The sequence below is a fragment of the Streptomyces bathyalis genome, assembly GCF_015910445.1.
Taxonomy (GTDB): domain Bacteria; phylum Actinomycetota; class Actinomycetes; order Streptomycetales; family Streptomycetaceae; genus Streptomyces; species Streptomyces bathyalis.
In genome coordinates this window covers 4406302-4462139 of record NZ_CP048882.1, presented here as the reverse complement: position 1 = coordinate 4462139, position 55838 = coordinate 4406302, and the positions used below count along the sequence as shown (strand labels likewise).

The 55838-nt window shown below is 72.5% G+C and carries 54 protein-coding genes (2 of these 54 only partly in view); 33 read left to right on the top strand and 21 right to left on the bottom strand.

All coding sequences use genetic code 11. The features are described 5' to 3' along the window. Positions 1 to 1380 carry the 3' portion of an HAD-IC family P-type ATPase gene (locus G4Z16_RS19460; protein ID WP_197352005.1) on the top strand. The gene continues 1167 nt to the left of window position 1, outside the view, so 1380 of the gene's 2547 nt are visible here — the last part of the coding sequence; its start codon lies off the left edge, out of view; its stop codon occupies positions 1378 to 1380. Positions 1381 to 1446: 66 nt separating this feature from the next. Here G4Z16_RS19460 and G4Z16_RS19455 read toward each other — a convergent pair whose 3' ends face one another. From G4Z16_RS19455 to G4Z16_RS19440, 4 genes are all read right to left on the bottom strand, one after another. Continuing rightward, positions 1447 to 2352 carry a phosphotransferase gene (locus G4Z16_RS19455; protein ID WP_197352004.1) on the bottom strand — a complete coding sequence of 302 codons (906 nt, stop codon included), beginning with the start codon at positions 2350 to 2352 and terminating at the stop codon, positions 1447 to 1449. Positions 2353 to 2402: 50 nt separating this feature from the next. After that, entirely contained in the window at positions 2403 to 3047 is a 645-nt protein-coding gene (locus tag G4Z16_RS19450) for a dihydrofolate reductase family protein (protein ID WP_197352003.1), read from the bottom strand. 108 nt (positions 3048 to 3155) lie between these two features. Continuing rightward, entirely contained in the window at positions 3156 to 6305 is a 3150-nt protein-coding gene (locus tag G4Z16_RS19445; protein ID WP_197352002.1) for a sacsin N-terminal ATP-binding-like domain-containing protein, read from the bottom strand. Positions 6306 to 6620: 315 nt separating this feature from the next. After that, positions 6621 to 7673 carry a DUF3027 domain-containing protein gene (locus G4Z16_RS19440; RefSeq protein WP_197352001.1) on the bottom strand — a complete coding sequence of 351 codons (1053 nt, stop codon included), beginning with the start codon at positions 7671 to 7673 and terminating at the stop codon, positions 6621 to 6623. Positions 7674 to 7975: 302 nt separating this feature from the next. Between G4Z16_RS19440 and G4Z16_RS19435 the strand changes: the two genes are divergently transcribed. From G4Z16_RS19435 to G4Z16_RS19425, 3 genes are read left to right on the top strand one after another with little or no spacing between them, the layout of a single operon-like run. Next, complete coding sequence (locus tag G4Z16_RS19435; RefSeq protein WP_197354760.1) at positions 7976 to 9385, top strand: MFS transporter; 1410 nt, start codon at positions 7976 to 7978, stop codon at positions 9383 to 9385. A 29-nt stretch (positions 9386 to 9414) separates the two neighbouring features. Continuing rightward, positions 9415 to 10080, top strand: a complete 666-nt coding sequence (locus G4Z16_RS19430) for a futalosine hydrolase (RefSeq protein ID WP_197352000.1) — start codon at positions 9415 to 9417, stop codon at positions 10078 to 10080. Next, on the top strand, positions 10077 to 10964 hold the full coding sequence (locus G4Z16_RS19425; protein WP_197351999.1) for a 1,4-dihydroxy-6-naphtoate synthase: 888 nt from the start codon (positions 10077 to 10079) through the stop codon (positions 10962 to 10964). Before G4Z16_RS19430 ends, G4Z16_RS19425 begins: the two co-directional genes overlap by 4 nt. Before the next feature lie 122 nt (positions 10965 to 11086). Here the strand turns inward: G4Z16_RS19425 and G4Z16_RS32965 are convergent, their stop codons facing one another. Further along, the gene (locus G4Z16_RS32965) at positions 11087 to 11470 is read right to left on the bottom strand and encodes a cold-shock protein (RefSeq protein WP_028436716.1); all 384 of its coding nucleotides are present in this window, start codon (positions 11468 to 11470) and stop codon (positions 11087 to 11089) included. A gap of 228 nt (positions 11471 to 11698) precedes the next feature. On the opposite strand from G4Z16_RS32965, the gene G4Z16_RS19415 reads away from it, so the two are divergent. Then, entirely contained in the window at positions 11699 to 11923 is a 225-nt protein-coding gene (locus tag G4Z16_RS19415; protein WP_197351998.1) for a hypothetical protein, read from the top strand. Here G4Z16_RS19415 and G4Z16_RS19410 read toward each other — a convergent pair. The 3 genes from G4Z16_RS19410 to G4Z16_RS19400 all read right to left on the bottom strand — a co-directional run bounded on the left by G4Z16_RS19410 (position 11905) and on the right by G4Z16_RS19400 (position 14647). Continuing rightward, positions 11905 to 12564 carry an HAD family hydrolase gene (locus G4Z16_RS19410; RefSeq protein ID WP_197351997.1) on the bottom strand — a complete coding sequence of 220 codons (660 nt, stop codon included), beginning with the start codon at positions 12562 to 12564 and terminating at the stop codon, positions 11905 to 11907. The genes G4Z16_RS19415 and G4Z16_RS19410 overlap by 19 nt on opposite strands. Before the next feature lie 76 nt (positions 12565 to 12640). Beyond that, positions 12641 to 13561 (bottom strand): carbon-nitrogen hydrolase family protein, encoded by a 921-nt coding sequence (locus tag G4Z16_RS19405; RefSeq protein ID WP_197351996.1) that lies wholly within the window; start codon positions 13559 to 13561, stop codon positions 12641 to 12643. Between the two features lie 33 nt (positions 13562 to 13594). Beyond that, on the bottom strand, positions 13595 to 14647 hold the full coding sequence (locus tag G4Z16_RS19400) for a hypothetical protein (RefSeq protein WP_197351995.1): 1053 nt from the start codon (positions 14645 to 14647) through the stop codon (positions 13595 to 13597). A gap of 120 nt (positions 14648 to 14767) precedes the next feature. Between G4Z16_RS19400 and G4Z16_RS19395 the strand changes: the two genes are divergently transcribed. Beyond that, entirely contained in the window at positions 14768 to 17320 is a 2553-nt protein-coding gene (locus G4Z16_RS19395; protein ID WP_197351994.1) for a helicase-associated domain-containing protein, read from the top strand. A 15-nt stretch (positions 17321 to 17335) separates the two neighbouring features. On the opposite strand, the gene G4Z16_RS19390 is transcribed toward G4Z16_RS19395, so the two are convergent. Next, entirely contained in the window at positions 17336 to 18301 is a 966-nt protein-coding gene (locus G4Z16_RS19390; RefSeq protein ID WP_197351993.1) for a GlxA family transcriptional regulator, read from the bottom strand. A gap of 104 nt (positions 18302 to 18405) precedes the next feature. On the opposite strand from G4Z16_RS19390, the gene G4Z16_RS19385 reads away from it, so the two are divergent. The 3 genes from G4Z16_RS19385 (at position 18406) to G4Z16_RS19375 (ending at position 19787) form a co-directional block, all read left to right on the top strand. Then, a complete protein-coding gene (locus tag G4Z16_RS19385; protein WP_197351992.1) occupies positions 18406 to 18705 on the top strand; it encodes a putative quinol monooxygenase in 300 nt (99 codons plus the stop codon). A gap of 192 nt (positions 18706 to 18897) precedes the next feature. Further along, complete coding sequence (locus G4Z16_RS19380) at positions 18898 to 19443, top strand: PaaI family thioesterase (protein ID WP_197351991.1); 546 nt, start codon at positions 18898 to 18900, stop codon at positions 19441 to 19443. Positions 19444 to 19469: 26 nt separating this feature from the next. Continuing rightward, entirely contained in the window at positions 19470 to 19787 is a 318-nt protein-coding gene (locus G4Z16_RS19375) for a DUF4326 domain-containing protein (protein WP_197351990.1), read from the top strand. Positions 19788 to 19824: 37 nt separating this feature from the next. Here G4Z16_RS19375 and G4Z16_RS19370 read toward each other — a convergent pair whose 3' ends face one another. Next, positions 19825 to 20316: a hypothetical protein gene (locus G4Z16_RS19370; protein ID WP_197351989.1), complete on the bottom strand. Its 492-nt coding sequence runs from the start codon at positions 20314 to 20316 to the stop codon at positions 19825 to 19827. Positions 20317 to 20969: 653 nt separating this feature from the next. On the opposite strand from G4Z16_RS19370, the gene G4Z16_RS19365 reads away from it, so the two are divergent. After that, positions 20970 to 22646, top strand: a complete 1677-nt coding sequence (locus tag G4Z16_RS19365) for a DNA repair helicase XPB (protein WP_197351988.1) — start codon at positions 20970 to 20972, stop codon at positions 22644 to 22646. Here G4Z16_RS19365 and G4Z16_RS19360 read toward each other — a convergent pair. Continuing rightward, complete coding sequence (locus G4Z16_RS19360; protein WP_246531324.1) at positions 22574 to 23770, bottom strand: glycosyltransferase 87 family protein; 1197 nt, start codon at positions 23768 to 23770, stop codon at positions 22574 to 22576. The two genes, G4Z16_RS19365 and G4Z16_RS19360, sit on opposite strands and share 73 nt — an antisense overlap. A gap of 259 nt (positions 23771 to 24029) precedes the next feature. On the opposite strand from G4Z16_RS19360, the gene G4Z16_RS19355 reads away from it, so the two are divergent. The 4 genes from G4Z16_RS19355 to G4Z16_RS19340 all read left to right on the top strand — a co-directional run bounded on the left by G4Z16_RS19355 (position 24030) and on the right by G4Z16_RS19340 (position 28013). Continuing rightward, a complete protein-coding gene (locus tag G4Z16_RS19355; protein ID WP_246530949.1) occupies positions 24030 to 26069 on the top strand; it encodes a HelD family protein in 2040 nt (679 codons plus the stop codon). Between the two features lie 22 nt (positions 26070 to 26091). Beyond that, positions 26092 to 26586, top strand: a complete 495-nt coding sequence (locus G4Z16_RS19350; protein WP_197351987.1) for an anthrone oxygenase family protein — start codon at positions 26092 to 26094, stop codon at positions 26584 to 26586. Between the two features lie 153 nt (positions 26587 to 26739). Next, the gene (locus G4Z16_RS19345; protein WP_197351986.1) at positions 26740 to 27057 is read left to right on the top strand and encodes a DUF6226 family protein; all 318 of its coding nucleotides are present in this window, start codon (positions 26740 to 26742) and stop codon (positions 27055 to 27057) included. Next, positions 27054 to 28013, top strand: coding sequence for an NAD-dependent epimerase/dehydratase family protein (locus G4Z16_RS19340; RefSeq protein ID WP_197351985.1), 960 nt, complete (start codon positions 27054 to 27056; stop codon positions 28011 to 28013). Before G4Z16_RS19345 ends, G4Z16_RS19340 begins: the two co-directional genes overlap by 4 nt. 14 nt (positions 28014 to 28027) lie before the next feature. Here the strand turns inward: G4Z16_RS19340 and G4Z16_RS19335 are convergent, their stop codons facing one another. Both G4Z16_RS19335 and G4Z16_RS19330 read right to left on the bottom strand, forming a co-directional pair. Beyond that, a complete protein-coding gene (locus G4Z16_RS19335) occupies positions 28028 to 28552 on the bottom strand; it encodes an AAA family ATPase (RefSeq protein ID WP_197351984.1) in 525 nt (174 codons plus the stop codon). A gap of 104 nt (positions 28553 to 28656) precedes the next feature. Further along, positions 28657 to 30147 carry an FGGY-family carbohydrate kinase gene (locus G4Z16_RS19330; RefSeq protein WP_197351983.1) on the bottom strand — a complete coding sequence of 497 codons (1491 nt, stop codon included), beginning with the start codon at positions 30145 to 30147 and terminating at the stop codon, positions 28657 to 28659. Positions 30148 to 30532: 385 nt separating this feature from the next. Here G4Z16_RS19330 and G4Z16_RS19325 point away from each other — a divergent pair, with 385 nt between their 5' ends. The 3 genes from G4Z16_RS19325 (at position 30533) to G4Z16_RS19315 (ending at position 33333) form a co-directional block, all read left to right on the top strand. Further along, positions 30533 to 31543 carry a LacI family DNA-binding transcriptional regulator gene (locus G4Z16_RS19325; protein ID WP_197351982.1) on the top strand — a complete coding sequence of 337 codons (1011 nt, stop codon included), beginning with the start codon at positions 30533 to 30535 and terminating at the stop codon, positions 31541 to 31543. Between the two features lie 218 nt (positions 31544 to 31761). After that, a complete protein-coding gene (locus G4Z16_RS19320) occupies positions 31762 to 32553 on the top strand; it encodes a VOC family protein (RefSeq protein ID WP_197351981.1) in 792 nt (263 codons plus the stop codon). 231 nt (positions 32554 to 32784) lie between these two features. After that, positions 32785 to 33333 carry a GNAT family N-acetyltransferase gene (locus tag G4Z16_RS19315; protein ID WP_425508093.1) on the top strand — a complete coding sequence of 183 codons (549 nt, stop codon included), beginning with the start codon at positions 32785 to 32787 and terminating at the stop codon, positions 33331 to 33333. 77 nt (positions 33334 to 33410) lie between these two features. On the opposite strand, the gene G4Z16_RS19310 is transcribed toward G4Z16_RS19315, so the two are convergent. After that, complete coding sequence (locus G4Z16_RS19310; RefSeq protein WP_197351979.1) at positions 33411 to 34199, bottom strand: copper homeostasis protein CutC; 789 nt, start codon at positions 34197 to 34199, stop codon at positions 33411 to 33413. A gap of 69 nt (positions 34200 to 34268) precedes the next feature. On the opposite strand from G4Z16_RS19310, the gene G4Z16_RS19305 reads away from it, so the two are divergent. From G4Z16_RS19305 to G4Z16_RS19285, 5 genes are all read left to right on the top strand, one after another. Then, positions 34269 to 35021 (top strand): HD domain-containing protein, encoded by a 753-nt coding sequence (locus G4Z16_RS19305; protein WP_246530948.1) that lies wholly within the window; start codon positions 34269 to 34271, stop codon positions 35019 to 35021. A 247-nt stretch (positions 35022 to 35268) separates the two neighbouring features. Beyond that, positions 35269 to 35922: an RNA polymerase sigma factor gene (locus G4Z16_RS19300; RefSeq protein ID WP_246530947.1), complete on the top strand. Its 654-nt coding sequence runs from the start codon at positions 35269 to 35271 to the stop codon at positions 35920 to 35922. Next, entirely contained in the window at positions 35912 to 36580 is a 669-nt protein-coding gene (locus G4Z16_RS19295) for a hypothetical protein (protein ID WP_197351977.1), read from the top strand. Before G4Z16_RS19300 ends, G4Z16_RS19295 begins: the two co-directional genes overlap by 11 nt. A gap of 409 nt (positions 36581 to 36989) precedes the next feature. Next, entirely contained in the window at positions 36990 to 37553 is a 564-nt protein-coding gene (locus G4Z16_RS19290; protein ID WP_197351976.1) for a TIGR03086 family metal-binding protein, read from the top strand. A gap of 302 nt (positions 37554 to 37855) precedes the next feature. Beyond that, complete coding sequence (locus G4Z16_RS19285) at positions 37856 to 39067, top strand: Cmx/CmrA family chloramphenicol efflux MFS transporter (RefSeq protein ID WP_197354756.1); 1212 nt, start codon at positions 37856 to 37858, stop codon at positions 39065 to 39067. Here G4Z16_RS19285 and G4Z16_RS19280 read toward each other — a convergent pair. Continuing rightward, positions 39027 to 39305 (bottom strand): DUF4031 domain-containing protein, encoded by a 279-nt coding sequence (locus tag G4Z16_RS19280; RefSeq protein WP_197354755.1) that lies wholly within the window; start codon positions 39303 to 39305, stop codon positions 39027 to 39029. The genes G4Z16_RS19285 and G4Z16_RS19280 overlap by 41 nt on opposite strands. A gap of 108 nt (positions 39306 to 39413) precedes the next feature. After that, entirely contained in the window at positions 39414 to 39770 is a 357-nt protein-coding gene (locus G4Z16_RS19275; RefSeq protein WP_197351975.1) for a hypothetical protein, read from the bottom strand. A gap of 208 nt (positions 39771 to 39978) precedes the next feature. On the opposite strand from G4Z16_RS19275, the gene G4Z16_RS19270 reads away from it, so the two are divergent. The 4 genes from G4Z16_RS19270 to G4Z16_RS19255 all read left to right on the top strand — a co-directional run bounded on the left by G4Z16_RS19270 (position 39979) and on the right by G4Z16_RS19255 (position 45768). Continuing rightward, the gene (locus tag G4Z16_RS19270; RefSeq protein ID WP_197351974.1) at positions 39979 to 41025 is read left to right on the top strand and encodes a MurR/RpiR family transcriptional regulator; all 1047 of its coding nucleotides are present in this window, start codon (positions 39979 to 39981) and stop codon (positions 41023 to 41025) included. 330 nt (positions 41026 to 41355) lie between these two features. Beyond that, complete coding sequence (gene murQ / locus G4Z16_RS19265) at positions 41356 to 42312, top strand: N-acetylmuramic acid 6-phosphate etherase (protein WP_197351973.1); 957 nt, start codon at positions 41356 to 41358, stop codon at positions 42310 to 42312. 96 nt (positions 42313 to 42408) lie between these two features. Further along, a complete protein-coding gene (locus tag G4Z16_RS19260) occupies positions 42409 to 44076 on the top strand; it encodes a PTS transporter subunit EIIC (protein ID WP_197351972.1) in 1668 nt (555 codons plus the stop codon). A 165-nt stretch (positions 44077 to 44241) separates the two neighbouring features. Beyond that, on the top strand, positions 44242 to 45768 hold the full coding sequence (locus G4Z16_RS19255) for a hypothetical protein (protein WP_197351971.1): 1527 nt from the start codon (positions 44242 to 44244) through the stop codon (positions 45766 to 45768). 31 nt (positions 45769 to 45799) lie between these two features. Here G4Z16_RS19255 and G4Z16_RS19250 read toward each other — a convergent pair whose 3' ends face one another. Beyond that, positions 45800 to 46465, bottom strand: coding sequence for a TetR/AcrR family transcriptional regulator (locus G4Z16_RS19250; protein WP_197351970.1), 666 nt, complete (start codon positions 46463 to 46465; stop codon positions 45800 to 45802). Between the two features lie 247 nt (positions 46466 to 46712). Here G4Z16_RS19250 and G4Z16_RS19245 point away from each other — a divergent pair, with 247 nt between their 5' ends. The 3 genes from G4Z16_RS19245 (at position 46713) to G4Z16_RS19235 (ending at position 48590) form a co-directional block, all read left to right on the top strand. Continuing rightward, positions 46713 to 47006 carry an ATP-binding cassette domain-containing protein gene (locus G4Z16_RS19245; RefSeq protein WP_246530946.1) on the top strand — a complete coding sequence of 98 codons (294 nt, stop codon included), beginning with the start codon at positions 46713 to 46715 and terminating at the stop codon, positions 47004 to 47006. Next, positions 47003 to 47923 carry a Vgb family protein gene (locus G4Z16_RS19240; RefSeq protein ID WP_197351968.1) on the top strand — a complete coding sequence of 307 codons (921 nt, stop codon included), beginning with the start codon at positions 47003 to 47005 and terminating at the stop codon, positions 47921 to 47923. Before G4Z16_RS19245 ends, G4Z16_RS19240 begins: the two co-directional genes overlap by 4 nt. 70 nt (positions 47924 to 47993) lie before the next feature. Beyond that, positions 47994 to 48590: a Uma2 family endonuclease gene (locus tag G4Z16_RS19235; protein WP_197351967.1), complete on the top strand. Its 597-nt coding sequence runs from the start codon at positions 47994 to 47996 to the stop codon at positions 48588 to 48590. Positions 48591 to 48799: 209 nt separating this feature from the next. Here the strand turns inward: G4Z16_RS19235 and G4Z16_RS32605 are convergent, their stop codons facing one another. Together G4Z16_RS32605 and G4Z16_RS19225 are read right to left on the bottom strand one after the other, a co-directional pair. After that, positions 48800 to 49345 (bottom strand): hypothetical protein, encoded by a 546-nt coding sequence (locus G4Z16_RS32605; RefSeq protein ID WP_246530945.1) that lies wholly within the window; start codon positions 49343 to 49345, stop codon positions 48800 to 48802. After that, complete coding sequence (locus G4Z16_RS19225) at positions 49342 to 50058, bottom strand: hypothetical protein (protein ID WP_197351966.1); 717 nt, start codon at positions 50056 to 50058, stop codon at positions 49342 to 49344. The genes G4Z16_RS32605 and G4Z16_RS19225 overlap by 4 nt, the downstream gene beginning before the upstream one ends. Positions 50059 to 50187: 129 nt before the next feature. On the opposite strand from G4Z16_RS19225, the gene G4Z16_RS19220 reads away from it, so the two are divergent. Further along, positions 50188 to 51423: an MFS transporter gene (locus tag G4Z16_RS19220; protein WP_246530944.1), complete on the top strand. Its 1236-nt coding sequence runs from the start codon at positions 50188 to 50190 to the stop codon at positions 51421 to 51423. A 37-nt stretch (positions 51424 to 51460) separates the two neighbouring features. Here G4Z16_RS19220 and G4Z16_RS19215 read toward each other — a convergent pair whose 3' ends face one another. Beyond that, positions 51461 to 52888, bottom strand: a complete 1428-nt coding sequence (locus G4Z16_RS19215; protein WP_197351965.1) for an MFS transporter — start codon at positions 52886 to 52888, stop codon at positions 51461 to 51463. A gap of 222 nt (positions 52889 to 53110) precedes the next feature. On the opposite strand from G4Z16_RS19215, the gene G4Z16_RS19210 reads away from it, so the two are divergent. Together G4Z16_RS19210 and G4Z16_RS19205 are read left to right on the top strand one after the other, a co-directional pair. Continuing rightward, complete coding sequence (locus G4Z16_RS19210; protein WP_197351964.1) at positions 53111 to 53896, top strand: IclR family transcriptional regulator; 786 nt, start codon at positions 53111 to 53113, stop codon at positions 53894 to 53896. Between the two features lie 82 nt (positions 53897 to 53978). Next, positions 53979 to 54821, top strand: a complete 843-nt coding sequence (locus G4Z16_RS19205; protein WP_197354752.1) for a class I SAM-dependent methyltransferase — start codon at positions 53979 to 53981, stop codon at positions 54819 to 54821. Positions 54822 to 55027: 206 nt separating this feature from the next. Here G4Z16_RS19205 and G4Z16_RS19200 read toward each other — a convergent pair whose 3' ends face one another. Next, positions 55028 to 55378, bottom strand: coding sequence for a hypothetical protein (locus G4Z16_RS19200; protein ID WP_197351963.1), 351 nt, complete (start codon positions 55376 to 55378; stop codon positions 55028 to 55030). Positions 55379 to 55511: 133 nt separating this feature from the next. On the opposite strand from G4Z16_RS19200, the gene secD reads away from it, so the two are divergent. Further along, positions 55512 to 55838: the beginning of a protein translocase subunit SecD gene (gene secD, locus G4Z16_RS19195; protein ID WP_197351962.1), read on the top strand. It continues 2046 nt past the right edge of the window; the window shows 327 of its 2373 coding nt (coding positions 1-327); its start codon is at positions 55512 to 55514; its stop codon lies off the right edge, out of view.

Here is a 55838-nt window from a genome sequence, read left to right as displayed (position 1 = left end):
GCGAGCATGCGGGCCATCGTCGACGCTTATCCCCTCGACGGACGGGACAGCGGCACGGCCTGGCGGACCACGGAGTCGCTGCCCTTCTCCTCGGCCCGCAAGTACAGCGGAGCCACCTTCGTCGAGCAGGACGGCACCCGGCGCACCTGGCTGCTGGGCGCTCCCGACGTCCTTCTGCCCGGCGGCCACCCGGCCCTCACGGACGTCGACGAACTCAGCCGCGAAGGGCTGCGCGTGCTGCTCCTGGCCGGCACCGATCACGTGGCGGACTCCCCGGAAGCCGTCGACGGGGCCGTCCCCGCCGCCCTCGTCGTATTGGAGCAGCGGCTGCGGCCCGACGCCGGTGACACCCTCCACTACTTCGCGGACCAGGACGTCGCCGCGAAGGTCCTCTCCGGCGACAACGCGGTCTCCGTGGGCGCGGTGGCAGGCAAGCTGCGGCTGCGGGGCGCGCAGAATCCCGTCGACGCGGCCCGGCTGCCCCGCGACGCGGCGGGGATCGTGCGCGCCCTGGAGAGCGGCACGGTCTTCGGCAGGGTCTCGCCCCGGCAGAAGCAGACGATGGTCGACGCCCTCCAGGAGCACGGGCACCACGTCGCGATGACGGGCGACGGGGTCAACGACGTGCTGGCGCTCAAGAACGCAGACATCGGCGTCGCCATGGGCACCGGCTCGGAGGCGACGCGTGCCGTCGCCCAGATCGTGCTCCTCGACAACAGCTTCGCCACCCTCCCGTCCGTCGTGGCAGAGGGCCGCCGGGTCATCGGCAACATCGAACGCGTCGCCAACCTCTTCCTCACCAAGACCGTCTACTCGGTGCTGCTGGCGCTGCTGGTGATCCTGTGGCAGGTGCCCTACCCGTTCCTCCCGCGCCATCTGACGCTGCTGTCGTCCCTCACCATCGGCATCCCCGCCTTCTTCCTCGCCCTCGCACCGAACCGGGAGCGTGCGCGGCCCCACTTCGTGCGGAGGGTCATGCGGTACTCCGTACCGGCCGGACTCATCGCGGGGGTGTCGACGTTCGTGACGTATCTGCTGGCCCGTGACCACTATTCGGGACCCGGTTCGCTGGCGGCCGAGACGAGCGTGGCGACGCTGACGCTCTTCCTGATCACGATGTGGGTGCTCGCGATCGTCGCGCGGCCCTACAGCTGGTGGCGTGTCGGGCTCGTGGCCACGATGGGACTGGCCTTCGTGGTCGTGCTGGTGACGCCCACCCTGCAGGACTTCTTCGCGCTGAAGCTGAAGGGCACGGAGATGCCCCTGGCCTCCGTGGCCGTCGCGGTGGCTGCCGGGGTGGCACTGGAGACCGCGTGGCGCCTGCTGAGCCGGCGGCGGGAGGCGTCCGGCGAGGGACGCCTCCCGCTCCACCGCCGCTGACGAACCCGCTGACGAAGGGGTCTGCGTGGACCGGCTGCGCGGGCGGTTCCCCGGAGACCCGCCGCCCTAGAACGCGTACCAGCGCACCGCCGCGTCGCGCTGCCGCAGCGAGTCGACACGTCGAGCGAACTCCCGGACCGCCGCCGGGTTCCCGGGCGCGTGCTGCGCCACCCACGCACAGGCCGCCGCCTCCCGTGCGCCGCGCAGCACCGCGCATCCGGGCCACTCCCGCACGTCCCAGCCGTAGACGCGTACGAAGCCGGAGTAGGAGGCCTCGTCCAGCCCGTAGCGGTCGAGGCTCAGGGCCAGTACCACCAGGTCGTGCTCGCGCAGATCGTCGGAGAAGGTCTCCAGGTCGAGCAGCAGCGGGCCGTCAGGACCGACGTGGACGTTGCGCGGCAGGGCGTCGCCGTGCAGGGGGCCCGGCGGCAGCACGGGGGTCAACTCGGCGACGGCGGACTCGAACTCGTCGCGCCGGGCACGCAGATACGCCGCGTCCGCCGCCGGCACCGCGTCCCCGGCCAGCCGCAGCCAGCGCTCCACGCCGGAGAGCAGATCCCGGCGCGGCAGCGCGAACGGCGGGGCGGGCAGGGCGTGTACGAGCCTGAGCAGTCCGGCGAGGTCCACGGGCACGGCCTCGCGTGCGGGCTCGTCCAGGCGCCGCCAGAAGGTGAGCGGATGGCCGCCGACGACGGTGACGCCGGGCCGGGCGGCACGCACGGCGGGCACCTGATGCTCCTGCAGCCAGTCCGCGACGCGCAGTTCACGCTCGGCGCGCTCCCGGAGCGAGGGGTCTCGGCCGACCCGTACGACGAGGGGTTCGGGGGCGTCCAGTGCGAAGACCGCGTTCTCGCCGAGCGCCAGGAGCCGCGCGTCCTCGGCCCGCTCACCGGCGGACGCGAGCACGGCCCGCGCCCGCGCCTCGGTGAACGGCCTTGCCGCCGGGGCTTCCTTCTCCGTGCCGTCACCCATCGGGGCAGCGTATGCGGTGCCGGCAGGCTCCCACTCGGCGCCCTGGCCTGCTACTTGTCCTGGAAGGGGTCGTCGTCCAGCAGCTCTACAGAGCCGTACTCCGGACGTCCGGCCCGCTCGTAGGTGTGGATGGCGATTCCGGTGGCGGTGGTCGTGGAGTCGGTCAGCTTCATCGCCGTCGGCATCGCCCCCTCCGCGAACAGCCGTCTTCCGTTGCCGAGGACCACGGGGTAGGTCAGCAGCCGGAAGACGTCGATGAGGTCGTGCGCCATCAGGGACTGAGCGAGTGCGCCACTCCCGTGGATCTGGAGCTCGCCGTCCCCCTCCTGCTTCTTCAGCGCCGCGACCTGCTCGGGGACGTTCTCGCCGAGCAGCGTGGTGTTGTGCCAGTCCGCGGACTTCAGCGTCGTGGAAGCCACGTACTTCGGGAGGCTGTTGAGCTTGGTGGCCACCGGGTCGTCGGGGTCGGTGACGCTCGGCCAGTACGAGGCGAAGATCTCGTACGTGCGGCGCCCGAGCACGAAGCCGCCCGCCTCGGCGAAGGTCTTCTCGATGAAGGCCCCCATGCCGGAGTCGAAGTAGGGGACGACCCAGCCACCCTGCTCGAAGCCGCCGCTGGTGTCCTCGCCGGGGCCGCCGGGCGCCTGCATGACGCCGTCGAGGGATACGAACGTGGTGAGCGTGAGAGGAGTCATGCCCTTAGGACCGGCCCGCGGTGCGGAACTCATCGGCTCCGCACCGCGCCCCCCCCGGTGTGGGTCCTGCCACGCGGCGCACGTCACTCGCCTCGCGCCGCACGCCCCTCAGTCGAACCAGCGTGCCCTCTCCAGTTCGGCCACCCGCTGCGGGTCCTCCAGCAGCGCGGCCACCTCGAAACGGCGCGCCCAGCGCCCCGCCGCCCAGGCCAGCCCCGCCGCCACGCCCTCCAGCGTGGCCGCGTGCAGCACACCGTCGGGGGTACGGCGCCATTCCACGTCGGTGCCGTCGACGATCAGCTCGTCGTGCTCGCGGTACGTGAGGGGCGCCCCGGGGAGCAGCACACGCACCGCCTGCGGTACCTCGCGCTCCGTACCCTCTCCGGAGGCGGCCGTGTCGATCCGGCCCTGCACCCGCTCGCTCAGCCGCGGTACCTCCAGGACGGCCGCCAGACCCGCGGCGTTCCGGGGGTCCACCGGCAGCAGTGCCCGGCCGTCCGCCAGCGGCACGAGATCGGGCGCGTCCGCGATCAGCGCCTCGCTTCTCGGGGTGATCCCCACGCCACCCTGCCCGCCGCGCACGGTGCACAACTCCTCGGGCAGCGTGACCTCTTCGGGGTCCATCTCGGCCAGCAGCCCGTACAGTCCGTGCAGTTGGGCGGGGCCGACCTCGGAGTCCGGGTCCGCGAGCCTCTGCAGCAGCTCGGCGGCGCCTCCGGGTTCCTCCAGCAGCGCCGCCGCGGACGTACGGATGCCGAGCGCCCGCAGCACCTGGGCGTCGGCGAAGCCGGAGGCGTCGGCCTCCTCGTAGAGCCCGTCCAGCAGCGGATCCCCGCCTGCCGCGCGCAGCCCCGCGGGGCGCCGCCCGTCCAGCACGGGGTGGCCGCGCAGCCACCAGGCGGTGTACGGGCGGACCGTCTCCGTGACGCCACCGGGGAGCAGCACGCGCACCGGCGCGGTCAGGGCGTCACGCAGCGGCGGCCGGGCCAGCATCGCCAGGGCCTCGGGCCAGCTGTCGTCGTCGACCAGGTCCAGATCGCGCACCGCCACCAGCTCGGAGGCGACCGGCGGCACAGCCACCGTCGACTCGGGAAGCTGGTCCAGCACGTCCTCGCACCAGACGTCGACCGCGTCCAGCAGGCCCACGTCGTCGGGTTCCGCGAAGTCGCCCTCGCGGGGCTCCAGTTCGTCCGGGTCGAGGACGACGTCCGTGGCCCGAACGAGCGCGAAGTCCGCCTGCACACCGACCGCGGTGAGCGGCTGCTCGCCCCATCGCTCCGCCAGCTCACCGTCGCAGGCGGCGAGTTCGCCCTCGCGGATCACGCGCTCGAAGGCGCTGCCGGGGAAGACGAGCTCGCCGGCCGGTGCGATCTCGCCGTCCTCGTCGGGCAGCGCCAGCGCGCCGAGCCACGGCTCGTCGCCGGGCCCGAGCTGCGCGTCGCGTACGAGGCCCAGCACGAGCTCCGCCAACTCCTCGGCGTCCAGGGGCCCTTCACCCTCCTCGCCCAGGCCCGCGTCCCACGCGTCGCCCTCGTCCAGCGACGCGGCGACGGCCGCCCGCACCTGCGGGGTGGTCAGCACGGCGCGCGGTGTCGCACTCGTCGCACCGAGCTTCTCCAGCAGAGGATGCACCGCGTCCTCGTGCGCGACCTTCAGGCCGAGCCGCGCCAGCTGCCCTGCCCTGTCGGCCTCCTCAGGCGCACCGGGCAGCGGCAGCAGCACCTGCCGGGGACCGATCGTCGTCCGCGGCGTCCCTCCTGCCAGCGGCACGGGAAGCCCCGTCAGCCGGTCCGGGTCCACACCGGCCAGCGAGTCGTACAGCCGGCGCCACCACTCGGGGGGCCGCACCACGCCCGCGAGCCGGTCGATCACCTCGCCGAGCGGCACCCGCGCGACGTCCAGCGCGCGCAGCTCCACCCGCCGCTCCATCCCGGCGGGCAGCAGGCTGGGGAACAGCTCCGCCAGCACGCCGACGGTGGCGGCGCCCGCGCCCTCCGCGATCTCCGCCTCGCGCGGCCGCAGCACGACCGCCTCGCCTTCCTCGTCCTTCCCGGCGCCCGCGAGGAACGGCACTCCCGGCAGCTTCGACAGCAGCAACTGCCGCAGCTCACCGTCGAGTTCACCCTTGCCCAGCGGTCCCGGCACCAGGTTCACCACGTCAGCCGTCACGGGTCGCCACTCGCGGAGCAGCTGTACGTAGACGTCGGCGGCACGCTCCAGCAGGAACTCCGTGAGCGGGCCGGGGGCGACGTGGCGGCGGGTCGGTTCCAGCGGGAAGCTCGCGACCAACAGCGCGGGCAGGCCCAGCGGTTCGTCCGTCGGCGTCGGAGCGTGCACGCAGGGTGCCGTGGGAGGCCGTGCGGGACTGCCGTCCTCCACCGGCACCGCCCACGTCACCGACCAAGCGGGACGCATCCGTTCCTCGACGGGACGGTCCTCCAGCAGGGCGTCCCGCGCGATGCCGCTCTCGTGCGCCACGCGCCAGCGCCGCGCCCCGCCGTCGTCGCGGCGCACCTCGACGAACGGCCCGTCCACGTGCCGCGTCAGCGTGCGCACTCCCTCGCCGGTCTCGACGACGACCTCGTCCAGGCCGGGCAGTGTCAGCAGCAGCGCGTCGTCGATCTCCGCGAGCAGCCGCTCCGTCAACTCCCGTGCGCCCGCGTCCCGCAGGGGCAGCACCACTGCGGTGTCGTAGCCCTCCGGTGCGGTGCCCTCGGCGGGCAACGGCAGCCGCAGCAGCGGCACGTGGCCCTCCCGGCGGCGCAACTCCTTCCCGAGCGCGGGCTTTTCGTGTGCCGCCTCGCGCACCATCTCCCGCGCCTCTTCCAGCGACCACCGCACGCCGCCCGTGGCGCCGACGACGGCGGGTTCGTCGCTGACCGCGAGCACCGCGGAGAAGCCGACGCCGAACCGGCCGACTGCCGCCGCGTCTTCGTCGTCGCGCTTCGCCGAGGCGCGCAGCGTCGAGAGCGACTCGACGCCTTCGGCGTCCAGCGGTGCACCACTGTTGGCGACGACGAGCACGTCGTCGCGGAGGGTGAGCCTGAGCCGTCCCTGTGCGTGCGCGCGGGCGGCGGCGTCTGAGGCGTTCTGAGCCAACTCGATGACGAGGCGGTCCCGGTAGCCGCCGAGCGCCAGTTGCTGCTCGGCGTTGGCGTCCTCACGGAAGCGCGCGGGAGAGGCCGTCCAGGCGTCCAGCACACCGCGGCGCAGCCGCGCCGTTCCGAACGTGTCCGCCTGCGGTTCTTGCTGCCCCATCGCCGTCTCCTTCGTCGCGCAACCGGCACCCTCGCCCCGCCGGTGACGGTACGGCATCCCGCAGGCGGCTCATCCTCCGCCGGTTCTCGTCCACCGGGATGCCGTGCGCGGGTGCGCGGTACGGAAGGGGTGCCCTCAGCGAACGCGTCCAGGCACCGGAGCGTGAATCGGACTGCCGGGAGATGCCTCGGCCGCCCTCCGCCGAGAGCACATCGCGGCGCTCGGCGGGGCGGCCGCCGGTGCCTTCAGCGGCTAGAGGCGGGGCCGGCCCCGCCTCCGGTACGCGCCGCGCACCGGAGGCGACTCCCGCGCCGTTCAGGAGAGTTCGTCCGCCTGCGTCTCGTCGATCACCGGTAGCGGCGGCTGGGCAGCCCTCGGCATGAGGGCCGCCTCCGAGTGGCCGCCGCATCCGTACGCCAGGGAGACCACATGGCCGTCCGCCGGGCTGTACTCGTTCGCGCAGACCCCGAACGCCTGGCGCAGCGAGCCCGCGAGCGGCATGAGGAAGCCGCACGTCACGCAGCTCGCCGGCGCGGACTGTGCCATGGCGGTGTCCGGGCCGTACTCGTCCTCCCAGCGGTCGGACGCCGTCTCCAGCCCGTAGCGGGACAGGACGCGGGGGCGGCCCATGCCCAGCTCCTCGGCGACCGCCGCGATCCTGGCGCGCTCGGGTGGCGGGACGATCTCGGGCCGCGGCGCCGCCTCTTCGCCCTCGGGGCCCGCCTCTTCGCCCTCGGGGCCCGCCTCTTCGGCAGGTGCCTCAACGGCGGCTGTCTCGCCGGCAGGAGCTTCTTCGGCGGGCGCTTCCTCCGTTCCCGCCGCGACGTCCGTGGCAGCCGCGACGTCCGTGGCAGCGGCGGAGACGGCGTCGGCCTCGGCGGTACGGGCGTCCGCACCTTCGGCACCCGCGCCCTCGTCCGCGGCGCCCGTCACATCACCGGTGGCCGCCGCGTCACTCGTGCCCGCCGCGTGGCCCGGCACCAGGCGCAGGTCGTCCGCCTCCGTGGGCAGCAGGTCGCCCGGCCCGAGGTCCCCGGGCCGCAGCCGCTCGCTCCACGGGACCCACTCGGGGGCCAGCAGCGCGTCCGGACCGGGAAGGAGAACGGTTTCGTCCAGTGTGACCGCCTTCGCCCGGGATGCCCGGGTCAGCGTCACCGCCCAGCGCCAGCCGCGGTACGCCCACTCCCGGCACTCGAAGAAGTGGGTGACGACGCGGTCCCCGTCGGACACGACCTCGATGTGATCGCCGACCTGCTCGGGCCCCGCGGCGGCCTCCGCCGCCTCGCGCGCGAGCGCGACGGCTTCGGCGCAGAGCCGGTCGGGGACCGGGGCGCGACGGGTACGGCCGCTTCGCGTGGCGGCGGTCATGCAGCACTCACAAGAATCGTCTCTCCTACGCCATAGCGCCGGTATCGGCGTGCACTCCCGTACGGCGGCCGCGACCGACGGTTTCCCCTCCCCGCGGCGGGGAGGCCCCTTGGTTTGCGGACGGAGCGGAACCGGGGAGCCGCTGCGAACGTCCGCGCCCCTCTCGGAGCCGTGCGGAGCGCACCGCCGACCACGCTACCCCACGGAATCGGTGAGCCGTTCCGGAGGGATTCGGTTGCCCGGGGCGCACGAATGTCCGTCCGGCGTGGAGTGTCCGCATCCGTCACCGCCGGTGGGGCAGACTGAAGCTCGTGGCTGCCGAGCCTGGGCGCGGACGTCGTCTGCTTCGTGGGGCCGCGCGTGCCGTGCGACGGCCACCCGCGGCGGTGGCCCGTCGCCTCCGCCGTTTCACTCACGGGGGCGGCGCGGGCGAGTCCGGACTCGGCAAACTCATCGAACTCCACGCGGTCAACTCCGCGGGCGACATGCTGATCACGGTCGCCCTCGCCTCCACGATCTTCTTCTCCGTCCCCACCGGGGAGGCGCGTGGCCGCGTCGCGCTCTATCTCCTCGTCACCATGGCTCCGTTCGCGCTTCTCGCTCCGGTGATCGGGCCGCTCCTGGACAAGGTGCCGCACGGGCGGCGGGCCGCGATGGCCGCGTCGATGCTGGTACGTGCGCTGCTCGCGCTGGCGATGTCGGGTGCGGTGGAGACGGGGCGTCTGGATCTGTATCCGGCGGCGCTGGCCGTGCTCGTCTCGTCCAAGGCGTACGGAGTCGTGCGCTCGGCGGTGGTGCCGAGGCTGCTGCCGCAGACGTTCTCGCTGGTGAAGGCGAATTCGCGGGTCACACTCGCCGGGCTCGTGGCGACGGGTGCGGCGGCCCCGCTCGGGGTGGGGCTGCACCAGTTCGGTTCGGCGCTGCCGCTCTACGGGGCGTTCGCCGTCTTCGTACTGGGCACCGTCCTGTCCTTCTCCCTGCCCGGGAAGGTCGACTCGGCGAAGGGCGAGCGGAAGGCGCGGCTCGCCCCCGCACGGCTCGCGACCGCACGGATCCTGGACGGCCGGACGGACAGGGACGGCCGGGACGAGCGCAACGGCCGGGGCGAGAGACGCCCGGGACTGCGGACGGTGGGTGCCTCCGTCCGCAGTGCGCTGGTGGCCAACTCCTCGCTGCGCGGCCTGTCCGGCTTCCTCACCTTCTTCCTCGCATTCCTCCTGCGCGACCAGCCGCTGACCGGTCTCTCCGGCGCCTTCTCGCTGGGTCTCGTTGCCGTCGCCGCGGGCGGGGGCAACGCGCTGGGCACGGCCATCGGCGCGTGGCTCAAGGCCAGGGCCCCCGAGGTGATCATCGCTGGGGTTCTGGCCTGCGCGCTGGCCGCCGTCGTCACGGCAGCGGCGGTCTACGGGACGGTCACGGTCGCCGCGGTCGCGATGACCGCCGGGATCTCCCAGGCCCTCGGCAAGCTGTCGCTGGACGCGCTGATCCAGCGGGACATGCCCGAGGAGGTCCGCACGTCCGCGTTCGCGCGCTCCGAGACCCTGATGCAGATGTCGTGGGTCGTGGGCGGCGGGCTCGGCATCTCGCTGCCGCTGATCGGACCGCTGGGGATGGGCGTCGGGGCCGTCGTGATCGCCGCGGGCGCCGTGTTCTCCGTACGGAGTCTGCTGCGCGCCGCCAGACACGGCACCCCGCACCCGCGGGTGGCCTGACGGCAGGCACGCACCGCTAGCCTGCGGCCATGCCACCACCGCGGATTCTGATCGTCACAGCCGTCACAGCTGAGCGGGACGCGGTGCTCGCGGGTCTGGAGCGGGGCGACGGGGCGGACGGGGTCGAGGTGCTCGCCGCCGGCGTCGGTCCCGCCGCGGCGGCTGCCGCGACCGCCACCGCGCTCACCTCCGCCGCCTCCCGCGAAGTGCCGTTCTGCCTGGTCGTCTCCGCGGGCATCGCCGGCGGCTTCGGGCAGCCGCTCGGCGGCGCGGTCGTCGCGACGTCGATCGTCGCCGCCGACCTGGGTGCCGACACCCCGGACGGCTTCGCCTCCGTCGCCGACCTGGGCTTCGGCAACGCCGAGCACCGCCCGCCCCCCGCTCTCGTACGGGCCGTGGCACAGGCCGCGGACGCGGCACAGGGACCGGTGCTCACGGTCTCGACGGTGACCGGAACGGACGCCCGCGCCCGGGAGTTGGCCACCCGGCACCCCGGAGCGGTGGCCGAGGCGATGGAGGGATTCGGCGTCGCCGAGGCGGCTGCCGCACACGGCGTACCGGCGCTGGAGCTGCGCACCGTCTCCAACGCCGTCGGCCCCCGCGACCGCGCGGCGTGGCGGATCCCCGAGGCTCTGGCCGCCCTCGGGACCGGATGCGCGGCGATGCTTCCGGTGCTGCGAGCATGGGAGCCATGAGCACCGACGGCAACGGCGGCACCGGCGGCGCGGCCTCCGCGCTGAGCATCGCCTTCTCACCGTGTCCGAACGACACCTTCGTCTTCGACGCCTGGGCGCACGGCCGCGTGCCGGATGCGCCCCCGCTCGACGTCACGTTCGCGGACATCGACATCACCAACGGCATGGCGGAGCGCGGCGAGGGCGATCTGCTGAAGGTCTCGTACGCGATGCTGCCGTGGGTGCTGGACGAGTACGCGCTGCTGCCCTGCGGAGGTGCGCTCGGCCGCGGCTGCGGACCGCTGGTCCTCACCCGTGAGCCGGTGGACCCGGGCTCGCTGAAGGGCAGGACCGTGGCCGTGCCGAGCGAGCGGTCGACGGCGTATCTGCTCTTCCGTCTCTGGGCGGCGGAGGAAGTGCCGGGCGGAGTCGGCGAGGTGGTCGTGCTGCCGTTCCACGAGATCATGCCGGCCGTGCGGGACGGCGCCGTCGACGCCGGCCTGGTGATCCACGAGGCGCGCTTCACGTACCAGGAGTACGGGCTGCACAAGCTCGCCGACATGGGCGAGCACTGGGAGCACACGACGGGTCTGCCCATCCCGCTCGGCGCCATCATCGCCCGCCGCTCGCTGGGCACGCAGACACTGGTGCGGCTCGCGGAGTCGGCACGCCGGTCCGTGCGGATGGCGTGGGAGGACCCGGAGGCGTCACGCCCGTATGTGCTGGAGCACGCGCAGGAGATGGACCCGGCCGTGGTGGACCAGCACATCGGGCTCTACGTCAATGAGTTCACCGCGGACCTCGGTGAGGACGGCATCGCGGCGGTACGCGGGCTGCTGACCCGCGCCGCCGCGGAGGGCCTTGTGCCGCCCATCCGCGACGAGGCTCTCTCCCCCTGGGCCTGACGGCCCGGGTGGGGCCCCTGGGGGCACCTCCCAGGCCGGAGGCTCTGGGGGAGCAGCGTGGGGGAGTGCCCCCACCCGCCGCCGCCCGCGCGTATCGCCTGGACGTCAAGCCGGCCGTACGTCTAGACGTCGAGCTGGTCGGCTACGGCACGGAGCATGCCGGCGATCTTGTGGCCGTGCTGCCTGTCCGGGTACCGGCCGCGCTCGAGTCCCTGCGCCACGCCGTCGAGGAGCGTGGTGAGGTCCTGGACGATGGAGGCCAGTTCGTCGGGCTTGCGCCGCTGCGCCGCGGCGACCGACGGGGCCGGGTCCAGCACGCTCACCGAGAGGGCCTGGTCGCCGCGTTGCCCGGCGACGACGCCGAACTCGACCTTCTGGCCCGGCTTCAGGGCGTCCACTCCGCTGGGCAGCACGGAGGAATGCACGAAGACATCGCCGCCGTCGTCGCGGGAGAGGAAGCCGAAGCCCTTCTCGCTGTTGAACCACTTGACCTTGCCGGTAGGCACGTCTGTCCTCGTCCTCGTACTGCCGGGCAGCCTCGGCTGCGTCCTGAAAGCTGTGATCTCGTGCTGAACCTTGCTCCGGAGAGCAAGTTGAGCGGGCCGAATGACCCGCTCATCACCAAGGCTAACCCCCGGTGCCCGGTGGCTGGAGGTCCTCCCGGACCCCTCAGGGGCCAGGGAGAGCCACCGAGCGGTTCTCCGTACAGTTGCCAACCGATCTACCCTGGCCGCGTGAACACTGAAACGTCCCAGCCCGGGGATCTTCTCGTACGATCCGGCGGCGTCGTCTTCCTCATCGGCGCCCTGGCCACACTGGTCACTGTGGCCCCGCTCTTCCTCGGCACCGAGCCCTTCCCGGCGCCCGCCTACTTCGTCTGCATGCTCATGGGTGTGGGCTTCGCGATGGCCGCCGCGGGCCTGGTGAGGTCGGCCCTGGGTCAGCGCCGCGAGCAGTAGTCGGCGAACCAGCCCGGGAACTCGCCCAGTCCTCCGGTCAGTACGACATCCGCACCGGCTCCCCGCAGTTCCTCCGCATCACAGGGACCGGTCGGCACGGCCACGGAGAGAGCGCCGGCCGTCGCCGCTCCGCGTACGTCCCCGACGTGATCGCCCACGTACACGCTCGCCCCGAACTCGCGCAGCGCCTCGGCCTTCGCCTCCGCCCACAGCCATCCGGCCACCGCGTCCGGTTCGATGCCGAGGTGTTCCAGGTGCAGCTTGGCGTTGGGCTCGTGCTTGGCGGTGACGACGACGGCGCTGCCGCCCGCCGCCCGTACGGCCGCGACCGCCTCGCGTGCGCCCGGCATCGCGGACGACGACGCGATCGCGTACCGCGGATACAGCTCGCGGTAGCGCTCGGCGGCCCCGGGGATCCGCTCGTCGGGGAACCAGTGGGCCAACTCCTGCTCCAGCGGCGGCCCGAGGCGCGTCACGGTCAGCTGCGCGTCGATGTGGACGCCCGTCTCCTCGGACAGGGCCACGTAGGTCGCCAGGATGCCGGGGCGGGAGTCGATGAGCGTCATGTCGAGGTCGAACCCGACGGTGGGGCCCGGTCCGGCCGCGGGGGTGTCCTGGTCGTGCGTTGCCATGCCGGTCATCCTGCCCTGCGGCGGTCCGCTCACCCCAGGTGGGACGGCCGCGGTGCGGGCCGCCGGATCGAGAAGGCCCGGACGGTCACAGTGACGTGCGGTCGGCCGAGCGTGGATCCGGCACGGGAGTACCGGAGTTGAGGACTCCGTCCATCGCCCTGGCGCGCCAGTGCGCGGTGGAGTCGTACAGCGGCTGTTCCGTGTCGACGGTCGAGATGAGCACCGCCGCACGGTTGCGGGGCAGCCGACCGGTGGTGATGCCGTCCGCACGGACGAAGAAGGCGCCCCAAAGGCTTTCCCTGGCCGAGGAGTTGGGGCAGCTGATCCAGACATGGTTGGCCCCGGCCTGGGCCGTCATCGTCGCCGGCATGAGGATGCCGGGGTAGGTGTCGGCCGTGTTGAGGTGCAGCACGTCCTCGCCGATGGCCTCCCGGATGGCGGCGATCTTGGCCGGCGGAGCGTGCCCCGCGTGGAAGGAGTGCAGCACCAACTGCACGCCCAGCCGCTTGTATTCGCGGTACAGCTCGGGGAAGCGGAAGTCGTAGCAGATCAGCGTGCCGCACCGGACGCCGCCCACGGTGAAGACGACGGGGTGGTCGCCCGGTGTGTAGTGGGCGAGGTCGCCGGTGCGCCCGCCGGGGTCGCCGGAGCAGAAGCGCTTGTCGTAGCGGTCAACGAGGGTGCCGGTGTCGTCGATGACGTACAGGCTGTTGTGCGGCTTGTGTTGGCCGGTGAGGCGGTGCGCCGAACCGAGCACCACCCACAGCCGCAGTTCGGCGGCGAGCCCCATCACGCGAAGCATCGCGGATTCGAGCAACTCCCAGTCGAATTCGCTGTGGTCCTCGAAGTCGGCGCCCGCGTAACCCGACAGGCACGCCTCGGGGAAGTGCGCGATGTCCGCGCCCCGGTCCTTCGCGGACCTCATCTGGCGCATGACGTAACGGCAGTTGCGCTCGATGCCGGCGTCAACGGGGAACTGGCAGGTCGCCACGGTCAGCCTGGCCATGGGCCGTCCTCCCCCGCTCTCGCGTCCCCGTGCTCACACCCGGGGCCGCCGGGCACGCCAGACGAGGAACAGCGCGCTGGCGACCGCAGCGGCTCGCAGCACCACCGGGCCCGAGTCCATGATGGCCTGACCGAGCTCCTTGCCGCCTTCCTTTATCGGCTCGCCCCACCGTCCGTCGACGCGTCCCCACAGCCACACCAGCATGCCGCCCGCGACCAGCCCGGGCATGCCGCCCGCGGCCCACTTGGCCTCCGTGCGGCTCAGGCGCGGCGACCACCAGGCGGCCAGCCAGCCCACGCCGAGCGTGATCAGCGAGCCGACGAGCGCCCCCGCCACCAGCAGCGCGGCCGCCGCCCACTCCACGATGCCGCCCGCGCGGGGCCCGGCCGCCGCGAGGCGCGAACGCCGCGGCCACAGCCGGCGGCCGGCACCCCCCAGGGCCACGTCGGCCTCGGGGTCGGCGACGTCCGTCACCTCGTCGTCGGGGGCCTTGCGGGCGGCCGGTACGGGGATCTTCGGGCGGGCGCTCCCCGGACGGGCATCGCCCTCCTCGCCGCCGCCGGGCGGCGGGTTGAGCAGCTCGGGCAGCTCGATACCGCCGATGAAGCCGGGCACGGGCTCGCCGAACGTGCGGCTGCCGCCGCCGTCGCCGTAGGGACTCGGGTCGACCCGCCACCAGTCCGGGTCGGACTCCTCCGGCCCCAGCTCGTCCATGCCGGCCAGGTGGGGCGCGGAGGCTCCTTGCGAGGCAGTGGGAGCCGCCGGCCCCGAGGTACCCGAAGTCCCCTTGCCGAGCGACACCTTCGGGCCCTCGTCGTCGCCGCCCCAGGTGGAAGAGCCCGCCGAGCCGTCCGCCGCCGAGCCGCGCGCCGCGACGACCTCCTCCGGCCGCCCGAGCCGCGCGAGGATCTTCTTCACGGCTGCCTTGCTCTCGGCGCCGCCCTCCTCGGCCCGCAGACGGTCGATCTGGCCACGCAGGCCGCTGACGAGGCGCGCCCGTTCGGCGGCCGTCATCGACGTGCTGTGCGCGAGGTCGCCGATCCGGCTCAGATAGTCGAATACGAGCTTGTCGCTCTCGATCCCCACCAATTCCCCAACGACTGCTTGCCCTTGGCGCCTGCCCTGCCATTTGCCAGGCTTGCCCACGACGGTACCCTGCGCCGCCCGCGCTAACGTGGTTTGGATGAGCACCGAAACGTGGTCCGGATGAGCACCGAGCACAGCGGCAGCAGCAGCGCCGCACCCCGCACGCTCGCCGACGATCTGCGAGGCCGCGACGACGCGGCCCTCGCCGGGCTGCTCCGCACCCGCCCGGATCTGCTCTCCCCCGTCCCCAACGACCTCACCCAGCTCGCGACCCGTGCGGGCACCCGGGCGTCCGTCGTGCGGGCGGTGGAGCGGCTGGACCGCTTCGCCCTGCAGACCGCCGAGGCCATCGCCGTCGCCCCCGACCCCTGCTCGTACGCCACTCTCGAAGCCCTCCTCACGGGAGACCCCGAGGCGTCGGACGAGGCGGCCGCCATGTCGGACGACGTCGCAGCCGAGCTGCCCCGCGCCCTGCGCTCACTGCGCGAGCAGGCCCTGCTGTGGGGCGGCGACGACCGGCTCCATCTCGTGCGCACCGTATGGGAGTTGCTCAGCCCCTCCCCGTCGGCTCCGTCGCCGACCGGCCTCGGCCCGACGCTCGCGGAGGCGACGGCCGGGATGTCGCCGGGGCGCCTTCAGGACATCCTCGCCACGGCCGGGCTCCCCGCGACGCACGATCCGGTGAGCGCGCTCGCCGAGCTCACCTCGCTCTTCGCGGACCGCGAGCGCACCGACGCGCTCCTGGGCGGCGCACCGCCCGAGTCGCTGGCGATGCTCGACAAGCTGCGATGGGGCCCGCCGTACGGCTCCGTGCACACCGACTCGCTCTCGTCGCCCGTGACTTGGCTGCTGGACCGGGCCCTGCTGGTGAGGACCGCACCCCGCACGGTCGTCCTCCCCCGCGAGGTGGCGCTGCATCTTCGGGCGGGCCGCGCGCACCAGGACGTCGAGCCGCTGGCGCCCCGGCTGGAGGTCCGGCGCGAGTATCCGGAGCAGGCCACCGACGAGGCGGCGGCGGGCCAGGCCCTCGCCGCGCTGGGCACCCTGGAGGAGCTCCTCTCCGACTGGGAGACCGACCCGCCGTCCGTACTGCGCGCCGGCGGCCTCGGCGTGCGCGACCTCAAGCGCACCGCCACCCTCCTCGACGTGCCCGAGCCGACGGCCGCGTTCTGGATCGAACTCGCCTACGCGGCAGGCCTGCTGGCCTCCGACAACGAACCCGACGAGGCCTACGCACCCACGCCCGCGTACGACGAGTGGCTGCGCCGCCCCACGCACGAGCGCTGGTCCCACGTCGTGCTGCGCTGGCTCACCGGCACCCGCGTACCGGGCCTTGTCGGCACCCGCGACGCCAAGGGACGCGTCCTCGCCGCGCTGGGCCAGGGCCTGGACCGCGGCCTGTCGGCCGAGGTGCGCCGCCGGACCCTCGAACTGCTCTCCGCCCTCGAACCGGGTTCGGCGCCCACGCAACACTCCGTCCTGGCACGGCTGCGCTGGGAGCGCCCGCTGCGCGGCGCCGGGCGCGCCGTCGGCGACAGCCCGGGCGACCTGCGGACGCAGCTGGCCGAATGGGCCCTGCACGAAGCCGAGTTGCTCGGTCTCACGGGGCGCGGCGCCCTCGCCTCGTACGCGCGTGGGCTGGTCCTGCCCGACCTGGGGGCACCCCCAGCGGTAGCTGGGGCAAGCACCCGCACCGCGAGCGAACTGGAGAGCGCGGCTGCGCAGGCCGCGGGACGGCTGGCCCCGCTCCTGCCCGAGCCGGTGGACCACATCCTGCTCCAGGCCGACCTCACGGCGGTGGCACCCGGCCCGCTTCAGCGGCCGCTCGCCGCCATGCTCGGCGTCCTCGCCGACGTCGAGTCCAAGGGCGGGGCCACCGTCTACCGCTTCACCCCGACGTCCGTCCGGCGGGCCCTGGACGCCGGGCGCACGGCGAGCGACATCCACGCCTTCCTGGCGTCCCACTCCCGGACCCCCGTCCCGCAGCCGCTGAGCTACCTCGTCGACGACGTGGCCCGCAAGCACGGCAGGCTTCGCGTGGGTGCCGCGTCCTCGTACGTACGCTGCGACGACGACGCGCTCCTGACCGAGATCACCGCGGACAGGCGTTCCGCGACGCTCCAACTGCGGCTGCTCGCACCGACGGTGCTCGCCTCTCCCCTGCCGCCGGACCAACTGCTCGCGAAACTGCGGGAGATGGGTTACGCGCCGGCCGCGGAGGGAGCCGAGGGCGATGTGCTGATCGCCCGCGCCGACGCCCACCGCACACCGCCGCGCACCGCGCCCGAGCCGGTGCCCGACGGCCCGCCAGTGCCGGACGGGGCGCTGCTCACCGCCGCCGTGCGCGCGATCCGGGCGGGCGACCACGCGGCGACGTCGAAGCACAAGACGCCCAAGCCGTCCGGACGCGTGCCGAAGCCCCCGGCCTCCGGGGCCGCTGCCCTGCCGCGTACGACGTCCGCGGACACCATCGCCATGATGCGGTCGGCCGCGCAGTCGGGGGACGCGGTCTGGATCGGCTACGTCAACGCCGACGGGGCCGCCAGCCAGCGGGTCATCGCGCCGGTGCGCGTGGAGGGCGGATTCGTGACCGCCTACGACCACACCGCGGACGAGGTCCGCACCTATCCGCTGCACCGCATCACGGGCGCGGCCGAACTCGCCGGGCCCTGACCCGGCACGGCGCACTCACGTCCGCTGCCGCCGCAGCGCCCCCGCGGTCACACCGGTGCGCTCGCGCAGCAGTATCCGCAGGGTGTTGGGGTGTTCGTAGCCCACCCTCCTGGCGATGGTCTCCAGCGAGAGGCCGGTCGTACGCAGCAGGTGGGACGCCTGCTCGACGCGCAGATCCTGGACGAAGCGGACGGGAGAGGTCCCCAGCGTGCGGTGGACGGCACGCTGAAGGGTGCGTTCGCTGACGCCCACCGCCTGCGCCCCCTCCTTGATGCTGACCGGTTCGCCCAGGTGCAGCCGCGCCCAGCGCTCGAAGGCCGCAACCGTCGGGTCGTTCTTCGCCAGGGCGCTGGGGATCGTGTACGCGGACTGCGAGGGGCGCTCGTCGACGACGAGGCAGCGGGCGACGAGGTCGGCGAGCGCGGGGCTGGCCATGCGGACGACGGCCAGCGCGAGGTCGACATGTCCGAAGGCCGCGCCCGCCGTCGTCACCCCGCGGGAGGTCGTCACCATCCGCGTCTCCTCCAGGCCGACGTCCGGGTAGCGCTTGCGGAAGACGGGCGCCAGCCACCAACTCGTCGTCGCACGGCGGCCGTCGAGCACACCCGACTCGGCCAGCAGGAAGGTGCCGGTGCACGCCGAGGCGACCGGCACATCCCTGCTGCGCGTCTCCCGGACCAGCCGGCGTGCGGCGGCCGACGCCGGGCCCGAGACGTGGTCGATCAGCTTCTCCGGCCGCCGCTCGGCAAGCGCCGGCACGAGCAGCAGTCCGGCGTCCGCGGCCTCGGCGACGGGACGGGTCGTCACCAGGTGCCCGGCGCCGGTGCGGATCCTGCGGCGGAAGCCGACCGTCGCGACCTCCCGCGCGGGCGGGGGGTGCGGCAGGTCGTCCCGCATGGCGTCGGCGGTGCTCAGCACGTCGAGGATCGCGGCCAGCCCGGAGTCGAAGACCCCGTCGTATGCGAGTACGGCGATGTCCATGGCGGAAACGGTATCGGAAGTGTCGTTCACGACACTGGGGAACGGTCGTTCGGCTCCATAGATTCACAGGTGTTCGTCATCGGCACGACACCGGGAGGGATCACATGACGAAGCTCGGACTACTGGCCCGCATCGAGGCGAAGCCTGAGCACGCGGAGAAGGTCGGGGAGCTGCTGCGCGAGGCACGGCAGCTCGCCGAGCAGGAGGGCACCACGGTCACCTGGTTCGCGTTCCGCCAGGACACGACCACCTTCGGCGTCTTCGACACGTTCGAGAACGAGGAAGGGCGCACCGCTCACCTCGAGGGCAGAATCGCGGCGGCGCTGGCGGAGGCCGCCCCGGCCATGCTCGCCTCGGCACCGGACATCCGGCCCGTCGACGTGCTGGCGGTCAAGCTTCCCTGACCGTCCGCCGGCCGCGGGAGTCCCGGGCGCGATCCACGCCGCCCGGGGCTCCCGCCTCGTAGGAGGCCACTGCTCGCGGCACCCGAGCGGCGTCGGAAACCATATGGAACGCGTCGGAAGCGACACTGCCGAAGATCGCCGGCAGCTCGTAGGTTCGCTGCGTACGACAGCCCGACAGCGAGGAACCACACAATGTCCCAGTCGACGTCCCAGTCCACCGCCCGGCCCGCCGGAAGCGACACCACGCGCTCGCGCACCCACACCTGGGCGGCCCCGACGACATACCTGGACGCGGGCGGACGCCCCGGTCTCGAACTGGTCCGGCTGGGTCTCGAAGGGCACCTGCCCCAGGCCCCGATCTGCGGCACCCTCGGCTTCAGGCTCGTCGAAGCCGAGGAGGGCAGGGCCGTCTTCGAAGGCGAGCCCGGTGAGCACCTGTTCAACCCGATGGGGACGGTGCACGGCGGTTTCCTGGCCACGCTCCTGGACTCCGCACTGGGCACCGCGGTGATGACCACCCTGCCCGCGGGCCGCGCCTACACGACCGTCCAGCTCGGCGTGAATCTGGTGCGCCCCGTCTTCGGTGACACCCCGACGCTGCGGTGCGAGGGCACCACCCTCCACGTGGGCCGCACGACCGCGACGGCCGAGGCACGCGTGACGGGCGCCGCCGACGGCAGGCTGTACGCACACGGCACGACCACCTGTGCCGTCTTCGCCCTGCCCCAGTCGGGCTGAGCCCGACCAGGAAGCGGAGGAAGCTCATGAGCGGTACGGCAGCGACGACGGTCGTCAATCTGAAGGGCCACCGCGACGACCCCGACTACGCCGACGTGGTCTACGTCGGGCGCCCGATGCACCGGGGCGGATGGCATCTGGAGGGGTCCCCGCTGGCGAGTCCGTTCCGCCCCGGCCGCGACGGCACCCGGGAGGAGGTCCTCCGGCAGTACCGCGAACACCTGCTGGGCCGCCCCGACCTTCTCGCCATGCTGCCCGACCTGCGCGGCCGCAGGCTCGGGTGCTGGTGCGTTCCGGAACCCTGCCACGCGCAGGTGATCGCGGAACTCGCGGACGCGGGCTGAACCCGGCGGGAGCGCCGCCGGGTTCGGCCTCACCTCGTCAGCCGCGGGAAGCGCCCGCCGGCCACACCACGTCGACCGCGAGACCGGCGCTGCGCGCGTCCGCGACGATGTCCGCGGTCGTCCCGCCCTTCTCCGCCGATCCCGGCTGACCGTCCCAGATGGCGACCAGCCGGTCGGCGCGCTCCAGCAGCACCGCGTTGGCCGCCTCGTACGCCTTGCGGTCCGCGTTCGCGTACGGCAGCACCAGCACCTCGTCGGCGGCGGCGGTGAGCCGGTCGTAGGTCTCGGCGTGCTCCGGTTTCACGGTGGCCTGCCGGTAGTCGCGGCTGGGGAGGACAGCCACCAGCCGTCCGCCCGCCGCGAGCACCGACTCCGCGAAGAGTGAGTCGGCGCCCGCCGCCACGCACGACAGACCCACGAGCCCGGAGGGCTCGAACATGCGCAGCAGCCGCTCCAGTTCCGCCCGTACGAGCGGCACCGTGTCCTCGGACAGCTCCATGTGCCCGGTTACCGCAACTTTCGTCGCCATCCCGGTCGCTCTCCTTCGTCAGTTCCGTTCAACGCGCCCTCGGATACGGTCACGCATCTCATACGGACCACTACACCTTGTGTCCGGACGTATTACCGTATAGGCGCTTGGCCCTGATTCGTGGCCACACGCACGGCAGGCGCCCGTGTGGCCCCTCACTCCGTGTGGACCTGATCTCCGGAGCGGCTGCCGCGGTCCGTCGTTCGCAGACCAACGGTCGCGTCCCTGGCCCATCCGTTCCGGGAACAGGACCGCGGCGAAGAGGACCGCGGTCCGAAAGCCGCGGTCGACGTCGCGGATCGTCCGGTCGAGGTCTTCCTCCGCAGGTCGATGGGGCGCTCCAGGTCTCAAAAGGCGCGGTGATCGTACGAGGCGCCGGGCTTCGGAAGGACACGGCCCGTGCCCGTGCAGCTGCCGGGCCAGAGCTGTGCACCTGCCGTGCCCGACCCCATGGACGAAGTGAGGTGGAGCGGTCTTCGGACGGGGCCCCGCGGTCCGCCGCCGGGCGCGGGCATCCGTGATGCGCACCCCCTCCACAACCGCTCCACAGCTCGCGAAGCGAGCCATGCGGCACACTGGAGTTTTGACCGGAGGCGTCCGAAGCGCGCAACCGGAGAACAGCCGGACCGCACCGCGAGACGGAGGAAGCACGCGTGAACGGTGGCCCCCTGATCGTCCAGAGCGACAAGACGCTGTTGCTGGAGGTCGACCACGAACAGGCGGACGAGTGCCGCCGTGCCATCGCTCCCTTCGCCGAGCTGGAGCGGGCGCCGGAGCACATCCACACCTACCGCCTCACGCCGCTCGGCCTGTGGAACGCCCGTGCCGCCGGGCACGACGCCGAGCAGGTCGTCGACGCGCTCGTCGAGCACGCCCGCTACCCCGTGCCGCACGCCCTCCTCGTCGACGTGGCCGAGACGATGGCCCGCTACGGCCGGCTCCGGCTGCTCAAGCACCCCACGCACGGTCTGGTCCTGGAGACCACCGACCGGCCCGTGCTGGAGGAGATCCTGAGGTCGAAGAAGATCCAGCCGCTCACCGGTGAGCGCATCGACGCGGACACCGTCGTCGTGCACCCCTCCGAGCGCGGCCAGATCAAGCAGGTGCTGCTGAAGCTGGGGTGGCCCGCTGAGGACCTGGCGGGTTACGTGGACGGCGAGGCGCACCCCATCGATCTGGTGGAGGACGAGTGGTCGATGCGCCCGTACCAGCAGCACGCCGTCGAGGGCTTCTGGCACGGGGGCTCCGGCGTCGTCGTGCTGCCCTGCGGCGCGGGGAAGACGCTCGTGGGTGCAGGTGCGATGGCACAGGCGCGGGCGACGACGCTGATCCTCGTCACCAACACCGTTGCCGCCCGTCAGTGGAAGCACGAGCTGGTGCGCCGTACGTCGCTCACGGAGGACGAGATCGGCGAGTACAGCGGGACGCGGAAGGAGATCCGGCCGGTCACGATCGCCACGTACCAGGTGGTGACGGTGAAGCGGAAGGGCATCTATCCGCACCTGGAGCTCTTCGACTCCCGCGACTGGGGCCTGATCATCTACGACGAGGTGCATCTTCTGCCCGCGCCCGTCTTCAAGTTCACCGCGGACCTCCAGGCCCGCCGCCGCCTCGGCCTGACCGCGACGCTGGTGCGGGAGGACGGCCGCGAGTCGGATGTCTTCTCCCTCATCGGGCCCAAGCGGTTCGACGCGCCGTGGAAGGAGATCGAGGCGCAGGGCTACATCGCGCCCGCCGACTGCGTCGAGGTGCGTGTGAGCCTCACCGACTCCGAACGCCTCGCGTACGCGACCGCCGAGACGGAGGAGAAGTACCGCTTCTGCGCGACCACCGACAGCAAGCGCCGCGTGACGGAGGCACTGGTGAAGCGGCACGAGGGTGACCAGACGCTCGTGATCGGCCAGTACATCGACCAGCTCGACGAACTCGGCGAACACATCGGCGCGCCCGTCATCAAGGGCGACACCACCAACAAGCAGCGGGAGAAGCTCTTCAACGCCTTCCGCGAGGGCGAGTTGAGCACGCTGGTCGTCTCCAAGGTCGCCAACTTCTCCGTCGACCTGCCGGAGGCGACCGTCGCCATCCAGGTCTCCGGCACCTTCGGCTCACGTCAGGAGGAGGCACAGCGGCTGGGACGGATCCTGCGCCCGAAGGCCGACGGCCACGAGGCGCGCTTCTACTCGGTGGTCGCGCGCGACACCATCGACCAGGACTTCGCCGCACACCGCCAGCGCTTCCTGGCGGAGCAGGGCTACGCCTACCGCATCGTCGACTCCCAGGACCTCCTGACGGCCCAGCCGGAGGCCGCACCCGAGAGCGAGAGCGAATAGCAGCGCACGGCGACCGCCGAGAGCAGTGCCAGCGCCAGCAGCGCGTACGGCGAGGCGAGCGGCTGCAGCCACCACTCCAACCTCAAGTCCTCGGCGCCGTGCTTCGGCACGAGCCACAGCGTGCGCACCGCGAAGACCGCGGCGACCGCTGCCACCACGCCGTGCCCCGCGCCGGTCCGCGCCCGCTCCGCGGCGAGGAGGACGAGCAGCGGCACGCACCACACCCAGTGGTGCGACCAGCTGATCGGCGACACCAGCAGCGCGGTGAACGCGGCTGCCATGACGCCCCACGCGGACTGCCCTCGCCGCACATGCAGATGGCGGGCCAGCGTCAGCCCGGCCACCGCGATCACGGCCGCGGGCAGCAGCCACAGCAGGCCCGGCTCCACCGTGTGCGCGATGCGGGCGACAAGCCCCTGCAGTGACTGGTTGTCGACGATCCACACCTTGCCGACCCGGGCGGTCTCGAAGACCCGGCGCGTGAAGAACTCCCAGCTGGCGGAGGGCAGTACAAGGGCACCGGCCACGACCGTGGCGGCGAAGCCCGCCAGAGCCGTGAGCCCCGCACGTACGCGCCCCGTCAGCAGCAGATGGACGACGAAGACCGCCGGCGTGAGCTTGATGCCCGTGGCGATGCCGATAGCCAGGCCCTTGCCGCGCGCGCCGTCGGGACGCCCCAGATCCCACAGGACGAGGCAGACGAGCAGCAGATTGATCTGGCCGAAGACGAGCGTCTGGAAGACGGGCTCCAGCCACAGCGCGGCGCCCGTCGCCGCGAGCACCACGGCCCGACGGCTCCACCGCCCCCTACGGACCCCGCTTCCGCCGGGAAGTGAGTCCGCCAGCCGCAGGGAGAGGTGGAGGAGGAGCGCGACGAGGGCGGCGTTGCCCGCCACGAAGGCGACCTTCGTGACGGCCGGTGAGAGCCACACGGTGGGCACGAACAGCAGGGCCGCGAACGGCGGGTAGGTCGCGGGCAGGTCCCACCCGGTGACCGTGAAGCCGTACAGGTCCCCGCCGTTCACGACGGCGGCACCTTCAGCGCGGTAGACCAGCAGGTCCGCCATGGGGAAGCGCTGCACCACGCACAGCACAGCTAGCGCGCCCAGCGACAGCACGAGCAGCACGGCGGCCGCGATCAGCGCCGCGCTGCCGTCCTCGGTGGTGCTACCGCCGTATGTGTCCGGCCGCCGTGTCACGTGCGCCGCCTCTCCTTCCGTCGGTGGCCGGCCCGTACGGGGAAAACCGTTGGCCCGGCCCACCGCGGCGGGGCTAGGCTTCCGCGTCTGCCGCCTCCCGGTCCGGGGAGGACCCCCGACCGCTCGGAAACCGGTCGGCCTTCCGTTCCGTACGCACACCGCGCATTCGCCCGGAGGCAAACCCGTGTCCGCCCCTGCCCATTCCGTCCCCGGTCACGCCCGCAACCCCCTCGACGACGAACGGGCCCATCTGGCGGCCTCCCGCGCCGCGCTGCGCGCCATGCGCGAGGACGCGGAATCGCTGGACATCACCGACGTCACGGCGAACTGGGTCAACGCCGAGGTGCTGCGTGCCGGTCTCGACGCGCGCATCAGATCGCTCGCCGACCTCGCCCACACACCGCTGTTCTTCGGCCGCCTCGACTACGTGCCCGCCCGGACCTTCTACATCGGCCGCCGCCACGTCCACGACGCCGAGGGCGATCCGATGGTGATCGACTGGCGTGCGCCCGTGTCGCAGCCCTTCTACCGGGCGTCGAAGAAGGACCCCCAGGACATCGCGCTGCGCCGCAGGTTCGGCTACGCGGCCGGTGAGCTCACCGCGTACGAGGACGAGCACCTGACCGATCCGAGCGACGCGGAGACCGGCTCACGGCTGCTCCAGGCGGAGATCGAGCGTCCGCGCGTCGGCCCGATGCGGGACATCGTCGCGACGATCCAGCCCGAGCAGGACGAGATCGTGCGGGCCGGGATCGAGGGCTCCCTGTGCGTGCAGGGCGCCCCCGGCACCGGAAAGACGGCGGTGGGCCTGCACCGCGTCGCGTATCTGCTCTACACGCACCGCGAACGGCTCTCCCGCGCCGGCACGCTCGTCGTCGGTCCCAACTCCTCCTTCCTGCACTACATCGAGCAGGTGCTCCCGGCGCTCGGCGAGATGTCGGTGCGGCAGGCGACGGTCACGGACCTGGTCGCCCACGTCCCGGTGCGCGGCGAGGACGGGGCCGAGGCAGCGGGCATCAAGGGCGACGCACGCATGGCACAGGTGCTGCGCCGGGCGGTGCGCTCCGGGGTGAGCATGCCGCAGGAGCCGTGCGTGGTGGTGCGGGGGTCGCGGCGCTGGCGGGTCCCCGCGGACGAACTGGCTTCCCTGGTCGAGGAGTTGCTGAGCCGCGACATGCGGTACGGGGCGGCACGGGAGGCCCTGCCGCAGCGCATCGCCCACGCGGTGCTGGTGCGCATGGAGCAGGCCGGCGAGGCTCCGGACGACCGCGTGCAGGACGCGGTGGCGCGGAACGCGGCCGTCAAGGCCGTCGTGAAGACGTGCTGGCCCGCCGTTGACCCGGCGAAGCTGGTGCTCCGCCTGCTGTCGGACCCGGAGTTCCTCGCCGAGCAGGCCGAGGGCATCCTCACGGAGGCAGAGCAGCAGGCGATCCTGTGGGCGAAGCCGGCCCGCGGGGTCAAGTCGGCACCCTGGTCGGCGGCGGACGCCGTACTCGTCGACGAGGTCGACGACCTGGTGCGGCGCACCCCTTCACTGGGGCATGTCGTCCTCGACGAGGCGCAGGACCTGTCCCCCATGCAGTACAGGGCCGTCGGCCGCCGCTGCTCCACGGGCTCCATGACCGTGCTCGGCGACATCGCACAGGGCACGACCCCGTGGGCGACGGCGAGTTGGGAGGAGGCGCTGCGTCATCTGGGCAAACCGGCCGCCGCCGTCGAGGAGTTGACGCTCGGCTTCCGTGTGCCGCGCCAGGTCATCGCGTACGCGTCCAGGCTGCTGCCGGAGATCGCGCCGGAGCTGCGCGAGGCGACCTCGGTCCGGGAGTCGCCGGGGGACTTCTCCGTACGGGCCTGTCCCGCACCGGAGTTGGACGCGGCGGTCGTCGAGGCGTGCCGCGAGGCGCTGCTGCACGAGGGCTCGGTGGGCCTGATCGCCGCGGACGCGCGGGTGCCCGCGCTGGCGGTCGCCCTGGATGCCGCGGGGCTGCCGCATCTCGCTCCGGGCACGGAGACCGGGGAGGGCTCCCGGCTGACGCTGGTCCCGGCGACGCTGGCCAAGGGCCTGGAGTACGACTACGTCGTCCTGGACGAGCCCGCCGCGATCATCGACGCCGAACCGGACATCCGCACGGGGCTGCGCCGCCTCTATGTCTCCCTCACCCGCGCGGTATCGGGACTCGCGGTTCTGCACGCGGCACCGCTGCCGCCCGCGCTGGCATCCTGAGATCCCGACCTCGGAGGTCCTGATGCTGTGGTGCCTGCAGACAGCGAGCCTCATCGCCGCGACCCTCACCACCGGCCTCAGCGCGGGGCTCTATTACGGCTTCGCCTGCGCGGTCATGCCGGGCCTGGCCCGTGCGGAGGACCGGACCTTCGTCGAGACGATGCAGCGCATCAACACGGCCATCATCAACGGCTGGTTCATGCTCCTCTTCCTCGGATCGCTGGTGCTGTGCGTCGCCGCCGCGGCGCTCCAGGTGCCGCGCGGGGGCTGGGCGACGCCGCTGCCCTGGACGGTCGCGGCGCTCGTCCTGTACGTGGCCGTGCTGGTCATCACGGCACGCGTCAACATCCCGCTCAACAACGCGCTCGACGCGGGCGATCTGCCGGGCGCCCTTGGCGAACTCGCCGCCGTGCGCACCGCCTTCGAGCCGGCCTGGGTCCGCTGGAACCTGGCCCGTGCGGTCGTGAACACGGCGGCCTTCGCCTGCCTGGCGTGGGCCCTGGTGCGGCAGGGCTGAGACTGCGAAAGCCCCATGCCGCCCCGGCCCCTTCGCGCGGCGAAACCGGGTGATCGGACCGCGGCGGCCGTCGTGGCTTCGGTGGATGGATGCGACGACGCTTCGTGACGCCGTGGACAAGGCGTTCGCAACGACAGGCGCGGCGACGCACCCGTGGCCGGACCCGCACCCGTGGGGTGCGACGCGTGCGACAGCGGCTCGGAGCTGCTGCTGGAAGACTTCGACTCGTACGTACTGGCCGTCGTCGGCGGCGAGTTCGTCCACATCGGCAGGGGCGAGGACACGATCGTCTCGCAGGGGTCCGGCTGGTCGGCGAGCGGCAGGTTCGCCGCGTCGCGCCGCGACCCGGAGCGCCTGCTGAGAGATGCCCGCTCCGGGCGGTCGAGGCATCCGTTGGTACGCGGCGAGCCGTGGTGGTGCCCTCACACATCTGGGACGGGGCGCGGCCTGGCCCTACGATCGGGCGCATGAAGATCGCGGTGCTCGGTGGCAGCGGACATGTCGGCTCCTTCCTCGTCCCACGCCTGGTCGAGGAGGGCCACGACGTCGTCGTGGTGAGCCGCGGGCGGCGCAAGCCGTACCGTCCGCACGGTGCCTGGCGGCGCGTGACGACGGTGGTGATCGACCGCGAGGAGTCGGAGGCCGACGGCTCGTTCGGGCCCGCGATCGCCGACCTCGGCGCGGACGTCGTCATCGACATGATCTGCTTCCGCGAGGAAAGCGCACGTCAGCTGGTCGAGGCGCTCGCCGGCCGCGTACAGCACTTCCTGCACTGCGGGACGATCTGGGTGTACGGGCCGAGCGGGCAGGTCCCCGCCGTCGAGTCCGAGCCGAGGCGCCCGCTGGAGGAGTACGGCCGGGGCAAGGCGGAGATCGAGGCGTATCTGCTGGACCAGGCACGCCGGAACGGCTTCCCCGCCACCGTGATTCACCCCGGTCACATCACCGGGCCGGGATGGGTGCCGATCAACCCGGCCGGCCACCTCAACCTGAGCGTGTTCCAGGCCCTCGCCGACGGGGCGGAGGTCACGCTCCCCAACTTCGGGATGGAGACCCTGCACCACGTCCACGCCGACGATGTCGCGCAGGTGTTCACGGCGGCGATGGCCAACCGGTCAGCGGCCGTCGGGGAAAGCTTCCACGCGGTGGCGCCCACGGCCCTGACCCTGCGCGGTTACGCCGAGGCCGTCTCCGGATGGTTCGGGCACGAGCCGCGGCTGGCGTTCCTGCCCTGGGAGCAGTGGCGCACCACGGTCGACGAAGGGGACGCCGAGGCGACGTACAGCCACATCGCGCACAGCCCGCACCGGAGCATGGAGAAGGCGAGCAGGCTGCTCGGCCACCGGCCCCGCTACACCGCGCTCGAAGCGATCGAGGAGGCCGTGGACGCGCTCGTCGCGGAGGACCGCATCAAGCGCCGCGAGTGACGGGGCGGCCGGCCCTACCAGGCGGCTGCGTGGAGCACATCGAGGGCGATGTCCCGCACCGACCGGGCGTCCGTCGGTATCCGGACGGTGTCCGCAGGAGCGCGCTCACTCAGATGTCGTGCCATGCGGAGGCTCCGCTCGACGTGAGCGGCGAACTGGGAGCCGATCTCCCGTTGGGCGAGCCGCTCCCTCACGGTGGCCTCATCGGCTGTGAGCAGGACACAGGTGGACCTGATCCCGCCGCCGCCCATGGCCCGTCGGATCATCGGCTCCTCCAGGACGCTCACCGTGTTCGTGTAGATGAGGCGACGCTGGCCGAGAGCCGCGTAATTCGCCCAGACCGCGGCCGTGTTCCGCTCGGTGATCGCCGCACGGTGAGGGTCGTCGTCGGGGGCGGGGTGAATCTGGTCCATGTAGTCGCCCTCGATCAGACAGTGCGCCGTTCCCTCCGCCTGCAGCACCGCGGACACCTCCCATGCGACCGTCGTCTTCCCGACGCCCGCACCGCCGCCGATGAGCAACAGTTCGTAAGTGGTCATGGCTGACGAGCCTGGCAGTGCCCGGACTGCCACGGCATGTGGTTGTCGTGCGAGCCCTCCCGACCCGCCGGGCGGCCAGCGATCAAGCGGCCTCCGAAGTGGGCCTACCCGTCCGCGAGTTGGCGGGCAGCGAGCGCGTGCATCACCTCGCGCGTGGAGGGATACAGGCTCAGATAGTGCTCGTACAGCTGGTCGTAGACCGCGCGGCGGGCGGGTTCGGGACGGACGAGCGACTCCGCGGGGTTCCACTCCGCGATGTCCGCCTTGCGGGCCAGCCCCGTGCCGACCGCCGCGAGGAAGGCGTCGCCGTGTGCGGCGCCGATGGTGTGGCGCGGCACGGTCTGCTCCAGGCCGGTGACGTCGGTGACGATCTGCGTCCACAGATCCCGCGCCCCGCCGCCGACCGCCACGAGCCGCCGCAGGTCGCCGCCCGCCTCGCGCATCGCACCCAGGTTGTGCCGTACGCCGAAAGCCGTGGCCTCCAGGGCGGCACGGTAGAGATGCGCGCGTCCGTGGCGGAGGGTCAGCCCGGCGACGACGCCGCGGGCGTCGGGGTCGAAGACCGGCGTTCGCTCACCCGCGAAATAGGGCAGCATCAGCAACCCTTCGGCGCCCGGCGGCAGTTCGGCGGCCTCCTGGGTGAGCGTCGTGTAGTCCGCGCCGGTCAGATCGCGCAGCCAGGCGGTGATCGCCCCGGACGTGGCCATGCCGGCCGCGAGGCAGTACGTGTCCTCATAGGTCCCCGCGGTGGACCACAGCCGTACGTCCGGCACCGGTTCGCCGACGACGTTGACCAGGAACATCGTCGTCCCGTACATGAGCATGAGATCGCCGGGGCCTGTGGCGCCGACCGCGGCCGACTCCGCCCACGCGTCGATGGTGCCGGCGACGACGGGCGTACCGGCGGGGATGCCGGTGGCGGCGGCCGCCTCTGCGGTCACCTCGCCCACCACCTGTGAGGGCGCCACGAGTTCGGGCCACTCCAGGCCGGGCGCCACCTCCTCGCACCACTCCTCGATCCAGCCGCCGCCAAGCAGGTCGTGGAGCGGGTCGCACTGGCTGGCGGAGTGGTGGTCGAGCACGTACGCACCGGTGAGGCGGCGTACGAGATACGAACTCGCCATGTACCAGCGGCGCATCCGCGCGTACACGTCCGGCTCGCGCTGCCGCACCCACGCGAACTTCGGACCGAGGGCCTGGCTGGTCAGGGCGGAGCCGCAGCGCCGCATGATCTCGTCCTGGCCGTAACGGGCGGTCAGTTCGGCGACCTGGTCGCCGGAGCGGGTGTCGACGCCGTAGAGGATCGCCGGGCGCAGGGGCGAATCGCCGGCGTCGGCGGGCAGCAGGCACGGCCCGATGCCGCTGACGCCGATGCCCGCGAGATGGTCGCCCGGCAGGGCCCCGGCGAGGAGTTCGGCGGCGAGTTCCGTGAAGTCCCGCCACCAGATCTGCTGCGCGTCGTGCTCGACCCAGCCGGGCCGCGGGCTCGATGTGCGGTGCTCGCGCACGGCCTGAGCCACGATCCGGCCCTCGGCGTCCGTGAGGACACCCTTGGAGCTCGAGGTGCCGATGTCGATCCCGAGCAGCAGTGTCATGGCAGCTCCCTCGCGCCGTCCTCCATGCGTGCCATGGAAATCCTCCGGTGGTTGTGCGGACGCTACTTCAGGCCGGACGTCCTGACGGGCCCGACCGTCTGCTGGTAAAGCGGGAGGAGCGTGAACACTCCGTGGACGCCCGCGCAGGGGTCGCCAGCACAGCCCCGAAGAAATCGATTTCTTACACTGTCTCGAGACGCCGGGAACGCATGGACGGGCGAGAGGGAGGCGAGGCGTGCCGGGCCGGACATCGGCCCACGACCAGCACCGGAGACCTTGTTGAAATCCATTTCACGCGAACGTAGGGTTCACCGCAGAAGGTGTCAAGAGCTCGGGCGCGGCTCCTCCCCCCCCAGCCCGTGCGCAGCACATGAAGGAGTCCCCGGTGGCAACCATCAGCGACGTGGCACGGACCGCCGGGGTCTCGCCCGCGACCGTCTCCCGGGTCTTCAACGGCGGTCGCGTCACCGCCGAACGCGCCGAGCGTGTCCGCAAGGCCGCCGCCGACCTCGGATTCTCGCCGAACCGGGTCGCCCGCTCGCTGCGCATGCAGCGCGCCAGCGTCATCGGCCTGCTGATCCCGGACATCGAGAACCCGTTCTTCACCTCGCTCGCGCGCGGCGTCGAGGACGCGGCCCAGCGCACGAACCTCTCCGTCGTGCTCTGCAACACCGATGAGGACGTCGAGAAGGAGCACCGCTATCTCGACATCGCCCTCGCCGAGCAGATGGCGGGCGTGATCGTGGCCGCCGCCTCCCGCAGGCGCACCGACCTGTCCGCGCTCGCCACACGGGGCATGCCCGTCGTCGCCGTCGACCGGCGCCCGCGCGCGGCCGAGGTCGACGCGGTCATGGTCGACAACCAGCACGGCGGCGAGGACGCCACCGCCCATCTCCTCGAACGCGGTTACGCGAGGGTCGCCTGCATCACCGGCCCTGCCGGCGCCTCCACCTCCGAGGACCGCCTCGCCGGCTACCGGGCCGCGATGCACGAGGCCGGTTTCCCCGACGAGTGGACGCGCGCCCACACCCGGCACGCCGACTTCCGCGTGGACGGGGGCTACGCGGCCATGCGCGAGCTGCTCGCTCTCCGTACGCCGCCGGACGCGGTCTTCGTCGCCAACAACCTGATGACGGTCGGTGCCCTGCAGGCCCTGCGCGAAGCGGGGGTCGAGCCGCCCGGGTTCGGCATCCTCTCCTTCGGCGACGTGCCGTGGGCGTCCCTGGTCAGGCCGCCGCTGACCACCGTCCAACTACCCGCGTACGACATGGGAGCGTCCGCCGCCGCCCTGCTCCAGGACAGGCTGGCGGGCTCGGACAAGCCGCTCCAGACCGTCGTCCTGCGCACGGTCCTCCAGCCACGGGAGAGCACGATGGGACCGGGCGCGCGGAGCTGAGACCGGCCAGGGCGGCGCCCCACGACTCGCGGCGGACGACGGAGTGCGGTAGGCGGCCGTCCCCGCCCTTGCGGCATCGAGGAGCCCTCGATGCCACTCCGGCCCTGTGAGCAGCGGTTTTGCACCGAGAACCGGTGCCCGGGCATCCGCTCGCCGAGCGAGCCTCAGTGGGCGATGGGAGCCTGATTCGTGTCAGGGACCTCCCGAAGGGAATCGCCATGATCACCACTGACTTTTCCGTTGGCTCCCCGTGCTGGCTCGATCTCGGTGTGAGGGATTCCGCCGCCGCGAAGACGTTCTACGGCGGGGTCTTCGGCTGGACTTTCCAGCCGTTCGGGTCGGGCGAGGAGGAGTTCGGCCTCTTCAAGTCCGAGGGGAGGAACGTCGCCGCTCTCGGCCCGCTCGACGAGGGCGCACGATCGGCGTGGATGATCTACTTCAACACGCCTGACGTGGATGCGGCGGTGTCGAAGGTCCGCCAGGCCGGAGGCACGGTCCGGGTCGATCCGTTCGACGTCAACGACCAAGGCCGGATGGCCCAGTTCACCGATCCGCAGGGCGCGCAGTTCGCCGCCTGGCAGCCGGGCAAGACGGCCGGCGTGGAGATGGTGGACGAGCCCAACTCGCTGATGTGGGTCGAGCTGTACACGACCGACGCCTCGGCGGCGAAGGAGTTCTACAAGGGCCTGTACGGCTGGGACTTCACGGACATGCCGATGCCCGGTGACGAGTCCGGCACGTACACGATCATCGGTCCCTCCGGCGCACCGCAGGAGCGGATGCACGGCGGCCTGATGGAGGTCCCGCAGGAGGCCCTCGCCCTGGCCGGCGGCAACCCGTTCTGGCACCCGGTCTTCCACACCGTCGACTGCGACGCGACGATCGCGAAGGTCACCGAGCTCGGCGGGAACATCGTCATGGGCCCGGAGGACGCCGAGGGCGTCGGCCGCATGGCCGTCTGCCTCGACCCCTTCGGCGCGGACTTCGTCGTCCTCAAGCCCTCCATGTGAACGAACCGCCCGATGTGACCACCCCCGGCCGCCACCGGGGGTGGTCCGCACGTGAGGGGCTCCGGACCCCGACTCAGCCCCGTACGAAGGGAGTTCAGGGCCGGACCGGCAGTCGTGCGGCCCGGTGGTCGCCCACAGTGACCGGCCATTACGCTTCCGACTCCCTTGCCCTACGGACGACTTCGAGCGATGACACCTCCACCAGCACCGAGCCTCCTCCGCGGACCACGAGTGGCGGTCAGACACGTCACGCACGACGACTACGCGGAACTCACCGCCCGTACACGGGAGAGCGCCGAGATGTACCGGCCCTGGATTCCTCAACGGGAGGCGACTCCCGAGACGTTCGCCGAGTACATCGCCCGGTGCGGCGGGCCCACGCACGAGGGCTTCGTGATCTGCCTCTGCGACACCGGCGGCGGCACCGCGGAAGACACCGGCGCCGCGGGCTGTTCCGGTCACGCGCACCGGATCGTCGGCGCCGTCAACATCAACAACATCGTGCGGGGCACGCTGCAGTGCGGGGCGCTGGGCTACGTCTCGTACGCGTCCACCACCGGCCGCGGCTATATGACGGAGGGGCTGGGTCTCGTGATCCGCCACGCCTTCGACGAGATGGGCCTCCACCGCCTGGAGGCCAACATCCAGCCGGGGAACGTCCGTTCGTCCAGGCTCGTGGAGCGACTGGGCTTCCGGCGGGAAGGTCACTCACCGGCCTTCCAGCTCATCGACGGCGAGTGGCGCGATCACGACCGCTGGGCGATCACGTCCCCCGGATGAGCCCTACCCCATCACCGCGCTGAGCGCCGCCGCCCGTCCGTCTCCCGGGCGGCCGCCCCTTCCCCGCCCTTGCCTCGTCACGCGTCCAGGGCCTCGCGCCACTGCCTGACGAGTCCGGCGTCGACCGGGCCGGACCAGCCGCTCCGCCGGGCCGCGCCCCCGATGTGGAAGGCGGTGATGCCCGCGGCCGCGAGTTCGGCCACGTGCTCCAGGCGGAGCCCGCCGCCGGCGATGTTGTCCGGCTCGAATCCCGGTTCGCGGGCGGCAGTTCGCGCCGCCTCCGAGCGCAGCACGTCCAGACCCTCGTCGACTCCCAGCGGAGAGCCGGCCGTGAGGAAGGCGTCCGGACCTCGCCTCTTCCGCCCCGCGCCCCCGCCCTGTCCTGCCCGATCCCCGCCGTCCGCCCACACCGCGAGCGCCTTGCGCAGGCCCTCGCGGTCCGGGGTGTGGTCGACGGCGCGGTGGAAGGTCCACGGGCGGCCGTCGACCACGTCGTCGAGCAGGGAGATCGCGCCCAGGTCGGGCGCGCCCGCCTCGTCGAGGAACCCCAGCACGAACTCGTCGGCGCCCTCGGCCAGCAGCCGCTGCGCATGTCCGCAGAGCGCCTCCAGGGCCGCGTCGCCGCCGGCCGCGAATCCGGCGCCGCCGCGCAGCATGACCCGGACGGGGAGGGCGACGGCGGCGCGGACGCGGGCGAAGGTCTCGGTCGAGGGCGTCAGTCCGTCGGCGGCCATGCCGGTGACCAGTTCGAGACGGTCGGCACCTCCCGCGCACGCCGCCAGTGCGTCCTCCGCGTCGAGCGCGATCACCTCGAGAACCGGCGCGGAGGCTGCGTGGGAAACCGACTCTGAAATTGGTCTAGACATGTGTGCACTCTGTCACAGCCGCGACTCCGCCGGAAGTCGACATCGAGCCCGACGGGCACAATCGCCCCCATGGCGACAAACGACGATCCCGGATCCGGGGCCGCCGGCCCCTCACCCGCACGCCGACCCGCCCGCCCGACGCCCGAGACGTCCGATGCTTCCGGCCGCACGACCCACGACCGCCTGCTCTCGCGCTGGAACGCACTGCTCGTCAGCGCCCGCGACGGCCGGGAGGAGCCGGACCCCGCCCCCTACGGCCGGAACCTGATCGAGCGCTGGTCGGAACCCCAGCGCCACTACCACACGGCCGATCACCTGCTGGACGTCCTCAACCGCATCGACGAACTCGCCCCGCACGCACGGGGGGCGGACGTCGACACAGTGCTGCTCGCGGCGTGGTTCCACGACGCCGTCTACCGCCCCGACCGCAGCGAGAACGAGGAACGCAGCGCCTCCCTCGCGGCACGTGCACTCCCCGAGGCCGGGGTGTCGCAGGCCCGTACGGACGAAGTCGCCCGGCTGGTGCGGCTGACGGTGAGCCACGACCCGGAACCGGACGACATCGACGGGGAGTTGCTGTGCGACGCCGACCTCGCGGTGCTGGCCGGACCACCTGACGAGTACGCGGGGTACGCGGCGGCGGTGCGCAAGGAGTACGCCTTCGTGCCGGACGACGCCTTCATGAAGGGGCGGGCGGAGGTGCTGGGTCAACTCCTCGGCCTGCCACACCTGTTCCGCACTCCGTACGCACAGGAACGATGGGAACATGTGGCGCGCCGCAACCTGCGGACGGAGATGGAGTTGCTCGTCAAGGGGGATTGACTCAAGACCGACTTGCGGCAGGACGAGGTTGCCAGCACCCTGAACTGCCGCCCGGTCGATGCCGATCCCCCACGGCGGACGACGGTGCAGGGACGTACGGGCGCGAACGCGGCACATCCGTGTACCTGACGTTCCACGCGCGTCGGGCGGGACGCCCACGCGCAGCGCACGCGTCGAACCGCTCGGCACTCCACGTCTTCGGACTCCACACCAGCCAAGAGGCCACTCACAGAGGATCGCAGGCCACGTGGTCACTTCTTCCACCGCCACCGGTAAGGACGCCGGCTCTCCCGACCCCTCGTTCGACGACGTCTTCTGCGAGCTGCTGCACCGGCTCTACCGACGGGCGGCCATGCTCGCCGGGTCCCGGCAGTCGGCGGAGGACGCCGTGCACGAGGTGTACCTGAAACTGGCCGCGCGACCGGAGAAGTTCCTCGCGCACCCCGAGCCCTACGCGTATGCGTTCTCCGCCCTCCTCAGCGTGGTCCGCGACGGCTGGCGCAAGGAGAAGCGCCAAGTGCTCGTCGCGGACGTCGAGTTCATCGGCGAGAGCGGCGGGGCCCACGGCAGGGACGGCGCCGCGACGGCGGGTGCGCCTCCGCCCGGCGCCCAATGGGACGACGGCGGACTGGAGCGGCGGACCTCGGAGCTCGAAACGGTGCGTCTGCTGCGGCAGTTGACCGTGCGGCAGGCAGGCGTCGTCGTGCTGGTGGACCTCGACGGCTACACCATCGACCAGGCGGCGAAGATCCTCGGTCTGCACCGCGGCACGGTCGCGCTGACCCGGAGGCGTGCGCTGGACAAGCTGCGGGGTGCACTGCACCCACGGCCCGGCCGCGCGGAACGGCCCGGCCGGGCCGGCCGCAAGGACCGGGCGGGAGGGGAGCGCCATGCGTGCTGAGCGACGCGAGGAGACGGCCGCGGCCCTGCGCGAGCAACTGCGGGCCGCTGACGCGGAGATCGAGACGCCGGACGGGCTCTGGGAGCGGGTCCGCGTCGCGCGTGAGGACGTCACCCCAGTGGCTTCGGCGGGCCGCGCCGCTCGGCGACGTCCCCTGCCCATGACCGTGATCGCCGTGGCCGCCGCGGCCGTGGCCTTCGTCCTCTCCGGTACGTGGTGGCTCGTCTCGCCCTCGGGATCCGGTTCCGTCCAAGGGTCCTCCGCGGATCAGCCCTCGTCCGAGGCGCCCGCGCCCGGCCGCTCGGAGCCCATCACGCTGCGGGTCCACAACGTCGAGAAGGCGTGCCGCGAGCTGCGCACCCTGGAGTGCGCGCTGCGGGTCGCGAAGAACCCGTACGAGCCCTATGCGAACCCCGGCAACGCTGCGGGCCGGGTCTGGCACGGCGACGAGCTCACCGCTACGTGCGTGGTCACCGACGGCCGGCTGGTGACCGACGAGAAGGGCCTCTCCTCCACGCGGTGGTACCGGGTCGAGAAGGCCGCCGGGGACGCCGGAGGCAAGCGGTTCGAGGGCTGGCTGCCGGGCGTGCGCACCAGGAACTCCACCGACGTACGGCTCTGTTCGGGCGCCGAGAAGCCCGGGCAAGCGGGCGGTTGACCCGGGCCCGGGCGGAGGCGCGGAGCGATGAGGTCCTTGGGGGCTGTGTGCGCCACGCCCCTTCACCACGACGCGGTGTCGGGACGCCGGGTGGGTGACGCGTGGCCGTCGTGACCGACAGCCACGCGGCCGGCATGACCAGCAGGCCATGTCACCCACCGCGGGCGCCCCGGCACTCCCCCGAGTACGCGCGGCTCGTGGACCGCGCGTTGTGCCTGCCACGGTGGAGCAGGACACCCGCTACACGCGCGGGGAGGCGCTCCCGTATGACACTTGTCAGTGTGATCTGCGTCACATCGATTCTCGGCAGGCCGCCGGCCCTGCCCGTCACGGGAACGCCCGTCACCCCGTCGCGCCCCGTACGGGTGACCCGGGATGCCGAGTCCGGCAGCGGGCGCACGATTGACGCATGGAACTGATCGACGCCTTCGAGACAGCCTTCAAGGAATGGGACCGGCTCGTCCACGAGGTCGGTGAGCGGCAGTGGGACGACCCCACCCCGTGCAGCGACTGGAACGTGCGGGACCTGGTCAACCACCTGGTCGGCGAGCACCTTTGGGCGCCGCACCTGCTGAACGGCGAGACGCTCGCCGAAGTCGGCGACCGCTTCGACGGCGACGTGGTCGGCGACGCCCCGGTCGCGGCGTGGGAGGAGGCGGGCAGCGCGTCGCACTCGGCGTTCCACCGGAAGGGGGCGCTGCGCGGGAGCGTGCACGTCACCGGAGGGAAGACGCCGGCGTCGGAGTACGGCTGGCAGATGACGACGGACCTCGCCGTGCACGGATGGGACCTGGCACAGGGCATCGGCGTGCGGTCGCGGATGCCGGACGAACTCGCCGACGCGGTCCACGACCACATCGCACCGCAGGCCGGAAGCTGGCACGAGAGCGGGATCTTCGACCCGCCGGTGCCGGTGCCGGACGACGCGGTGCCGCAGGACCGGCTGGTGGCGCTGCTCGGACGGCACCCCTGAGTCGCCACGGGGCGTCTGACACGTGCCGATGAGTCCGGGGCATCCGAAGAGGGCGAAGCATCCGGAGCGCACCGGCCCGCCCCCGTGGGCACGGAATGCGGGGCGCCGCGCGGTGGTTGGTGCATGACATGCCACCCGAATCAGCCGGCGCCCAAGCAGGGCCGGAGGCCCGGCACGTGACGGACACCGGTTCCGGTCCGGGCGACAACGGCCCTTCAGGCACTGCTCCGTCCGGCCCGTCGGGCCCCGGTGCGTCCCGTTCCGCGCCCGCTCGGCCCGGCCGCCGCCCGGCACGCGGCCGGATGCCGCTGGGTGTCTACGTTCTGGGGCTGTCGGTCTTCGCGCTGGGCACCTCCGAATTCATGCTCTCCGGGCTCCTGCAGCCGCTGGCCCGCGATCTGAACGTCTCCATTCCGCGGGCCGGGCTCCTGGTGTCCGCGTTCGCGATCGGCATGGTCGTGGGCGCACCGCTCCTCGCGGCGGCCACTCTGCGGCTGCCGCGCCGCGTGACCCTGGTCGCGCTGCTGGCCGCCTTCGGGCTCGGCCAGGTCGCCGGAGCGCTCGCGCCCACGTACGGGGTGCTCTTCGTCTCCCGGGTGGTCAGTGCCCTCGCGTGCGCGGGCTTCTGGGCGGTGGGCGCGGCGGTCGCGATGTCGCTGGTGCCGGTGGATGCCAGGGCCCGCGCCATGGCGATCCTGGTCGGCGGGCTGAGCATCGCCAACATCCTGGGTGTGCCCGCCGGTTCGCTGCTCGGGCAGCACGCGGGGTGGCGCTCGGCGTTCTGGGCGGTCGCGCTGATGTCGGCGATCGCACTGGCCGGGGTGATCGCGCTGGTTCCGCGGACGGATCCGGCGACGGGCGCGGACAAGCCGCGGCTCCGCCGCGAGCTGCGCATCTACGCGGACAAGCAGGTATGGCTCAATGTCGTCACCATCGCGCTGAACGCCGCCGCCGTCTTCGCCGTCTTCTCCTACCTCGGCCCGCTCCTGACCGACGTGTCCGGCCTGGCGGAGAACCGGCTCCCCACCGTGCTGGCGCTGTTCGGGCTCGGTGGGCTCATAGGCACCGCCCTCGGCGGGCGGATCGCGGACGGGCATCTGTTCGGCACGATGTACGGCGGCATCGCCGCCTCGGCCGTCACGCTGGGGCTGCTCGCGTTTCTGGCCCGCAGCCCGGTGGCGGCGATCGCGCTGTCGCTGCTGCTGGGGGTGGCGGCGTTCACGGCCGCTCCCGCGCTGAACGCCCGCATGTTCGAAGTCGCCGACGCCGCACCGACGCTCGCGGGCGCCACCACGACGTCGTCCTTCAACATCGGCAACACCCTCGGCCCGTGGCTGGGCGGCCTGGTCATCAGCGCCGGCTGGGGCTACGAGTCGGTGGCCTTGACGGGCGCGGCTCTCGCGGCGGCTGCCGTCGTCACCACGGCTCTCGCCTCGCTCACCAGCCGCCGGCGGGCCCGCCGGCGGCTCGGCGTCACGTGCCCCTCGGCGGCCCCCGCCTCTTGGGGCGCCTGAGGCCCGCGTCCGTGAGCCGGCGCACCAGTTCCTTGCTGCCGACCTCGACGGCTCCCGCCTCCACGGCCGCCATGTAGCGGGCGCTCGGCACGTCGTAGTGGTCGCGGTCGAAGGCCCGCCGGGAACAGCCGATACCGGCCGCGAAGGCGTGCAGCTCGTCGTAGGAGACGTCGCTGACCAGGTGCGACCACAGCCGTCCGTTGCCCGGCCAGTCGGGCGGATCGATGTAGACGGTCACCGCGTCACCGCCCGCCCGCGCCTCGGGGCGCGGGCCGGTGCCGCGGTCCACGCCGCGAAGTCGCCGGTTCACACACAGCAGATGCGTCGTCCAGGGGCGCCCGTGCGCTCAGAGGCACTTGTTCAGCGCTCCCACACGCGCGACGGAGGTCGTGGTCTTGCCGCAGACCCAGTGAGGGTCCTCTCCCAGCGGCGGTTCGACCTCCAGCGCGTGCGGATCGGAGCCGAGGCATACGGGGCACAGTGGCCAGCGCCCGTACCGGTCGAGCAACGCGTCCTGCACGTCCTGGGCTATCAGCCCGTGGACGAACCCGATGCCGTCCGGCCACTGCTCGACCCACCACCTCCGGTGCGAGACCGCTTCCTCGACGAGCGAGACCACGTCCGCCTCCGCGACCTTGCCCGCCTCGAGGTCGGCGAGTACGAGAGCACGGGCGGTGTGAAGTGTCTGCTCGAGCTGGTCCATGTCTCCATTGCACCAAAGACGCCGAGGCACATGCGGCGGTCTCAGCCAGTCCCGGAGCGGCCCGTGGGGCCCGGGCCCGCTTCTTTCACGCTCCTCCGAAGATCACGAAGGGCCGGGCGAAGAACGCGCGAAGATCCCGCAACGGAGGCGTGGTGGTTCGATGTGCGCAACTCTTGACTGGGCCATGACGGGAAAATACCTTCCACCGATGACCACTTATTTGAAGGAAAGTTTCTCCAGAGGCGGCAGACCGCACGGCAGAGGCGGCGGCAGCAGCCCCGCGGGAGCCGACCACCACGCAGCCGGCCCGCGGGGGGCCGGTTCCGGCGCAACGGTGCAGCCCGCCGCCCGCCCTGCCCCCGCCGGAAGGCCCGGCCCCCCCGGACCGGGCGCTCTCGCAGCCAAGGTCCGCACGATGGCCCCGTCCATGACGCGCTCCATGCAGCGCGTGGCGGAGACCGTCGCGGCGGACCCCGCGGGCTGCGCGCAGCTCACCGTCACCGGCCTCGCCGAACGCACCGGCACGAGCGAGGCCACCGTCGTACGGACCTCCCGTCTGCTCGGCTTCCCCGGATACCGCGATCTGCGTCTCGCGCTCGCGGGTCTGGCCGCACAGCAGGAGTCCGGAGCCGCCCCGTCCGTGACCGCCGACATCGCGGTGGACGATCCGATCGCCGACGTCGTGGCCAAGCTCGCCCACGACGAGCGGCAGACCCTGGCCGACACCGCGGCCGGCCTCGACACCGTGCAGCTGGAAGCGGCCGTCAACGCCCTCGTCGCCGCACGCCGTGTCGACGTGTACGGGGTGGGCGCCTCGGGGCTCGTCAGCAAGGACCTCGCGCAGAAGCTGCTGCGCATCGGTCACGTCGCGCACGCGGAGGCCGACCCACACCTGGCGGTGACAACCGCCGTGCAGCTGGGGGCCGGTGACGTGGCGATAGCCATCACGCATTCGGGCCGCACGGTCGACGTCATCGAACCGCTCCGCGCGGCGTTCGACCAGGGTGCGACGACGATCGCCATCACAGGGCGTTCGGACGGCGAGATCGCGCAGTACGCGGACCACGTTCTCACCACGTCGACCGCTCGCGAGAGCGAACTGCGTCCGGCCGCGATGTCGAGCCGCACGAGCCAACTCCTCGTCGTTGACTGTTTGTTCATCGGCGTGGCGCAACGTACGTACGAAAGCGCGGCCCCCGCGCTCTCCGCCTCGTACGAGGCGCTGGCACACCGGCACTCCCCGCGGCCGCGCTGACCTGTTCCAGCGAGGGCATGTGCGCAGCTCCCGTACGGCACACGGCACGTGTGTTCCAGTCCCGGATCCCGGCCCGGGCTGGTTCCGTCCCCGCACGGGCCAGGCGTACACGTCCTGATGGGCGGGGCCGGCCCCACAGGGCCCACCCGCAGAAGCGGCCGCGAGCGGCGAGGACGCGCGGCCATACGGGCTCGTGACGGTCCCGCCGTCCGGGTCCGATTCCGTGTCCGAAGCTCATCGGTTCCCGTTATCTGCATCCCGGCCCCAGCCGGAACCCGAGTCCGCATCCGAATCCGTGTCCGCGCGAGCCAGAGAGAGCGCCACCTCCCCATGACCTCCACCGCTGACAATCCCCCCTCCTACAGCGAGCTGCGCGCGCAGCTGGAGACGCTGACCACGGAGGCGTTCCGGAGCGATCTGTCCGAAATCGATCAGCTGCCCACCCTGGAGATCGCCCGGATCATGCAGGGTGAGGACGCCACCGTGCCCGGTGCCGTCGCCGAGCAGCTGCCGAGGATCGCGGCCGCCATCGATGCGACCGCCGAACGAATGGCCCGGGGCGGCCGCCTCATCTACGCGGGCGCCGGCACCGCGGGCCGTATGGGCGTACTGGACGCCAGCGAGTGCCCGCCCACCTTCAACACCGATCCGTCCGACGTGGTCGGGCTGATCGCCGGCGGTCCCGGCGCGATGAACAGGTCGGTCGAAGGAGCCGAGGACAGCAAGGAACTGGCCGCCGCCGACCTCGACGCGCTGCGGCTCACGGCCGACGACACGGTGGTCGGCATCTCGGCGTCCGGGCGCACCCCTTACGCGGTGGGCGCCGTCGAGCACGCGCGCGCAAAGCACGGCGCGCTCACGGTCGGCTTCTCCTGCAACGCGGACTCGCCTCTCGGGGACGCGGCCGATCTGCGCATCGAGGTCGTGGTGGGCCCGGAGCTGCTGACGGGCTCGACCCGGCTGAAGGCCGGCACGGCTCAGAAATTCGTCCTCAACATGCTGTCGACGATCACCATGATCCGTCTGGGCAAGACCTACGGGAACCTGATGGTCGACCTGCGCGCCTCCAACGAGAAGCTGCGCGCCCGGTCCCGGCGCATCGTCTCCCTCGCGACGGGTGCCGGTGACGAGACCATCGAGGCCGCTCTCACCCAAGCGGGCGACGAGGTCAAGAACGCGATTCTCATCATCCTCGCGGGCGTCGACGGCCGTACGGCGGCGCGGTTGCTCGATGAAGCGGGTGGCCACCTGCGAGCGGCGCTCCGCGCGGCGGGCGACGAAGGCTGACAGTGGTGCCAAGCGGCCGGCCGCCGCCGGCTGTGGCCGGATCGCTGGACCGCACCGCGTTCCGGGCCTCCGGACAGCCAGAGAGCGACCGCGCCAATGAGCACAGACAAGAACCGCCAGATCGCCGAAGCGCTGCTGCCCCTCGTGGGCGGCTCGCAGAACGTCGTCTCCGTCACCCACTGCATGACCCGGATGCGTCTCGGCCTGGCCGACCGCTCACTGGTCCAGGACGCCGCACTGCGCGCGCTGCCGGACGTGGTGGGGGTCGTCGAGGACGACGACACGTACCAGATCGTGCTCGGCCCGGGGAAGGTCGCCCGGGTCACCACCGAGTTCCAGGCCATCGCCCGACAGGAGACTGCCACTGCCGCCGCTTCGGCGGCCGACGCGAGTGCCGGCGGCCCTGCCGCCGCGGCAGCAGGCGGACAGTCCGCTGTCACTGCCGATGAGCTCGCCGAGCGTGGCGCCGCCATCCGTGCCGCACGCAGGCGGAAGAACTCGACACCGGTGAAGCAGATGCTGCGCCGGGTCGCCAACATCTTCGTCCCGCTGATCCCGGCGCTCATCGGCTGCGGCATCGTCGCGGGCATCAACGGCATCCTGACGAACCTGGTCAGCAGCGGCAGCGCCCAGTGGGCGGCGGGCATCGTCCCCGCGCTGACCGCGATCTCGACCGGCTTCATGTCACTCATCGCGATCTTCGTCGGCATCAACACCGCCGCGGAGTTCGGCGGGACACCCGTACTCGGCGGCGCGGCCGCGGCCGTCATCGTCTTCGCGGGCGTCTCCAAGGTCTCGGTGTTCGGGGCGAAGCTCGCGCCGGGGCAGGGCGGGGTGCTGGGCGCGCTGTTCGCGGCACTGATCGCGGTGTACGTCGAGAAGTGGTGCCGGCGCCGCGTGCCGGAGGCCGTCGACGTGCTGGTCACACCGACCGTCACCGTCCTCGTCTCCGGCATGGTCACGCTCTTCGGGCTGATGTACGTGTGCGGCCTGGTCTCCACCGGCATCGGCCACTTCGCCAACTGGCTGCTCCTGCACGGCGGAGGCGTCGCCGGCTTCGTGCTCGGCGGGCTCTTCCTGCCGCTGGTGATGCTCGGCCTGCACCAGGCCCTCATCCCGATCCACACGACGCTCATCGAGCAGGACGGCTTCACGGTCCTGCTGCCCGTCCTGGCCATGGCCGGCGCGGGTCAGGTCGGCGCCGCGATCGCCGTCTACGTGAGGCTGCGCCGCAACACCTCGATCCGCAAGACCATCAAGTCCGCGCTTCCCGCCGGTGTGATGGGCGTCGGCGAGCCGCTGATCTACGGTGTCTCGCTGCCGCTCGGGCGGCCGTTCATCACCGCCTGCATCGGCGGCGCCGTCGGCGGCGGTGCCGTGGGGCTCTTCCACCAGCTCGGCACGTCCGTCGGGTCCACGGCCATCGGCCCGTCCGGCTGGGCCCTCTTCCCTCTGCTCAAGGGCAACCAGGGGCTGGGCGCCATCGCGGCCGTCTACGCGCTCGGGATGGGGACGGGGTATCTGGCCGGCTTCATCGCCACGTACTTCTTCGGCTTCAGCAAGCAGATGCTGGCGGAGCTGAACGTCGCGCCCGAGGCCGCCGGCGCGGCGAGCACCGTGATCGCCACGGGCACGCCCGCGGCCGCGCCCCGCGTCCCGCAGGACACCCGCAGCCGCGGCGAGGACGACGACGATGACGGCGCCGAGGGCGAGGGCGGCCACGGCGGAGGCGGCGGGGATCCGAAGCAGCCGGTCGGCGTGTAGGGCCCTTCCTTCTCACCGGCCGGCCCCGGTCCGGGAGCGAATCGAGCGCGTGCCGTACGCACGGACCGTGACGCAGCTCCCGGGCCCGGGACCGGCCGAAGCGGGGGCGTCCGCAGGGACGGCCGGTGCCAGCAGGGGGGACTCGGCTCGATCGCGAGGTCTCACATGCACGAAGCCCTTGCTCCCCGTACCGCCCCGATCCCCCTGCGAAGGCGGGCGCACGACGGACGACCCCTGCCATGGCTCGCCGGTGTCGCCGCGGCGTTCGTGCTCGCCCAGCTGCTCCTCGTGGTGCCCGGGTCCGGCATGGGATGGGACGAGTCCGTCTACACCAGCCAGGTCAGCGGGCACGCGCCGGCGGCGTTCTTCAGCGCCCCCCGTGCCCGCGGGATCTCGTTCCTCGCGGCGCCGGTGGCGGCGCTGACCTCCTCCATCACCGCCCTGCGGGTCTATCTGGCGCTGCTCTCCGGGGCGGGGCTGTTCGCGTCGCTGTGGGTGTGGCGGGGCATGCTCCCGGCCCGCGTCCTGGCCACCGCGGGCGCCCTGTTCGCGAGCCTGTGGATCACTCTGTACTACGGGCCCTCGGTGATGCCCAACCTGTGGACCGCCTTCGGCGCCCTGGCGGCGACCGGCTGCTTCGTACGCCTCGCCCGCAACCGTGAGGACCGCCGTGCACGTACCGGGCTGGTCGTCTCCGTCGCGGTCGTGGCGCTCATGCGGCCGCCCGACGGGTTCTGGCTCGTCCTCGCCCTCGGCGCCGTGGCCGTCTGCGTACGGCGCTGGCGCAGGCCCGGGCTGCTGGCGCTCCTCGCCGCCGGATTCGCGCTGGGGTCCGCGGAGTGGATCGTGGAGGCGTACGTCCGGTACGGCGGCCTGTTCGAGCGGCTGCACCGTGCCGGCGAGATACAGGGCGGCATGGGCTGGCACATGGCGGCGGACGACCAGATACGCAGCCTGGCAGGCCGCACGCTCTGCCGTCCCTGTGACATTCCCTGGCAGCACCCTGCCACCGCGCTGTGGTGGTTCGCCCTGCCACTGCTGGCACTGGCAGGCACCCTCGTGACGCCGTGGGGCCGGCGCCGTGCCACCGCCGTGGTGCCGGCCGTCACCGCCGTGGTCGTCGCCGTGCCCTATCTCTTCCTGATCGACTACGCGGCGCCGCGCTTCCTGCTGCCCAGCTACGCCCTTCTCGCACTGCCCGTCGCCCGGTTGCTGTGGTGGGTGGCGGCCGACAGGCACGGACGGCTGCGCATGGGCGCGACGAGCCTCGTGGCGCTGGGCCTGGCGGGGCATCTGGCCGTCCAGTACGCCGTGCTGGCCAACAACACGGCCGAAGTCCGCACGTCCCACAGGGACTTCACGAGCGCGGCGGCTCGTCTGCAGCAGCTGGGTGTGCGTCCGCCGTGTGTGATCTCCGGGGACCACTCCGTGCAGCTGTCCTTCTACACCGGCTGTACGTCGCGGCAGACCGGCGGTCCCGACGCCAGCATCACCGGGGCGGGGGTGCTGGCCGCGTCCCGCACCTCGGCGGTGACAGTGGTGGTGCCGCCGGGCGGCAGGCCGCACCCCGTCGCGCAGGAGTGGCGGCGGGAGTCGCTCGCACCGAGTTCCTCGGCCTCCCGCTTCCACGGCTACGAGGTCTATCTGCCCGCGACGGTACGGCCCACGGCCCAGGGCGGTTCCGGCCGGTGAGCTCCGGACCGCCGAGGGCCGGAGGCGGCGGTCAACTCCCGCTCCGATCAGGGGAGTTGCGCACGCCCCGCACGAACACCCCGGAGCGTGCCGCCGCCAGCGCGGCGTCCGCGGACCGCTCCGCCGTCCCCGCGTCGGCCGCCTCGCCCGAGATGAACAGGCGGTAGTAGACAGGAGCGACCGCCGCGCGCACGACCTCTTCCCCGTCCGTCCCCTCGGGCAGCTCGCCGCGCTCCACAGCACGCGCGACGAGGGGCGCCGCCTGGCGGTGACGGCCCGCCAGGAAGCCGTGCAGCGCCCGGGCCGTCACCGGATCGTGCACCGCCGCCGAGACGAGGGCGCGCGAGACGGCTCCGGCGTGGGGGTCCTCGAAGTGGGTGACGACGAGCGACGTGAGCTCCCGCAGATCGCCCTGGATGCCGCCCGTGTCGGGGACGGGCCAGCGCTCCCCCGAGGCAAGGTCGAGGACGTCGGCCGCGAGCCCCGCGGCGTTCCTCCAGCGGCGGTGGACAGTTGCCCTGTGCACTCCGGCACGGGCGGCCACGCCGTCGACCGTCAGACCGTCGTAGCCCCGCTCCGCGATCTCGGCGAGCGTCGCTTCGCGTACGGCCTCACGGGTGCGGGCCGTGCGGCCGCCCGGGCGCGTGCTCCCCGGCACCGGTGGGTGTTCTTCCTCGGCGCCGGCGTCGCGCGTCAAGTGCGGCCCCTGAAATTCCGTTGCACCGTCAGACCCCCTGTGTCACGCTCCACACTAACGCAACACAGTCGCATTTATGGTTCGCCGAAGACCGTACGGGGCCGCACCGCAATCCCGCGGGCGGCGCGGCCACACGGCAGAACTCCGAGGGAGCGCAGCAGACATGGACCGAGTCCAGGCACGGGCGCCGCAGACCGCACCGACGCACTCGCCCGCCACCCGTTTTGCGCCCCGGAGGTCCACCGCCTTGACCGCTCAGCTCACACTCAAGGACGTCACGAAGTCCTGTCCCTCAAGCCCCGTCCTCGACGGCATCCCGCTGACGGCGAGCCCCGGCGAACAGGTGGCCGTCGTCGGTGACAACGGCTCCGGAAAGTCCACGCCACTTCGGCCGATCGCCCATCAGGAACCCCCGGACGAGGGCACAGTGACCGTCTCCGCCGGCGCCCACGTCGGCATCCGCCACCTCGGGCAGATGCCGGTGCCGCCCGGCACGCGCACCGTCCGCGAGGTCGTCGACGAACGGGGGGAACGGGCATGAGGGACGCGCTCGTCATCGAAGAGATCGGCATCGGAACCCACCTCGCGGACCCGGGGGCGGGCCCGTACGGCATCACGACCGGCCCCGACGGCGCGCTCTGGTTCACCCTCGTCCACGCCGGCTCGATCGGCCGACTGGAGCTGCCCGCACGGAAGTTCAGCTTCCATGCGCTCGGTTCCCCCGACAGCGGTCCGACCGTCATCACCCCCGGCCCGGACGGCGCACTGTGGTTCTGCCGAACGCAGGACCACCGCATCGGCCGCGTCGGCACGCACGGTGACCTGCGTGAATTCGCCCTGCCCGAGCGGGAGTCGGGCCCGTACGGCATCACCGCCGGCCCCGACGGCGCACTGTGGTTCACCGAGACGGCGGCGAACCGGATCGGCCGCATCACCGTCGACGGCGAGGTGACGGGGTTCCCGCTGCCGACGCCGGGTGCCTTCCCGTCCGCCATCACCGCGGGTCCGGACGGCGCGCTCTGGTTCACGCAGAACCAGACGGACGCCGTCGCCCGTATCACCACGGCAGGCGAGATCACGTCGTTCCGGCTGCCGACGAAGGGTGCGGCCCCCGTGGGGATCGCCGCGGACATGCGGCGCGGCGCGCTGTGGTTCGCGGAGATCGGCGCGGGCGCGATCGGCCGGATCACGGTCTCGGGCGGGATCACCGAACTCCCGTTGCCCGACGCCTCCTCACGCCCGCACGCGGTGACGGTCGACGCGGCGGGAGCATGCTGGTTCACGGAGTGGGGCGCGAACCGCATCGGCCGCATCACACCCGACGGCACCCTCACCGAAGCCGCGCTCCCGACGCCCGCCGGCGAACCGCACGGCCTGACGGTCGGGCCCGACGGCGCGATCTGGACGGCCCTGGAGTCGGGCGCACTGGCCCGGGTCACGGTCTCCGACCAGCGATGACGTCACCTGTTCGTATGAAGGACGACGGATACGTGCGAGAACTCTGGAGACGTCGACGACGATGCGGCTCATGGCAGCAGTGATGAGTGTCGAGCCCGAGTACGAGTGGCCCCGCCCTCCGCAGGGGGGATACACGGCCGACGATCTGGACCGGCTGCCGAATCTGCCTCCTCACACGGAGCTGATCGACGGGAGCCTCGTTTTCGCGAGTCCGCAAGCTTACTTTCACATGCGTGCGATCCGAGTGCTGGAGAAGCACTCTCTCCGCTGCGCCCCGCCGGAGGTGGAAGTGATCCGCGAGATGACGGTGACCCTGGGCCGTGCCAATCGTCCCGAGCCGGACATCATGCTCGTACACGCAGAAGCCGTGACCGGTCCTGCCCAGACTTCCTACCGGCCCGAGGATGTGATCCTGGCCGCCGAGGTCGTCTCCCCGGACTCGGTGGACCGGGACCGCGACACGAAGCACCGCAAGTACGCCGCTGCCGGCATCCGTCACTTCTGGCGGGTGGAGAACGACGGCGGCCACGCCGTCGTCTACACCTTCGAACTGGAGCCGGCGACCCTCACCTACGCGCCGACCGGCGTGTATCACGACGAGCTGAAGGTCTCGGTCCCGTTCCCCGTCGACATCGATCTGTCAGAGGTGCGGGCGCCGAACAGCTGACGCGGCGGACCCGGTTGCGCCGGGTCGCGGTTCGCGGATCACGCGGCGCCGGGGGCGGAGACCGGCGACCGGGGCGGGCAGCACACCGGCGAGTCCACGCCGGTGAGTCCCCCGCGAGACGGTGAGCCCGGCGCGGCTCCGGGGCCCCAACTGACCCCGCACACGGCGGGGTTCAGCAGGTGCCCCGGTCGAGGACCTCGGAACCTCGTTCACAGCCTCAGCAGACGCTCCGTCGCCTCCTTGTACTGACGCAGGGCGAGGCGCAGTTCCTCCGTCTCCGCGGCGGAGGCGGAGCCGGGTCCGCCGGAAGGCGCGCCGGAGTCCGTGCCGGGTGTGCCGGGCGCGTGGCGCGCGCCCTGCCACGGCTCGCGCAGCACGCGACGCCGGTGGGTCAGGGCGTCCTCGAGGTGGCGGGCCGCCTCCTCGAAGATGCCGTCCGCCTCCTCCACGGCACGGCGCGGCCCGTCGACGAACCCGCTGACCGCGTGGTGCAGACGGGCGGTCAGACGGTCGCGCTCGTCACGGTCCAGCAGCGGGGCGGTGCCGTCCTCCGCCTCCCACCGGTCCTCGGGAGGCGCCTGGTGCCGGCGCTCCGACGCCATCGGCGGTACGAGGCCGTGGCCCGGACCGGTGCCGGTGGCCGCCGGGTCGGCGGGTGCGTCCGACGGGACGGGCGGTGCCGGGGGCGGATTCGCGGCTGCGGGGGTGGCCTGCCGCGAACCCGGGTCGGCGAATTCGAACTCGCGGGACGTCACGACGCCTCACTCCCCTTGGCGTGCCGACGGGCGGAGAACAGCGGCGCCCGAGAACCCCTGGGTCCCGGAGTGCCCGGTGCTCCCGGAGTGCCAGGCGCACCCGGCGCACCGTGGGCTGCACGCTTGGGCATCAGCGGACGCCGCGCTCGCCCGGGGCGCGCCCCGCGCCTCGCGTGGACGGGCTGGTCCGTCATCAACGCGTCGAAGAAGGCGCGGGCTTGCAGCATCGCCTCCCGCATCTCCTCCGTGCCTGCGGTGCCGCTCGTCGCCGCGGCGCTCAGCCGCCGGTAGCCGTCGAGGTGGGACGCGTGGTGCACGGACAGCGCGTCGACGTGCGCGTCACGGTTTTCCGGGCCGGGGAATCCGCGGGCGTGAGCCAGCCCGCCCAGCAGCTCGTGCACCTCGGCGAGGGCATGCTGCGGCGACTCCACGAAGCGTTCCTGCGCTGCCGACCAGCGGCCGACGTAGTGCTCACGCACCTCGGCCGGGAGCGGCTGAGGGACGAACGAGCCGTATTCGCGGACGCGTTGGCCCAGCTCGCGGTCCGTGGCCCGGGTGTCACCGTTGTGGCGCGCGAGCACGCGGTCGTACTCGGGCCCGAAGCGGCTCCTCATGCCGCCGCCGCGCCCGCGCTTGCGTGCTTCCGTGAAGACCAGGCGAGCCACGAGGACTACGAGGATGACTGCCAGAACAATGATCACAACTGTGGACAAGGTCTCCCACCCCGAGTTTTCGTGTTGTGGCGGACAGTTCGCACCCGGGTAGCCGCACCGTCCCGTCGCAAACGCCGTGCCCTGCCGTGCCGGGGCGGATCACGGACTCGGGCATGGTGGCATGGGCACATGGGTGAAATGGATGCGCAGACCGACGGCCGCGGCGCACGCGAACGTCCCACGGCACCGCGCGCCGTGGCGTTCTGGCTGGTGGCGGCGGCCTTCACGGTGACGATGCTGGGCACGACCCTGCCGACCCCGCTGTACGTCATCTATCAGCAGGAAATCCACTTCTCCACGCTGATGGTCACCGTCGTCTTCGCGACATACGCGGCGGGCGTGCTGGCCGCCCTGCTGCTCGTCGGCCATGTGTCGGACGAGATCGGGCGCCGCCGGACGCTGCTGCCGGGACTGGTGCTCGCGATGCTCAGCGCCGTCGTCTTCCTCGCCGCCGACGGCCTGGGCCTCCTCTTCGTGGGACGGCTCCTGTCCGGCCTGTCGGCGGGCATCTTCACCGGCACGGCCACCGCGGCCCTCGTCGACCTGGCCGACAGCAGGAACACCGCGCGGGGCAGCCTGGTGGCCACCGTCGTGCAGATGGGCGGTCTGGGCAGCGGACCGCTGCTGGCCGGCGTGCTCGCCGAGTTCGCACCGGCGCCGCTGCAACTTCCGTACGCCGTCCACCTGGTGCTGCTCCTGCTGGTCGCCGCAGGGGTGTGGTTCATGCCGGAGCCGGTCGAGGATGCCGTTCGGCGTCCCCGGATGAGGGTGACGAAGCCCGGGGTTCCGCAGGCGATGCGCGGCACCTTCGTACGGGCGGGCATCGCCGGGTTCGCGGGGTTCGCGGTGCTGGGGCTCTTCACGGCCGTGTCCCCGTCGTTCATGGGGAAGCTGCTGGGGATGAGCGACTTCGCGCTGGAAGGCGGTGTGATCTTCGCCGTTTTCGCGGCGTCCGCCGTCGGCCAGATCGCGCTCGTGCCGCGGTTCGGCGACGCGTCCCTGCCGGTGGGCTGTGCGGGACTGGTCGTGGGAATGGGGCTGCTGACGGCCGGATTCGGCGTGCGGTCGTTCGCGCTCCTCGTGGCCGGAGGCGTGGTCGCGGGGGTCGGTCAGGGAATGAGCTTCCGCGCCGGGCTGGCCGCCGTGAACGCCGAGGCTCCCGTGGCGCGGCGCGCCAATGTGGCGTCGACGTACTTCGTCGTGCTCTATGTGGCGCTGTCGCTGCCCGTGATCGGCGTCGGTCTCGCGGCCGATCTGGTCGGGCTTCGGGCAGCGGGCATCGCGTTCAGCGTGCTCGTCGCGGTTCTCGCGGGTTCCGTGCTGGCGGCGCTGCTGCGCGCCGGCCGGCGCACTCGCGTCTCATGACGCCCCCTCAGCGACTCTCCGGAGGACGTCCTCCCGTTCAGGACGGAGGTGCGGTCGGCTGCGCGCCGCCCGGGCTCGCGGGGGCGTGCTCCGCCAGCGTGACGTCCGTCTGGCGCGACTCCTTCGAGTACAGGAACGCCACGAGGGAGATCGCCGCCGTCGTCGCCATGAAGAGCGCGACGAGCCACGGGTCGCCGTCCGCGTAGCCGAGGAGCGCCGCCGCGATGAACGGCGAGAAGCCGGCGAGCGCTGCGCCCGTCTCACGTGACGCCGCGAACCCCGTGTAGCGCACGCGGGCCCCGAACAGCTCGGCGTAGAAGACGGGTTGGACGGCGATCATCGGGGCCAGCCCGAGCGAGGTCGCCACGATCATCGCCAGCCAGATCACCGCGGGCACACCCGTGTCGAGCAGCAGGAAGAACGGATACGCGAACAGCCCCGTGAAGACGACGCTGAACAGGTTCAGCGGCCTGCGCCCGATCCGGTCCGACAGCGCCCCGTACACCGGCTGAAGCGCGATCACGACGAGCCCGAAGGAGATCACGCCCGTGAGGGCGACCCACTTGGGCTGGTCGACCTGGACCGTCAGATAGGACACGGAGAACGTCGCGTAGATGTACACGACCGAGGTGTCGCAGATGTGTGCGCCGATGCCGACCAGGAAGCTGCGCGGGTAGCGGCGCAGCGCCTCCCGCACGGGCAGTTTCACGACGCTGCGGTCGTCCTTCATCCGCTGGAAGACGGGGGATTCGGAGACCCGCAGCCGCAAGTAGAGCGAGACGCCGATCAGCACGAAGCTGAACAGGAACGGCAGCCGCCATCCCCAGCTCTGCTGGCTCGCCTGCGGAAGCATCCCCACGAAGAGGAAGACGACCATTCCCAGTACGAGCCCCGCCTGCACGCCCATCTGCGCGAACGAGGCGTAGAACCCCCGCTTCTCGGCGGGTGCGTGCTCGGCGAGCAGCGTCGACGCACCGCCGAACTCGGCGCCCGCGCCCAGCCCTTGGCACACGCGCATCAAGGTGAGCAGCACGGGGGCGGCCACGCCGATGGAGGCGTACGGGGGCAGGAGTCCGATGATTCCGGTGGACAGGCCCATGACCAGCGTCGTCAGTACCAGCGTGGAGCGCCTTCCGATGCGGTCGCCGAGGGCTCCGAAGAGGAAGCCGCCGACCGGTCGGAAGATGAAGCCGACGCCGAATGTCGCGAGACCGATCAGGGTGCCGGCCGCCGGGTCGTCCTGGACGAAGAAGAGATCGTTGAAGACCAGCACGACGGCCGTGCCGTAGATGAAGAAGTCGTACCACTCGAGCGCGGTGCCGACGACCGACGCGGTGACGACGCGCCGCAGTTCACGGTCGGTGCGCATGTTCCTGGGCGCGGGCACCGGCGTGGAGCCGGTGGTGGAACCGGACGCGGGTGAGGTGGGGTTCGTGGTCGTGGGGGGTGGTGGTTCCTCGGACATGGCCGTCTCGATTCATCCGTCCCTGCCGCCTTGGCCGCCGCGGACCGGCATACCGGAGGACCACCACCGACAGCGTTTTGCCTGACGGAATTGTGTTCCGGAAACCGGCCCGGGGTTACGGGATGCTGCCACAGCCCTGCACGGCTGTGAACCCGCGCGGCAGCACCGGACCGGCTCCGCGAGGCGGAACAGCGCGCCGACCCCGCTGCTTAGACTGGGCCGATGGCCAGCGATCGGCACCGCACGGCGGCGGACAAGACACTCGACGTGCTGGAGGCGCTGGCCGAGCACCGCAGCGTCGCGGAGATCTCCGAGGTCACATCGCTGCCCAAGCCCACCGTGCACCGGATCCTGCAGACCCTCGTCGAGCGCGGCTTCGCCCGCTCCCTCGGCCGCGGCAGCTACGCGAGCGGCCCCCGCGTACTGACCCTCGTCGGCAGCCACCAGCGCGAGGGCGATCTGCCCGACCAGGCCCGGCCGGTGCTGGAGGCGCTGCGCGAGGAGACGGACTGGACCGTCCACTTCGCGCTGCTCAGCGGCGACGAGGCCGTCTACGCGGCCAAGTTGGAGGCCGACAAGCCCTACCGGCTGGCCTCACGCGTCGGCATGAGCCTCGCGCTGCACTCCACTTCCGTCGGCAAGTCCCTACTGGCCACGCTGCCCGACGAATCGGTGCTCGCCCTGCTCAAGCGCACCGGGATGCCGGCCCGCACGGAACGCACGCACACCGAACCGGCGGAGCTGCTGGGCGAGTTGGCCGCCGTACGGGAGCGCGGATACGCGGAGGACCGCGAGGAGAACGAATCCGGCGTCGTCGCCGTGGGCGCTCCCGTCTTCGACCACTCGGGCCAGGCCGTCGGCGGAATGAGCGCGGTCACGCTGAGCAACTTCACCGACGAGGCCTCGATCGCCCGCTGCGGAAGGGCCGTTGCCGCTGCCGCGAAGCGCTTCTCGCTGACGCTGGGCGCACCGCCGCACCGGACCGGGCTCGCTCCACGGCGAAGCTGACGGACCGGGGTGCCCATGCGAGGGCATATGAAATCCGAGACGAGCGGTGGGCGTGGTGGCTGCTGAGCACCAGTGGGACGAGATGCTGTTCTCGGGGACGGCCGCCTACTACCGGCGGGGAAGGCTGCCTTATGCGCCCGGGCTGGCGGACGTGCTCGCCGAGGTGCTCGGGCTGGACGGACGAGGACGGCTCCTCGACGTCGGGTGCGGACCGGGCACTGTCGCTCTGATCCTGGCTCACCGGTTCGGCGAGATCGTCGGCGTCGACCCGGACGAGGGGATGATCGCTGAGGCCGCCCGGGAAGCCGCCGAGCGCGGAGTGTCCGCGAAGACGCGGTGGGTGCGGGCTCGGGCCGAGGAACTGCCCGCGGGTCTGGGCACGTTCAGCGTCGCGACCTTCGCCCAGTCCTTCCACTGGATGGACCGCGACGCGGTGGCGGCCACCGTGAAGGGCATGCTCCGGCCCGGCGGGGCGCTGGTGCACGTCTCCGACCTGAAGGCGGAGACCCGGAGCGTCGAGGGCCTTCCGTACCCGGCGGTGCCCGAAACGGCCATCGGGGAACTGGTCAGGGACCATCTGGGACCGGTCCGGCGAGCCGGCCGGGCCCTGCTGCCGCACGGAACGGCCGGCAACGAGGCCGCGGTGTTCACCCGGACGGGATTCGCCGGCCCTGAGCGCCACGTCGTTCCCGGCGGCCAGGCACTGGAACGCACCTCCGACGACGTCGTCGCGGGGGTGTTCTCCATGTCGTTCTCGGCTCCGCACCTGTTCGGCACGCGCCGGGACGAGTTCGAGGCCGACCTGCGCCGGCTGCTGCGTGCGGTCTCGCCGGCGGACCGGTTCTCCGAACGGCAGCCGAGCACCGAGGTGTTCGTCTGGTGGAGAGACCCCACGGGTCCGGCGACGTATCCTCCGCCCGCGTGACCCTCCCCCGCGGAGACCGGCTCCACGGAGCAGCACGGTCCGCCCGGGCCGCCGTTGAAGCCGGGCCGCTTCTCGGGCAGGCTGTGACGGGTCCGCGCCTCCCGGCTCCGGACGTCGAGCGAGGCGAGGAGGTCGAGGTGTCACGTAGCACGGACCGCGTGCACCGCCCGGCCCCCACACGCCGCGCCTCACTGCCCTCACCGCCCTCACCGGCCGATGCGCCGTCCTGCGCGCCGCGCGGGAGCGGACTGCGGCCGGGTCTGCCGGGTGTCCTCCTCGCCGTGCTGCTCGCCCTGTTCGGCGGCTCCGCGGCCGTGCAGCACCAGCCGGGCCTCCATGACATGCGTTCCGGTGGCCAGTCCGCCGGTGCGCATCACCAGGACCCCGCGCAGCACCTCCAGAAAGCGATTGCGCACCCGGCGCACGCCGCCACGCAGGCTCCCCTGCCGCTGCTTCCCGCCGTCGATCGGCACGCTTCGCAGGAGCAGCGCGGCCACATGCTGCCAGAGCGGCCGCAGCTCTCGGCCGCACACCTCACGCACCACTCGCCGCGCCAAGGACGCGCTCCCCCGGCCCGCACAGGCATCTGAGTTCCGACCGAACCGGCATCCGGCCGCCGCGCTCCGGTGCCGTCATCCTCACCACCGCGGTCCCTGAAGGGGCCCGGTGTGCCTGTGCAGGAGGCAAACCATGACTCGCGCCAACAGGGTGCGGGCGGTGATCGCGCTTGCCGTGATGGCTCTCGCCGCGGTCCTCGCCATGACCCAGCAACCCCGCCTCGGCATCGATCTGCGTGGCGGAACACAGATCGTCCTGGAGTCCCGCGACTCCGCGACAGCGAAAGCGACACCGACCCGCACCGACGACACGATGGAGGTGCTGCGGCGGCGCGTAGACGCGCTCGGAGTCGCCGAACCCGGCCTCGTACGCTCCGGCGACAACCGCATCATCGTCGAACTCCCCGGCCTTCAGGACGCGGAGGAAGCCACCGAGGTCCTCGGCCGCACCGCCCAGCTC

Coding starts and splice junctions, on each gene's coding strand:
- G4Z16_RS19455 (WP_197352004.1), bottom strand. CDS start 2,352: ATGGGTGACGGCACGGAGAAGGAAGCCCCGGCGGCAAGGCCGTTCACC.
- G4Z16_RS19450 (WP_197352003.1), bottom strand. CDS start 3,047: ATGACTCCTCTCACGCTCACCACGTTCGTATCCCTCGACGGCGTCATG.
- G4Z16_RS19445 (WP_197352002.1), bottom strand. CDS start 6,305: ATGGGGCAGCAAGAACCGCAGGCGGACACGTTCGGAACGGCGCGGCTG.
- G4Z16_RS19440 (WP_197352001.1), bottom strand. CDS start 7,673: ATGACCGCCGCCACGCGAAGCGGCCGTACCCGTCGCGCCCCGGTCCCC.
- G4Z16_RS19430 (WP_197352000.1), top strand. CDS start 9,415: ATGCCACCACCGCGGATTCTGATCGTCACAGCCGTCACAGCTGAGCGG.
- G4Z16_RS19425 (WP_197351999.1), top strand. CDS start 10,077: ATGAGCACCGACGGCAACGGCGGCACCGGCGGCGCGGCCTCCGCGCTG.
- G4Z16_RS19410 (WP_197351997.1), bottom strand. CDS start 12,564: ATGACCGGCATGGCAACGCACGACCAGGACACCCCCGCGGCCGGACCG.
- G4Z16_RS19405 (WP_197351996.1), bottom strand. CDS start 13,561: ATGGCCAGGCTGACCGTGGCGACCTGCCAGTTCCCCGTTGACGCCGGC.
- G4Z16_RS19395 (WP_197351994.1), top strand. CDS start 14,768: ATGAGCACCGAGCACAGCGGCAGCAGCAGCGCCGCACCCCGCACGCTC.
- G4Z16_RS19390 (WP_197351993.1), bottom strand. CDS start 18,301: ATGGACATCGCCGTACTCGCATACGACGGGGTCTTCGACTCCGGGCTG.
- G4Z16_RS19385 (WP_197351992.1), top strand. CDS start 18,406: ATGACGAAGCTCGGACTACTGGCCCGCATCGAGGCGAAGCCTGAGCAC.
- G4Z16_RS19380 (WP_197351991.1), top strand. CDS start 18,898: ATGTCCCAGTCGACGTCCCAGTCCACCGCCCGGCCCGCCGGAAGCGAC.
- G4Z16_RS19375 (WP_197351990.1), top strand. CDS start 19,470: ATGAGCGGTACGGCAGCGACGACGGTCGTCAATCTGAAGGGCCACCGC.
- G4Z16_RS19370 (WP_197351989.1), bottom strand. CDS start 20,316: ATGGCGACGAAAGTTGCGGTAACCGGGCACATGGAGCTGTCCGAGGAC.
- G4Z16_RS19350 (WP_197351987.1), top strand. CDS start 26,092: ATGCTGTGGTGCCTGCAGACAGCGAGCCTCATCGCCGCGACCCTCACC.
- G4Z16_RS19340 (WP_197351985.1), top strand. CDS start 27,054: ATGAAGATCGCGGTGCTCGGTGGCAGCGGACATGTCGGCTCCTTCCTC.
- G4Z16_RS19335 (WP_197351984.1), bottom strand. CDS start 28,552: ATGACCACTTACGAACTGTTGCTCATCGGCGGCGGTGCGGGCGTCGGG.
- G4Z16_RS19330 (WP_197351983.1), bottom strand. CDS start 30,147: ATGACACTGCTGCTCGGGATCGACATCGGCACCTCGAGCTCCAAGGGT.
- G4Z16_RS19320 (WP_197351981.1), top strand. CDS start 31,762: ATGATCACCACTGACTTTTCCGTTGGCTCCCCGTGCTGGCTCGATCTC.
- G4Z16_RS19310 (WP_197351979.1), bottom strand. CDS start 34,199: ATGTCTAGACCAATTTCAGAGTCGGTTTCCCACGCAGCCTCCGCGCCG.
- G4Z16_RS19305 (WP_246530948.1), top strand. CDS start 34,269: ATGGCGACAAACGACGATCCCGGATCCGGGGCCGCCGGCCCCTCACCC.
- G4Z16_RS19295 (WP_197351977.1), top strand. CDS start 35,912: ATGCGTGCTGAGCGACGCGAGGAGACGGCCGCGGCCCTGCGCGAGCAA.
- G4Z16_RS19290 (WP_197351976.1), top strand. CDS start 36,990: ATGGAACTGATCGACGCCTTCGAGACAGCCTTCAAGGAATGGGACCGG.
- G4Z16_RS19285 (WP_197354756.1), top strand. CDS start 37,856: ATGCCGCTGGGTGTCTACGTTCTGGGGCTGTCGGTCTTCGCGCTGGGC.
- G4Z16_RS19275 (WP_197351975.1), bottom strand. CDS start 39,770: ATGGACCAGCTCGAGCAGACACTTCACACCGCCCGTGCTCTCGTACTC.
- G4Z16_RS19270 (WP_197351974.1), top strand. CDS start 39,979: ATGACCACTTATTTGAAGGAAAGTTTCTCCAGAGGCGGCAGACCGCAC.
- murQ (WP_197351973.1), top strand. CDS start 41,356: ATGACCTCCACCGCTGACAATCCCCCCTCCTACAGCGAGCTGCGCGCG.
- G4Z16_RS19260 (WP_197351972.1), top strand. CDS start 42,409: ATGAGCACAGACAAGAACCGCCAGATCGCCGAAGCGCTGCTGCCCCTC.
- G4Z16_RS19255 (WP_197351971.1), top strand. CDS start 44,242: ATGCACGAAGCCCTTGCTCCCCGTACCGCCCCGATCCCCCTGCGAAGG.
- G4Z16_RS19240 (WP_197351968.1), top strand. CDS start 47,003: ATGAGGGACGCGCTCGTCATCGAAGAGATCGGCATCGGAACCCACCTC.
- G4Z16_RS19235 (WP_197351967.1), top strand. CDS start 47,994: ATGGCAGCAGTGATGAGTGTCGAGCCCGAGTACGAGTGGCCCCGCCCT.
- G4Z16_RS19220 (WP_246530944.1), top strand. CDS start 50,188: ATGGGTGAAATGGATGCGCAGACCGACGGCCGCGGCGCACGCGAACGT.
- G4Z16_RS19215 (WP_197351965.1), bottom strand. CDS start 52,888: ATGTCCGAGGAACCACCACCCCCCACGACCACGAACCCCACCTCACCC.
- G4Z16_RS19210 (WP_197351964.1), top strand. CDS start 53,111: ATGGCCAGCGATCGGCACCGCACGGCGGCGGACAAGACACTCGACGTG.
- G4Z16_RS19205 (WP_197354752.1), top strand. CDS start 53,979: ATGCTGTTCTCGGGGACGGCCGCCTACTACCGGCGGGGAAGGCTGCCT.